We start from the raw sequence: 55,955 nt of genomic DNA, 5'->3' as shown, positions 1-55,955 counted from the left end.
CTCGCGGAGCGGTGACACCCTCACCGTCAAGTGGGACCAGGGCGCCGACGGGACGGACACCTTCGAACGCTTCCGCGACATGGAGGAGGGCTGACGCGGGGCGCAGGGTGGTCCCCCTCGCTGACGCGTTGACGCCTCCGGTGCCAGCTGAAACCGGTACCGGAGGCATCCTCGTACCCGGCAGTTCGGCCGCGCGCGGCTAACTCCACGAAGGCCGACCACTCACCGGACGCCACCACGGACGCCGGCCCGGCACCACCACTCGTTCAGAGGCGGTAACGCGCCGCGAAGGGGGAATTCGGACCACCACGGCGTCCCGCACCGGGATGGCCCACAGGCCCGAAGGGGAGCATCGCGGTCACGGACGATCCGCGGTGCGCGACGGATACGGAGGCTCCCCCTGACCGACACAGTCCCGGCCCTGCCGCCCCCCCCGTGCCCGACACGGTGCTCCGCATCCTCGCCACCGGTGACCTGGCAGCGACCGTCGTGCCCGCCCGGACCGGCTACGGCCGTGGTGGCACCTGCGCGGGCATCGCCAGGATGCTGGAGCGCGAACGCCGGCGGCAGCCCGCCGTCTGGCTCGACACCGGTGATCTCGCGATGGGACCGGCGGCCTCACTGCCCGGCGCACGGCCGTGGGAGATCGTCGCGGGGCTGCCGATCTCCGCGGCTGCCGCGGGCAACCACGAGTTCGACGACGGAGTGTCCGCGTTGCGGGAGCGGGCGCGGCGGCTGCCGTTCCCCCTGCTCTGCGCGAACGCCGATGCCGGGCTGCCAGGCTGCGCCGTCGTGGACACCGGCGCCGGTCCCATCGGCGTCATCGGCCTGACGCATCCGCACAGCCACCGGCTGTCCCGGGCCCCGCGTCCCCGGGACGACTGGCAGCACGCCGTGCCCCACCTGGCTCACCGACTGCGGCAGCAGGGCGCCCGGTGGACCGTCGCGCTGCTGCACGACGGCGCGGCGTGGTGGCCGCGACCCGGCGGCGGAGACGGGAGCGTGCTCGGCACCCGCCCGGACCGCCTGGCGGACCTCACGCGTCCGTGGGCGGAATCCGTTGACCTCGTTCTCGGCGGGCACACCCTCGGCCCGTGGTCCGGGCGGCTTCACGGCACACCGGCGGGGCACTCTCACCCGTTCGCCGCGTCGGTCCTCGTCGTCGACGTCCCCGCCCCTCCGGCCGCCCCCGTCGTACGGGGAAACCGCCTTGTGCCACCGCTGCGCGCGCACCCGACGCCCCCCACAGCGCGGGCCGGGGAGGACGCGGCGGCCCAGGTCTTGGGGCACAGCCCGCACAGCTGGCTCACCCGCTCCGGCTCGGCGCACTACCTCCCCCGCTTCATGGCCCGGCTCCTCCGGCGGGCGACCGGCGCGGAGGCGGCTTTCGTACCGGCCGGGCAGCACGGGACACAGGCCCCGGTGGACGGTGCCGTCGCCGCCCTGTGCGCCGGTGAGGTCACGTGGTTCGACGTGTTGCGCCTGTTCCCCGAGCCCGACGACCACCCGGTGGTGGCCGGACTGTGCGCCGGAGAGTTCCGGAAGCTCCGGCTCCGGCACGACTCGGTGACGGATCCGCGCTCGCAGGAGGGCGACTGGGCGTGGTGGAACTGGTGCCGTATGCCGTGCGGTTGGGACGCCACCACGAGTGATCCGAGGTACGTGACAGTCATGCCCTCCGTACTGCCGCTACTGAGCGAGTTGCTCGGCCGTGAGCCCGCCGCGGAGCCCACACCGGTCGGCGCCCGGGCTGCCCTGGTCTCGTCGCTCGGCTGAGCAGCCCCATCGGCACCGGGATTCTCTTCTCGCCGAGCACCTCCCTCTCACCGTCTTCACTGCGACAGAGCGGATATTCGCTGGACATCCCCGCGACCGGTGGCGAGCGTTGAGGAATGGAGCAGGAGAGCATCTGGGATGCCGATGCGGCGCAGAGGTATGACACACCCGGCACCGGCATGTTCGCGCCCGAGGTCCTGGACCCGGCCGTGGAGCGCCTCGCGGAGCTCGCGGACGGTGGGGCGGCGCTGGAGTTCGCCATCGGGACCGGACGGGTCGCCGTCCCGCTCGCGGAGCGGGGAGTTCCCGTCACCGGCATCGAGTTGTCCCGGCCGATGGTGGAGCAACTGCGCTCCAAGGCCGGTGAATCGGCGATCCCCGTGGTCGTCGGTGACATGGCGACCGCCACCGCCCCGGGGACGTACTCCCTGGTCTACCTCGTGTTCAACACGATCTCCAATCTGCTCGCCCAGGACCGGCAGGTCGAGTGCTTCCGTAACGCGGCCCGCCATCTCACGCCCGGAGGCCGGTTCGTGATCGAGCTGTGGGTACCGGAGCTGCGCAAGCTTCCGCCGGGGCAGACGGCCATGGTGTGCCGGTCCGAGCCGGACTACATCCTTCTGGACACCTATGACGTCCTGCGCCAGCAGGTCGTGTCGCACCACTTCCGGTTCGACGAGACCCCGCGGGCAGAACTGTTCCGCAGCCCGCACCGCTACATCTGGCCGGCCGAGCTGGACCTCATGGCTCAGCTCGCCGGTTTCGAGCTGGAGACCCGGCACGCGGACTGGAGCGGAACCGAGTTCACCGCCGAGTCCGATTCCCACGTCTCCGTCTACCGCGTTCCGCCGGAGCGGTAGCGAGCGCGCCCGGGGTCATCCGACGGCGTTGCCGATACCCTTCGCCGCAGAGGGCGACTTGCCCGCCCGACGCCTGCGGCGACTCGTCAACTCGCTTCAGTGAGCGATCTGTTGGCCAACGCGGTGCAGTTCTCGGACGGAGCCGCCACACGCGCCCGGACGGGCTGTTAGCCTCTCGGCGACGCACGTGGAACCGGCGGCAGCAGCGGGGGCGTTGAGGTGTGGCGACCGACGATCGAGCCGATGACGGCACACCCGGTGGGGACGGCGATCATCTGACGGACAGGAACCGGCGGAACCACGGCCGCACCGGCGCACAGCCGCCCGCTCCCCCGCCGCCGTCACCGTCGCCGCCCGAGGACCCGCCGGGGCCGGGTGGCGGGGCGGGCGGTGACGCGGACGGCGGGTGGTTCGGCCGACACCAGCGGGCGGCATGGATCGGTGTGGCGGCGGCGGTGGTCACGGCCGCGGCGACGATCGTGGCGGCTCTGATCCCCGTCGTGGCGTCCTCCGATGCCCCGTCGGGCTCCGGTCCCACGGACGCTGCGGCCACCGCGCCCAGCACCACACCGGTTTCCGCACCGGCGACGGAACCGGCTGAATCCGAGCCCGCTTCCGCGCCCGCGTCCGCTTCCGAGCAGGCCGGGACGACCGGGTCGGGCCCCGGCACCCCGCCCGCGGGAAGCGAACACTGGCGGGGGCGACTGCTGATCGATTCCGAGCCCAAGGATCTGGACGCCGAGCAGCCCGTCGCCGTCGGGTATGCCGACGAGGGCGATATCTTCACGATCGGCACGGACGAGATCGGGGGCTGGAACGGCACGGTGATCTCGCTCTGGACGGGGAAGACGGCGAGTCTGCCGGGCTTCGAGGAGTGTTCGAGCACGGTCGGCGCGGCCGGGACCGACACCGCGCGGCTCGCCGGGAACGCGGTGCTGTGCGTTCGCACCAGTGACGGGAACATCGCCCGGCTCAAGCTCACCGAACTGGAGGTCGTCGACCGGCGAGCGATGTTCGACGCCGTCATCTGGACAGCGGGCTGAGACGCCCGCAGGACCCGGCTTCCGACGGAATCGCCCCGCCCACTCCCTCTCGGCACCGCCGTCAGGGTCGGTTCCCCTCGATGATGACGACGAGCGTGAGCGTGACCGTGGGGAGCGCGGTGGCCGCGGCGCTGAGAAGCCAGTACGTGCCCCGTGCCAGTGAAGTCCTGTGCCGGAGCGGCCAGTTGGCGAGCCACCAGGCCAGGACGAACAGGGTGATGACCGGGCCGGCGAACAGCACCCAGGGCAGGACTCCGTCGTTCTCCGTGGGTTCCCGCCGGGTCCAGCCGAGTTCGGCGAGCGGCCAGTTCGAGGCGAAGTACCAGAGCAGGAATGCGGGCACGACGGCGGGAATGCCCAGCAGGACATTGACGATCAGGGACAGCCCCACGCGAGGCCAGGCGGGTGCGGTGCTCGTCTTCACTCGGCCTCACTCGCCGCGCGACAGTGTGATGCGGTGCGGTGCTCCACGAGGCTATACCGCCCGATCAGTTCACGACCGCGCTCCCCGGCGCGGCTGGGCACCTGCACCGGACATGGAGGCGGATGGGCCCTGTCATCCAGGGTGCCGACCGGCGGACAGTACGCGGGAGGTCGCGGCGGAGACGCCGGTGCTCATGTCGACGCACGACATCGCCGACCGCGCCGGCGAAGCCGACACGGTCACCCTCATGGACAGCGGCCGGATCCTCCACCACGGCGGGACCCGCGGCTTCCTCGACCACGCGCTCCCGGACGCCGCTCCGGCCCGCCGGGCCGAGTCGGCGTACTCCGTCCTCATGCGGCCGGACGGCTCGCGGTGAAGCGGCAGCGTCCCCGGTCCGGGCCCCGGTCCGCCTGCCCGAGCCGGCGGAATGGCCCCGGGCCGCGAGTCCGCCGCTGTCAGCGCCCGTCCTCCGGAGGATGCACGCCCGCCGTGTCGGGCCGGTGGTCCGGCAGGGTGGAGCGGGCGGCCGACTCGCGATGGAGGCGCAGGAATTCGAGGTGCCGTTCGTAGTGGCTGAGGATGTCGTGGATGAGCTGCTCCCTGGTGTAGCCCATCACGTCGTAGCCCTGGCTGCCCTCGGCGAGCTGGACCTCGAAGCGCACATAGGTGTCGTGTGCGGTGACCGAGCGGGTGGCGAACGCGGGGACCGCGGTTTCGGTGGGCCACACCCGGTAGACGAACTCCTCCCCCGGGCCGATCGGCACGCGGAGCGCCACGGACGGGATCCGCAGCTCCTCCTCCGTGACCTCGGTGAGTTCCGCCTCCACGCCCTGCCCGCGCAGCTCCGCGGCGACCTCCTGGAAGGCGGGGCGGCACACCTCGTCGACGAACCGGATGGCGTCCGTCCTGCCGGGGAAGGACGTCGCCCGGGCCAGCCGCTGCCGCCAGCCCAGGTGTTGCGGGGGGACGGTGGGCACGGCCTCCTCCCGCATCGTCTCCAGGCGCAGCGCCTTGTAGAGCCCGGCGATGATCAGGAACATCACGAAGGAGAAGGGCAGCCCCATGATGATGGTCGCGGCGGTGAGCGCGTCCACTCCGCCGACGAGGAGCATCGCGAGCGTGAGCAGGCCGGTCGCCGACGCCCAGAAGACGCGCAGCCAGGCGGAGGCGTCGGTGAGCGGGGTGGGCAGGTGCGAGCACAGGTTGCTCATCACCAGCGCGCCGGAGTCGGCGGAGGTGACGTAGAGCAGCAGGCCGACGAGGGTCGCCAGGCCGGCGCTGAAGGTGGCGCCGGGGAACTGGTCGAGCAGCCCGTAGAAGCCCTGTTCCGGGGTGTTCATGGCGGTCTCGCCGAACTTGGTGTTCCCCTCCCGAACCACGTTCAGGGCGCTGTTGCCGAGGACGGAGAGGAAGGTCAGGGTGAAGAGGAACGGGATGACGAGCGTGGCCGCGACGAACTGACGGATCGTCCGCCCCTTGGAGATCCTGGCCAGGAACATGCCGACGAACGGTGCCCAGGCCACCCACCAGGCCCAGAAGAACAGCGTCCACGAGTTGAGCCACTCGGTGGGCCGGTCGTAGGCGAAGGTGTTGAGGGTCATCGAGGGGAAACGGCTGACGTAGTCCCCGATGTTGAGGATGAGGCTGTTGAGCAGCCGGATCGGGTCGTCCGCGAACAGCATGTAGCTCATGAGCAGGATGGCGAGCAGGACGTTGAGCTCGGACAGCCGCCGGATGCCGCGGTCGACGCCCGCCACGGCGGAGGCCGTGGCCATGACGACGGCGACGGCGATGAGGCCGATCTGCGCCGCCGTCCCCTCGGGGATGCCGAAGAGGTAGTTCAGCCCGTAGTTGAGCTGGACGACGCCGATGCCCAGGGACACGGAGATGCCGAACACCGTGCCGATGATGGCGGCGAGGTCGACCGTGTCGCCGATCCGGCCGTGGATGCGCCGGCCGATGACCGGGTACAGCGCCGAGCGGATCGCCAGGGGGAGGCGGTAGCGGAAGGAGAAGTAGCCCAGCGCCATGCCCATCAGGGCGTACATGGCCCAGCCGGTGATGCCGTAGTGGAACAGCGTCCACACCACCGCCTGCCGGGCGGCCTCGACGGTCTCGGCGTCCCCCTCGGGTGGTGCGAGGTAGTGGCTGACCGGGCCGGAGACGGCGAAGAACATCAGGTCGATGCCGATGCCGGCCGCGAACAGCATGGCCGCCCAGGCGAACACCCCGTAGTCGGGGGTGGAGTGCTTCGGGCCCAGCTTGATGCCGCCGTAGCGGGACACGGCCACGTACACCACGAACAGCAGGTACAGCGTGGCGGCGAGGAAGTAGTACCAGCCGAATCCGGTGGAGATCCAGTCGACCACCACGCCGATGGTGTCCTCGGCGCCGCCCGGGGTGATGATCGCCCAGATCGAGACGGCCAGGATCAGCACCGACGAGCCGATGAAGACGACCGGCTTGAGCCGGCTCTCCCCGTGGACCCGCGGGCCCCCGCCCGGGCCCTGCTCCGCGGCCGTGAGGGCGGCCGTGTCGCCGCCCCGCCCGCTTCCGCTCGCGCCCGCGCCGTTCATCGTCATGTCTCATGCCTCCTGGGCGCGGTGCCGGTGGAAGCCGACCGTGGCCGGCGGCAGCGGGGTGTTGCCGAGGATCAGGTCGGCGGCCTTCTCGGCGAGCATCATCACCGGGGCGTAGATGTTGCCGTTGGTGAGGTACGGCATCGCGGAGGCGTCGGCCACCCGGAGCCCTTCCACCCCGCGGACGCGCATGGAGAGCGGGTCGACCACGGACATCTCGTCGGTGCCCATGCGGGCCGTGCAGGAGGGGTGGTAGGCGGTCTCGGCGTCGCGGGCGACCCAGTCCAGGATCTCCCGGTCCGTGACCACCCCGGGGCCGGGTGAGAGTTCGCCCGCGTCGAAGACGGCGAAGGCGGGCTGGCCGAGGATGTCCCGGGCGACGTGGACGGCCTCGATCCACTCCCTGCGGTCGTTCTCCGTGGAGAGGTAGTTGAACCGCAGCGCCGGGTGTTCGCGGGGGTCCGCGGACTTGATCTTCACCGAGCCGCGCACATCGGAGTACATGGGCCCGATGTGCACCTGGTAGCCGTGCTCGGCGCCGACCGGGGTGCCGTCGTAGCGCACGGCGATGGGCAGGAAGTGGAACATCAGGTTCGGGTAGCCGACCCGGTCGTTGCCGCGGACGAAGCCGCCCGCCTCGAAGTGGTTGGTCGCGGCCGGGCCGGTGCGGAACAACAGCCACCGCAGGCCGATCCCGGGCCGGCGGCTCCATTTGAGCGCCGGGTTGTAGGTCACCGGCTGCTTGCACGCGTGCTGCACATAGACCTCCAGATGGTCCTGGAGGTTCTCCCCGACCCCGGGGAGTTCGTGCACCATGCCGATGCCGAGCGGGGTGAGCTCGGCGGGATTCCCGATCCCGGAGAGCTGGAGCAGCTGGGGCGTGTTGATCGCGCCGCCGCAGAGAATCACCTCTCCGGCGGACGCCCGTCCGCGCTGCCGTCCGAACCGGCGGTATTCCACACCGACGGCCCGCTTTCCGCGGAAGAGCACGCGATCCACCTGGGTGAAGCACCGCACCGTCAGATTCGGCCGCTTCATGACGGGGTGGAGGTAGGCGCGGGCGGCCGACCAGCGGCGGCCCTTCTTGATGTTGCGGTCGAAGCGGGCGAACCCTTCCTGCCGGTAGCCGTTGACGTCGGGGGTCAGCTGGTGGCCGGCCTGCTGCGCCGCCTCCAGGAAGGCGTGGAAGAGCGGGTTGGCCGCCGGCCCGCGCTCCAGCCACAGCGGGCCGCCCTGGCCGCGCCAGTCGTCGGCCCCGGCCACGCAGTGCTCCATCCGCTTGAAATAGGGCAGGCAGTGCGCGTAGTCCCAGGTCTCCATGCCCGGGTCGGACGCCCAGCGCTCCAGGTCCATCGGATTGCCGCGCTGGAAGATCATGCCGTTGATGGAGCTCGACCCGCCGAGCACCCTTCCGCGGCCGTGGCTGACCCGCCGGCCGCCCATGTGCGGTTCCGGTTCGGACACGTAACGCCAGTCGTACAGCGGGTTTCCGATGACCATGGTCAGGGCGGCGGGCATGTGGATGAGGACGTCCCAGATCCAGTCCGGCCGGCCCGCCTCCAGCACCAGGACCTTGTTCTCCCGGTCGGCGCTGAGCCGGTTGGCCAGGGCGCAGCCGGCCGACCCCCCGCCGACGATGACGTAGTCGTACTCCGCTCGGCTCATGCTGGGCTCCTCATTGTCGAATGGCACTCCACGGCGCTGAAACCTAACGTAGAAAATGGTGCATTCCTACGCATAACGGTGCGGCGGCCTTCGCCGCTCACCCGGGAAAGGAATTCCCACGTCCAGTCTCTTCATCGACGGGGTATGGAAGGCCGCTACCGGCGGCGCCACCCGCGACGTCATCAACCCCTACGACCAGTCCGTCGTCTGCGCCGTGGACGAGGGAGGCGAAGCCGACGCCCGCGCCGCCGTGGACGCGGCGCGCTCCGCCTTCGACGGCGGTGCCTGGCCGGCGTGGACGGCGCGGCAGCGCTCCGAGCTGCTCCGCCGGGTGGCCGGCTTCCTCCAGCGGGACCGGGAGCGGATCGCCCGGCTGGAGACGCTCGACACCGGCAAGACGCTCGTCGAGTCCGGTATCGACGTGGACGATGTGACGGCCGTGTTCGAGTACTACGCCGGCCAGGCCGTGGCGGACTCCGGGCGGCTGGTGGACGCGGGCGACCCCCGGATCCGCAGCCGCGTCGTCCACGAGCCGGTCGGTGTCTGCTCTCTGATCGCGCCCTGGAACTACCCGCTGCTCCAGGTGTCGTGGAAGGTGGCGCCCGCGCTGGCGGCCGGCAACACCGTGGTGATCAAGCCCAGCGAGATCACCCCGCTCACCACCATCAGGCTGGTGGAGCTGTTCGAGGAGGCCGGTGCGCCCGCGGGCGTGGTCAATCTCGTACTGGGCCCGGGCGGGACGGTCGGCGCCGCCCTGGTGGAGGATCCCCGGGTCGATCTGGTGTCCTTCACCGGCGGTCTGGAGACCGGCCGGCAGATCATGCGGTCGGCGGCCGGGACGGTGAAGAACATCGCCCTCGAACTCGGCGGCAAGAACCCCAACATCGTCTTCGCCGACGCCGACTTCGAGGCCGCGATCGACTACGCCCTGATGGCCGTCTTCTTCCATGCCGGGCAGGTGTGCTCGGCGGGCACCCGGCTCATCGTGGAGGACGGGCTGCACGACGCGTTCGTCTCCGAACTCGTCGCCCGCGCCGAGCACATCCGGCTCGGCAACGGACTGGACGAGGACACCGAGAGCGGCCCGCTCGTCTCCGCGGAGCACCGGGAGAAGGTCGAGTCGTACGTGGAACTCGGTCTCCGGGAGGGCGCGACCCTCCTCACCGGCGGCCGCCGCCCGGACGAACCCGGCCTCCGGGACGGGTTCTTCTACCGGCCGACGGTGTTCGACGACTGCACCCGGGACATGCGGATCGTGCAGGAGGAGACCTTCGGGCCCATCCTGACCGTCGAGCGCTTCACCGGCGACGAGGCCGCGATCGAGCTCGGCAACCACACCGACTACGGGCTCGCCGGCGCCGTGTGGACGAAGGACGCCGGCCGGGCCGAGCGGGTGGCCCGGCGGCTGCGCCACGGCACGGTGTGGATCAACGACTTCGGCCCGTACCTGCCCCAGGCCGAATGGGGCGGCTTCAAGCGCTCCGGCATCGGCCGGGAACTCGGCCACGACGGCCTCGCCGAGTACCGCCAGGCGAAGCACATCTACGAGAACACCGCCCCCACGCCGCAGCGCTGGTTCGCCCGCTGACCGGCCGGCGGGCCGAGGGCCTTCCGGCGGGCTCCCGGCCCGCGTCCCGGTCCGCGTGGTCCGGTCCCCGCCGGAAGGCCGCCGGCCCGGCCGGTTCACGGGCCCGACCGGACCGGGCACAGGATGTCGGGTGCGGCAGGGTGTCTCCTCCCTAGCGTGAAGCGGGTCAGAGGGAAGGAGATCCGGCGGTGCTGGAACGGCTCAACGAGGCCCTGGAGTACATCGAGCGCAACCTCGACCGGCCCATCGAGCCGGCCGAGCTGGCGCGGATCGCGGCCACCTCGGAGTACCACCTGCGGCGGCTGTTCTCCGCGCTGGCGGGGATCGGGCTGTCCGAGTACGTCCGGCGCCGGCGGCTGACCGTCGCGGGCGCCGAAGTGCTCGCGGGGGACGGCACGTTGCTCGACGTCGCGGTGCGCTACGGCTACGGCTCCGGAGAGGCGTTCGCCCGGGCGTTCCGCGCCGTGCACGGCGTCGGCCCGGGTGAGGCCCGGCGGACCGGCGCGGTGCTCAGCTCGCAGCCCCGGATGTCCTTCCGGCTCGTCGTCGAAGGGAACAGCAGTATGCGCTACCGGATCGTGGAGAAGACCGGGTTCACGGTGGCCGGGAAGAGAGCCCGGGTGCCGTTGGTGCACGAGGGGGTGAATCCGGAGATCGCCGCGTTCATCCGCGGCATCGGCAAGGACACGCTGCGGCGGCTGGAGGCCCTGCCGGGCCAGGAGCCGCGCGGGATCGTCGGGGTCAGCGACCGTCTGCCCGCCGACCCCGGCGAACGGGTGGAGGGGACCGAACTCGACTACTACCACGGCGTGGTGACGGACACCGGCACCGATGTGCCGGAGGGGATGGACTCCCTCGCCGTCCCCGCGGGGATGTGGGCGGTCTTCGAGAGTTCGGGCGAGTTCCCGCAGGCCCTGCAGTCCCTGTGGCGGGACGTGTTCACCCAGTGGTTCCCGTCCAATCCGTACCGGAGCCGGCCCGGGCCGGAGATCCTGCGGACCCGGCTGTCGGAGGACGGGGCCGCGGCGGACGCGGAGCTGTGGATCCCGGTGGAGCCGGAGCGGGCGGACCGGCGGGAGGCGGCGCGGGGAGCCGCGGTCTAGAGGGCCGGCCGGGGACGGCCGGCGGGGCCGTGCCGGAGAGGGTCCGGCACGGCCCCGCGGTGGAAGGGAGGAATCGAGGGTTCCGGGGCCGCCGGGCACGAGCCCGGGCTCCCGGTCCCGTACGGACAGGGTCAGGGGAGGATGGGGAACGGCTGGAAGGTGATGCTCCCGGTCGCGGACGCGGGTGCGTAGGTCGCGGTTCCGAGGAACTCGGCCTGGTACGTCTGCGAGGTGGCCAGGGCGTTCGGCACGGTGGTGTCGGGCAGGGTGGCCTTCCCGGTGGCGTCCGTGACGGCCTGGCCGAGCGGGTGGGTGCCGGTGCCCGTGTTGATCGCGAAGTGGATCGTCTGCCCTGGCAGCGGGGTCCCGCCGCTGGTGAGGGTGGCACTCACGTTCCGGATCACGAAGGTGCCGTTGCTGCGGAGCCTGATGGTGGCCGGTGTCGCGGTCAGCAGGGTGGGGGCCGGCGGGTTGACCACCACGTCGACGGTCCCGGACGAGGCGCCGAAGCACGTGTCGCCCTCGTAGTCCGCCTGCACGGTGGTTGTTCCGGCGGGCAGGCCGGAGGTGGTGATCTGGGCCTGGCCGCCGGTCAGTTCGGCCGAGCCGAGGACGCCGCCGCCGACGGCGCTGAAGGTGACCGTGCCGGTGGGGGTGCCCGGGTGGCCGGGAGGACCGGCCACGGTGGCCGTGAGGAGCACGCTCTCGGCGGGGTCGGCGGGGTTCGGGACGGCGGTCACCGTGGTGGTGGTCGGCGCCACGCTGACGGTGACCGGAGTCACGGCGGAGGCGGAGCTCAGATGGCTGTCGTCCGCGGGCTCGTACACGGCCACGGCGTGGCGGAGCCCCACGGGCAGGTCCGTGAACGTGGCACTGGCCTGGCCCGACGCGTCCGGAGCGAGGACCTGGACGGGGCCGTTCTCCGTGACGAGGAAGGTGAGGGTGCCCGTCGTGACGGGGCCGGTCGGCGAGGTGACGGTCGCGGTGATGACGACGTCGTCCCCGCAGTACGCCGGGACGGTCTCGACGACCACGGTGGTGGTGGTCGGCTCGGAGACGTAGGTGAAGACACCCCCGCTGCTGCCCGTGCCGTAGAGGGTCGTCACCGTCACCGGGCCGCTGGAACCCGGGGGTGCCGGCGCCGTGACGGCGGTGATGCCGGTCGAGCTGTTCACCGTGTACGACGCCACCGGCTGACCCGCCACCGACACCCCGGTGACGTTGGTGAAGTCCGAACCCGTGATCTCCACCGCCGTCCCGCCCGACGGCGGACCCGCCACCGGCACGAAGCCCGTCACCGCCGGAGCCGCCACATACGTGAAGGACGCGGCCGACGCACCGGTACCGTCCGGCGTGGTGACCGCCACCGGGCCCGATGTCCCCGTCGCGGCCGCAGCCGTGGTCGCCGTGATGCTCGTCGGGCTGTCCACCGTGAAGGCCGCGGCCTCCACACCGGCGATGCTCACCGACTGGACGTTCACGAACTCCGTGCCCGTGATCGTCACCGGTGTGCCCCCGTCGGGCGAACCGGTGGCCGGGGCGAAACCCGTGACCGTCGGGGCGACTTGGAGCACCCCGGTGTCGTCCGCCGCCCGGGCGGTGGCGTCGAGCCTGCTGCCCGACGGCCCCGGGCCACCCGGCCGGGGAATGCGAGCTTGGCCTCGCTGAATGGGCGAACCCATGACGATCTCCCGTCTCCTGCGGATGCGATGGGTCTGGCCCGGGCCGGAAGGGGCCGTGCGCGGTACCGGTTCGCGGAAGGCGCCGCGAAACGTCCGGCTCGCCCGGCCCCGGGCGCCATGATGCGGCGGGCTGCCGGTGTCCTCCGACCCGGAAAGCAGCCACGCGTTCTGGACCTTCTGGTCATCCCCGGACCCAGAAGGCGCCAACCGGGACATTGAAGACGATGCGCAACAACAAGAATCAAACGTCTTATACGACGCGCCGGTTCACACCGCCCCGCGACCCCGGCGCGCTTCCCGCACACCCGGGCGTACCCGGCCCGGGGCCGGCGTCATCGAGGGCCGGGCCGCCCACCCCTCGACATGTATACCCCATGGGGGTATACATGTCTCCTGACAGGCCGCGGCACCGGCCGCGCATCCGGGAAGGGATCGTCATGAAGCATGCGCACGAGCACACCCACGGGACCGGCGAGCAGAGCCACACCGGAACCGGTCACGGGTACACCCCCCGGGTGGGACACACCACCGCCCCGGAGGGAACCGCTCACGCCGGGCAGCCGCACGGCGCGGCCGGAGAACCGGCGGAATCCCACACCGCTCACCCACCGGCCGGGAGCGGCCACGGCACGGTCCCGGTGTCATGGCGCACCGCCGCGCAGGCCACGCTGCACTGCCTCACCGGGTGCGCGATCGGCGAGGTCCTGGGCATGGTCATCGGCACAGCGGCCGGGCTGTCCGCCGGGGTCACCGTGGCGCTGGCCGTCGCCCTCGCCTTCTTCTTCGGGTACGCGCTGACCATGCGGGGCGTCCTCCGCGCGGGGCTGAGCTTCCGCGAGGCGCTGAGGGTGGCCCTCGCCGCGGACACCGTCTCCATTCTCGTGATGGAGACCGTGGACAACGCCGTCATGGTCGGCGTGCCCGGGGCCATGGAGGCGGGCCTCGCCAACTGGCTCTTCTGGGCCGCCCTGGCCTTCGCGCTGGCCGTCGCCTTCGTGCTGACCGTACCGGTCAACCGCTGGCTCATAGCCCGCGGCCTGGGGCACGCGGTCGTCCACGCCCACCACCATCACTGACGGCGGCCGGTCCGGATGCCCCGGACGCCGGGGGCACGGGAAGCCGGGGGCACGGGAAGCCGGGAAGCGGGACACCGGAAGGCCTCACCGGAACGCGGCTTCGACTCCCCGGGTGGGGCTTCTCCTGGGCTGGGCACGCGGACGGGCCGGTCTCCCGGTGGTGCCCGGGATACCGGCCCGTCGTTCGCCGCGGGGTCCGGTGGATCAGCCGGCCGTGCCGGCGGCCTCCTGCTCGGCGGCGGCCAGCCGCACGCAGACCGCGACGGCGCGCATGGCCTCGCGCACCTCCTCGACCGAGGGGAAGCTGGGCGCCAGCCGGATCTCGCGGTCACGGGGGTCCTTGCCGTACGGGAACGCGGCACCGGCCGGGGTCAGCGCGATGCCCGCCTCCTTGGCAAGGCGGACGACCTCGCTCGCGCAGCCGTCGGGGACGTCCAGGCTGACGAAGTAGCCGCCCTTGGGCCGGGTCCACTCGGCGATGCCGAGCGGTCCGAGCTCGCTCTCCAGCACCTCGTACACCGCCGCGAAGCGGGGCTCCAGAAGCGCGCGGTGGCGCTCCATGTGGGCCGTCACACCGTCCGTGTCCCGGAAGAAGCGGACGTGACGCAGCTGGTTGACCTTGTCGGGGCCGATGGTCTGCTTGAGCAGCCGCTCCTTCATCCAGGCCACGTTGGCCGGGGAGGAGCCGACGAAGGCGACCCCGGAGCCGGCCGTGGTGATCTTGGAGGTGGAGCCGAAGACGAACGCGCGGTCGGGGTTCCCGGCCTCGGCGCAGGCGTCGAGGATCGAGAGGATCTCGACCCGCTCCCCGGTGAGGTGGTGCACCGCGTAGGCGTTGTCCCAGAAGAGGCGGAAGTCGGGCGCGGCGGTGCGCATCGCGGCGAGCCGGCGCACGGTCTCGTCGCTGTAGACCTCACCGGTGGGGTTGCTGTACTTGGGCACGCACCACATGCCCTTGATCGTCGGGTCGGAGGCGACGAGCTCCTCGACGACGTCCATGTCCGGGCCCTCGCCGGTGAGCGGGACGGGCACCATGTCGATGCCGTACCGCTCGCAGACCCCGAAGTGCCGGTCGTAGCCGGGGACGGGGCAGACGAAGCGGACCCGCGGCTCGTCCGCCCAGCGGCGCTCGCCGCCCGGGACGACGGAGAGCAGCGCCTGCACCACGTTGTCGTGCATCAGCGTGAGGCTGGCGTTGCCGAGCGCGAGGAGCTGCCCGGCGGGCACCTGGAGGGGGCCGGAGAAGATCTCGCGCAGCTCCGGGAGGCCGAGGAGGCCGCCGTAGTTACGGGTGTCGGTGCCGTCGGCGGCCTTGACGTCCCCGGCGCCGGGGAGGGACAGCAGATCACCTGCGAGGTCGAGCTGCTCGGGCGAGGGCTTGCCCCGCGTCAGATCCAGGCTGAGGCCCCGGGCACGCAGCTCGGCGTACTCCTTGCGGGCGGCCTCCAGCCCCGCCGCCCCGGAGAGGGGGGCGGATTCCTGTACGGACCCAGACGACACGGTATTCCTCCAGCGCACATGGTGCTTGAGCAGGGCAGCCGCCAATGTACCAAGGGAGCGTGGAGCCCCTCTCGGTTCGGGCGCCGGGCCCGGCTCGGGGCGTTGGGAGGGGATGACCGGCACCTCAGGGATATATATGATGGACATTGCCTTTGAATAGAGGAGTCCAGTATGAGTGTGACGACGATCGACCTCGATGACGACGCCTTGGAAAAGGCCATGCGCGTCGCCGGCGGCGGCACCAAGAAGGACGTGGTCAACGCCGCTCTCCGCGAATACGCCGAACGCCATCAACGGGCCGCTCTCGTGGCCAAGCACTTCCGCACCGCCCAGCACTGGGACTACGAGGGCTGGCAGCGGCGCCGCGCCGAGGACAAGCAGAGTCGCGCGTGATCCACTACCTACTCGACTCCTCAGGCCTGTGGCGCCTCCTGCGCGAGGAGAAGCTCAGTGCCGCGTGGCTGGAGACCACCACGCTCCGGGCCATCGGGTCGTGCGCCGCGCAGCGGGCCGAGTTCCGTCGCTCGGCCCGCAACGCGGCCGAGTACGAGGCTATGGGGGAGATGTTCACCGACCTCTACCCCGATGTCCCGCTCCCCAAGAGACTGTGGGACTGGGTCGACTCGGCGCAGTACGCTCTCGCCGGAAAAGGGGCCCTCGGCGCGGCCGGGCCACTTGACCTGATGATCTGCGCGACCGCCGCGCACCACGGGCTGATCGTCCTGCACGACGACGCCGATTTCGTCACCGTGGCCCGCTTTCTGCCCGACGTCAGTGAGCGCAATGTGCGCAACATCCCGGGACTCTGAGCGGCTCCGGTGAGCTCCTGGCGCTTCCGCGCGGTGTGGTGTGGTGCGGTGCGAGTTCCCGAGTGTGCCACTGCGGGAGCCCGTTTCCGCCCGGCCCGCCCGATGGCCCGGGCCGGGCGGACGGCCGGCGCCTGTGCGGGCCGGCCGTCCCCCGTGTCTCCGTCCTGCGGGGCGGATCAGCAGGTCGGCACCCCCGGGAGCCAGGATTCGGGGACGTCGATGAAGATGTTGGAGACGTAGCCGCCATAGTCCGGCAGGTAGGCCCAGGCGTCGTTGGTGTAGCCCTGGTACGTCACCTTCTGGCCGCGCACCTGGCAGCGCACCCGGACCGTCGTCGGGCCGGCCAGGCCGGCCACCCGCGTCGAGTTCGTCGTCGCGGCCTGGCGGATGCTGACGTCGCTGCCCCAGGTCGGGAAGGACTTGGTGTCGCCGCTGCTGCCGCCGCGCACCAGTTCCATGTAGTACGACCAGTTCCAGTGCGGGCCGGGGTCGGTGTGGTCGTTGCCGGGCACCTCGTGGTGGCCGACGATGTGCGCCCGGTCCTTCGGTATGCCGTACTTGTCGGCCAGGTGCCGGGTGAGCGCGGCCGAGGAACGGTACATGGCGTCGGTGAACCAGGAAGGGTCGTCGACCCAGCCCTCGTGTTCGATGCCGACGGAGTACGCGTTGCCGGAGCGCGCGTGCCAGGCGGTGTTGCTGTCGCGGACCATCTGGGTGACCTGGCCGTCGGAGGAGCGGACCACGTAGTGGGCGCTGACCTCGGAGGCCGGGTTCTGGAACCAGCTGATCGTGCCGGCGTACGAGCCCTGCGTGACGTGCACGACGACCGCGCTGATCGACTGCGAGCGGCCGGTGGCGTAGTTGGCGGAGTTGGCCGGGACCCACTGCGCGGGCGGGTAGTCCGGGCTCTGGGCGCCGGTCTCGCCGGTCTCCCCCGTCACATCCACGTCGGCGTAGGTGCCGCGCTCGGGCGCGACCTTCAGCGGCTTGACGCGGATCTGCTCGCCGCCGTCGGCGTGGCCGCGGATGCCGGTGGCCAGGAGTTCGTAGACGGTGTCGGCGTAGAGGCGGCCGGCCCGTTCGCCGTCCGTCCCGCCGTAGCGGGCGGCGACCGGGTACCAGGCGCCGAGCCGGTCGCGCTCGGCGGCGTCCAGGCCGAGGTCGTCGGCGAGGGCGCGCAGAACGGCGGCGCCGCCGCGGATGTTGGCCTCCGTGTCCTTCTTCAGGTCGGTGACGCGTTCGCCGGTGATGCGGGCGGCGCGTTCCAGGGTGTGCTGCCCGGGGTTGCTCACCAGGTGCATGACACCGTAGCCGTTGGCGTGGCTCGGGGCGCCGTCGTGGTCGTCCAGGTGCGTCTCGCCGTAGCCGACGGCCACCAGGAGGTCGCGCGGGACGTCGTACTCGGCCGCCGCCCGCGCGAAGGCCGCGTTCACCTCGCCGGAGCCGGGCCGCTCGGGCGCGGCGGAGGCGGGCTGGCCGGCCAGGACCAGCGCGGCGGCGACCGCCGTACCGGTCAGGACGGTCAGCCGGCGGTGACGGGGGGTGGCCGGGATCAACGCGTTCATCGGATCTCTCTCCGCTCTCCGGCGCGTGGGTGAGGGGTGGTGGCTGGCTCGGCGGGCCCGTGGCCGGTGCCGCGCGGACGGTGGGGGGAGCGGATCCGGGCGCCGGCGCGCGTGCGCCGGTACGCGGGGCCGGAGCCCGGATCCGGTCGTGCGTACACGGGTGGCGGATTCGCACGGACTTCCGTCACCGGCATACGAGTTCAGCAGTTCGGCACGCCCGGAAGCCAGGCGTCCGCCACATCGCCGAAGATGGTGGAGGGATAGCCGCCGTGGTCCGGGAGATGCGACCAGGCGTCGTCGCCGCATCCCCGGAGGCGACCATTTGTCATGCACCTGATAACCGTCGCCGGCGGGCTCACCGCCGGCCGCCGCTGTCCGTGCACTCCGGAACGCCCGGCAGTCTGCTCTCGGCGTCGATGTAGACGGTGGTCATATAGCCCCCGTACTGCGGCAGATAGGCCCACCAGGGGCTGCTGTGCGGAGGGTCGGAGATCACCTGCCCGCGCTTCTGGCAGGAGACGAGGACGTCCGCACCCGCGGGAAGCGTGCTGACGACCGCCGAGGAGGTCGTGGCCCCGGCGCGGATCCGCACCCCGTCGCCCCAGGTCTCGAACCACGTTCCGGAGGGGCGCCGGGCACCGGGGACGTCCAGGGAGCCGACGAGCCGGGTGAGGCCGGAGTACGCGGTGCCGTACGGGGTCCCGTCCGGGTGGAGGGAGAGGACGGCCACGATGGTCCGGTCGTCGGGACCGACCGTGCCCGTGGTGTGCAGGGCCTCGCGGACGAGGTCCACGTCGGCGGCCGAGCGGGCCGGCGACGCGGGGGAAACGGGCGGCGTGCCCTCCCCGCCGGCGGTGGACGGGCGGGCCGCGCCGGCGGGGCCCGCCGCGCCCGCCCGGTCGGCCGTATCCGCCGCGGCCGGGGTCCCGTCCGCCGTACAGCCGCCCGAACTGAAGCCGGACCAGCCCTGCTTGACCGCCCACGGTCCCTCGAAGGCCGAGGGGACGCCGAAGTACTGGTCGTAGCCGTCGTTGGCGCAGCGCGTCGCCCGGTGGAGGTTGCCCATGATGAAGTCCCGTACCGGGGCCGGGGATTCATCGAGGATGTAACGGTAGATCCGCACGGTGTCGGCGGCGGTGAGCGAGGTGTAGCCCCAGTAGCCGGGGTAGGCCGCGGGCGGCGGCGCGGTACCCGTCAGCCCGAGCCGGGGGACCATCCGCTCGATGATCGCGCTGCGGCCGCGCAGGCCCCAGTAGTGGCTCGCCTCGTCGTCGTCGCTGCTGCGGAGCATGGCTTCCAGGCGGCCGCGGTCCTGCTGCGGGATGTCGTAGCCGGGGCCGCGGTCCCAGAGGAAGTCCAGGGTCAGCAGCAGTTTGACGATGGAGGCGGACCGGAAGCGGTGGTCCGCGTTGACGCGCTCCGTGAAGCTGCCGGTGCGGCGGTCGAAGACGGCCACACCGGCCGTGACGTCCGCCGGGATGTCCACGCCGGGCGCCGCGGGCGGCGACTGGCGGGGCTGTCCGGCGCTCGCCGGGGCGGCGAGGAATGCGCCGAGCATCCCCAGCGCGACGGCGACCCCGGTCAGCGGTCTCCGCATCCACCGGGTGCGCGCGGCGGCCGGACGAGCGGCCGGTGGCGGCGGGGCCGGAGCGTGCGCCGGGCCGCCGTGCGGGGCGGGACCGCCGGGCGGATCGGCGGACGGGACGGCGGGCGGGATGGGGGCCGAGGTGGTTCCTGGTGGTTCCGCGTGCATCGGTCTGCCGACTCCTCGGGGCCGTACGGAAGGGAACACGGGCGCAGAAGCGCTGATCAGCGCACAGGCTGACGGAGCTTCTCCGGCGGCGGCAAGGCATTCGACCTCAAGCGAAGAGCTCCGGGAGTTCGTTGTCAGCGGCGGGACGGCCCGCTTACGTTTCCGGCGTCCCGCGGCGACCGCGGCCACCCCGGCCCGCGGTCCGCCTCCCCGACCAAGGAGCACGCGTGAACCTCAGACGCCTTCCGGCCGCACTCGCCACCGCGCTCGTCGCGCTGGTGGGCCTGCTGGCCCTGCCCGCCCAGGCGGAGACCACGGGCGCGGCCAAGGCCGCCGCGCCCAACTTCAAGGCCCCCTATCCCTGCGGCCAGAAGTGGACCTACAGCCACCACTCGGCCGAGGTGCGCCGCGCCCTGGACTTCGTCCGCTCCGACGGCGGCTCCACGGCCGGCACGCCCGTCCTGGCCTCCGCGGCCGGCACCGCCACCCGGCACAGCCAGCCCAGCGGCGCCGGCAACTACATCGTGATCGACCACGGCGGCGGCTGGAAGACCTACTACTTCCACCTGTCGAGCTACTCGGTGGCCAACGGCGCGTCGGTCGCCCAGGGCCGGCAGATCGGCGTCACGGGAAGCACCGGCAACTCCAGTGGCGCGCACATCCACTACGAGCAGCTCTACAACGGCACCGGCCAGAACATCAGGATCAACGGTTCCGCCCTGGCCTACCCCGGCAGCTACAACCAGTACTACCTGACCAGCGACAACGGCTGCGGCGGCTCCGGCTCGCCGTTCACCACCTGGGGCACCGACGTCCGCGTCCGCGCCGACGCCCGCCTCAACGCCTCCGTGGTCACCGTGCTCTCCGGGCCCACCAGCGTCCGCGTGCTCTGCCAGAAGCAGGGCGACACCGTGAACGCCGAGGGCTACACCAACAACTGGTGGAGCAAGCTCCGTGACCAGGGCGGCTTCATCAGCAACATCTACATCGACCACCCCGCCTCGAAACTGCCGGGCGTACCGGTGTGCTGACCCCGCGGCGGCCCGGACGGCCGGCGAACGGGGGCCGGTGAACGCAGGGCTGCCGGCCGGGTGCCGCACGGCACCGCTCTCGCGCCGCACGGGATCGCACAGGGCCGTACGGGCACCAACCGTGCAGGACGGCGAGCACGGCCGCAGGGGCTCCGGATCTCCGGGGCCCCTGCGGCCGTTCCGGTCGTGGGACGGCGCGGAGGCGGGAGCGGGCACGCGGGCCGGCTGCCGGAGGAGCCGCCACGGGACCGCTCCCCGCCCCTTCCCCGGTACGCGCCGTACTCCCCGGTCACCGCCCCCGGGTCAACCGCCCACCCGTACGGGCTCGTTCGGCCTCCGCCACTCCTCCCGGACGGCCGCTCCCCTCCTCTTCTCCCCCCGTTTCCGGGCCGTTCCCGGGCGGGCCGCGCTGTGACCGTCAACACCCGTGAGGATCACGTCCGATGACCTGACGCCGGGACGCCTACCCGCGTAGACTCCCGCGCGACGCTTACGGGAGACAAGCCGAGGCGGCCGGATCCGGCCCGTCCCCGACCAGGGCGGGCCCGCGACGCATTCCGGGGGTGCGCAGTGCTGCGTGTGGACTTCAGCGGACGGGAACTGGCCCGGCTGCGCATGGCGCGGAGCGTCGATCCACTCTGGGAGATCGCGCTCAGCCTGCACATGCTCCAGACCCGCCAGACGGCGCTGGTCTTCGACCCCTGGCGCCGCGAGGTGCACGGAGCCCTGGAGCGGTCCGGGCTGACCGCGGCCGTGCGCGGCCTGATGCTGCTCTGCCCGCCCGCCGCCTACTTCCCCGACTTCCTCACCCCCGGCGGCGAACCGGACCTCGACACCGGTCTGGAGAAGGTGATGTCCACGCCCCGGCAGCGGCTGGCCGCCGAACTCTCCCGGCTGTACGCGGGCGCTCCGCTGCCCAGCGGCGTGCGGCGGCTGGCCGAGGGCAGCCCGGAGGCCCTGCGCTGGCTGGGCACGGCGCTGCGCCGGTACTACGCGGTGGCCGTCGAGCCGTACCTCCCGGCCATCCGCACCGAGGCCGCCGCCGACCGCTCCGAGCGGGCCGAGGCGGCCCTGACCGGCGGTGCGGAGGGGCTGCTCGCCAGTTACGGCGTGCTGCCGGAGTGGCGCTGCGAGGGCACCGCGCTCCGCGCCCCGTACCCCATGGACCGCGAGATCCGGCTGGACGGGCGGACGCTGACCCTGGTCCCGGGCTTCTTCTGCGTCCGGGCACCGCTGGCCCTGGCGGACGACGAACTGCCGCCGGTCCTCGTCCACCCGCTCTCCCCCGCCCCGGGCTGGCTGGAACGCTCCCGGCCGAGCGAGAGCACGCCGCCCGCCGCCCAGCTCATCGGCGCCTCGCGCGCCCAGCTCCTCGGGCTCCTCGACCGCCCGATGACGACGACGGGCCTGGCCGCGGCCCTGGACCTGGCCCCGTCGACGACGAGCCGCCACACCTCCGTCCTGCGCGAGGCGGGCCTGCTCACCTCCCGCCGCAGCGGCCTGTGCGTGATGCACCGCCGCACCCCGCTGGGCGAGGCACTCCTGGAGGGGGCGCTGCGGTGACTTTCGCCCACCGTGCTGGTCGCCGCCATCAAGAATGGCCGTTCACGCACAAGTGACCGCCCGGCATCATGGATTCCATGGACCCGCCGAGCGCCGACTGGGTGACCATCGCAGCCTACGAGAACCTGCCGGGCTGGCTCCGGCCGATGGCGGCCGCGCGCGCTTGACCGCGTGACCGCGGCATCGGCTGGATGCCCTTCGAACAGGGCGAGATCCGCTGGGGACTTGCCGGCGGAATCGGTCCTGACGGCCACTGGCACGGCTGGTTCGACATCCGCGTTCGGGTCGGCGCTCTACGGCGGATCGGACCGCATCCCGACCAGCCCACCGCCGAAGTCATCGGCCCGTCCCCGCCCGGCTGGTGGCACGCCGCCGCCGAACGCAACAGTCATCAATGGTCGTGTGGCCGCGAACGCGCATGCGCGGCCGTGCCGCGAGCGGCAGACTGTTCCGGTGCCTCCGCCTCCGGATGAGATCGCCGCCGTCTTCGGACTGGGACGGCCCCTCGGGAGACCGCGTCCGCTCGCCAACGGCGTTAATCCAAGCGCCACTTCCCTGCAGGCCACCGACCGGGGCCGGCGGGTGGTCAAGACGGGCCGGCTTCTCGGCGAGTGGCAGCGTCGGCACGCCCACCACGCACACCGCTTGGAGCCGGCGGCCCTGAGCCGGTGGACCGCGCTGCTGCGGTGAGACGGATGTCCAGCTGGCCGACAGCGGAGGACCCTGGGCGCCCGTCCCCTCCGTTCGAGAGCGGTCCACGCCTCCGGCGCCCACGCGTGCGGGTGCCGGAGACGTCGCCGTGGCGCGGCGGGTTGTGCGGCGTCAGAGCTCTGCGGCGAACCTCGTGAACGCCGCCCACTCGGCGTCCGCAACCGAGAGGACAGGGCCTGAGTGGTCCTTGGAGTCACGGACGTGGACAGTGCCGGCAGCCACGGAGACCTCTACGCAATCACCGCCGTTTCCTGCGCTGTAGCTGCTCTTGAACCATTCGCGGGCGGCTATAGCCGCCGGCTTCTCGTCGCTCATAGATCTCCCCGAAGCTTCTCGATGAAGGTCAGCGACTCACGGGGCGTGAGGGCTTGGGCCCGGATGATTGCCTAGGTCGATTCCAGTTCCCGCACCCTGCGCTGATCCATGTGCAGGCGGCTGTTGCCCTGCACTTCTGGGTAGGCGACCCTCTGCTGTCCCCGGTCCACCATCAAGGTGAAGGGCCCGCCCAGTCCAGCGTGCTCTTCTCGGTCCAGGGGCACGACCTGGATGTCCACAGTGCGCTTCCGTCCGATGGTGAGCAACTGCTCCAACTGGCCACGGACGACCGCCCGGCCACCGATCCTGCGGCGCAGCACGGCCTCCTCGATCACGAAGCTCATCAGTGGCGCAGGCTTGCGCGAAAAGACCTGCTGCCGGGCCATACGTGCCGCCACCCGCTGTTCGACCGTCTCGTCATCCAGCAGGGGGCGCCACATGGCGAAGACGGCCCGTGCGTACTCCTCCGTCTGCAGGATCCCCTTGAGCAGATGGCAGTCGTAGGCGTGCAGTTCAACTGCTTCTGCCTCGGTCTTCGCCGCGTCTTGGAGGAACGCCGGGTACCGGGCTTTCGCCACCTCGTCCTTCATCGCGCACAACACCCCGTGCGCGTCGAGCACTTGGTCCAGCCTCTCGATGAAGTCGGGGCGCGGGATGCGGCGCCCCTGTTCCACCGACGAGATCAGGTCTTCTCCGTACCGGACCCGCTGCCCCAGTTCCAGCTGTGTCAGTCCGGCGCGGTCCCGGAACAGCTTCACCTGCCTGCCGAAGCTCTGCATGAAGCCACCGGTGCCGTCGCCGTCCGGCAGCTCCGGCCGCCCCGTTGCGCCTGCCATGTCCCTACCTCCTGCGTGACTGGTTCGCGTTCGTCCGCCGGCGCACGATGACCGGCCGGCGGCGTGACGCTACGCAGGCTCCGGCCGCCAGAGGGCCGGAAAGCGCCGGGTCCACCCTTCCGGATGATCCGAACTTGCCGCACCGTCAAGTTCGTTGCCCGGACCCGGGCTGCGCGACGGGTTCCCGGTGCCCACGCCCGGGAGGCGGAATCGCCTCACGGTGCGGTCGCGCGCGCGGCGGAGAGCAGAGTCTCCGCCGCGGTGCGGGCGTGCCGCGCCACGGCCGCGTCCCCGGTCATGGCTGCCGTGGTGATGGCACCGTCGGCGAGCAGAAGGAGCTGCCGGGCGAGCAGCGCCGGATCGGCCGGTGCCGACTCGCCCACCAGATCGGTCATGTACGCCAGGAGGGCCAGCTTGTGGTCCCGGGCGGCCCGGGCCGCGCCGGGGGACAGGGCGGCCAGTTCGGCGTAGGCGTTGATGAAGGCGCAGCCCCGGTAGCCGGGTTCCGCGAACCACTCCCCCAGCCAGTCGAAGACCAGCAGCGGCCGCTCCCCGGGGCGGGTGGCGCGCCGGGAGACGTAGTCGGCCAGGGAGGCCCGCCAGCGCTCGTCGCGGCGGCGCAGATAGCCCTCCACCAGGTCACCCTTCGAGGGGAAGCACTGGTAGAGCCGCTTGAGGGAGACCCCGGAAGCGGTGCGCAGTTCGTCCATGCCGACGGCCTGGACACCGCGCTCGTAGAACAACCGCTCCGCGGCGTCGAGCAGCCGGATGCGCGCCTCGTCCGCGTCCACGGCTTCCCTTCCCCTTTCTCTCCGACTGGCCTGGAGAACGGTCGTTCCCTATACTAGCCACCCACAGGGAGAACGACCGTTCTCCCTGTGGGTGCAGTCGAGTTGGGAGAGAACCCTCATGGCATTACGGCCGCCGCTGCCGCCGTTCGGCGAGGAGACAGCCGCTCAGAAGGTCCAAGCCGCCGAGGACGCGTGGAACACCCGCGATCCCGAACGGGTCGCCCTCGCCTACACCGAGGACTCGGTTTGGCGGAACCGCGATGTCTTCGTCACCGGCCGGGACGCCATCACGGCCTTCCTGCGCGAGAAGTGGGAACGCGAACTGGACTACGCGCTGCGGAAGGAACTCTGGGGCTTCCGGGACGACCGCATCGCGGTCCGCTTCCAGTACGAGTGCCGTGACGCGGACGGCCGGTGGTGGCGCAGCTACGGCAACGAGTTGTGGGAGTTCACCGGGGAGGGCCTGATGCGCCGCCGGGAGGCGAGCATCAACGACATGCCCATCACAGAGGCCGAGCGGCGCATCTTCGGCCCGCGCCCGGAGGCAGAGCGGGGGGCGCCGCTGCCGGTGCGCTGACCGGACGGCGCACCGGGCGCCACCGGGGACTCGCCGTCCCGTTACGCCTTCCGGGTCCGGCCGGGTGCCGTCCGTGACGGGGGTGGCCATCATGGGAACCGGCCCATCCCGGGCCACCGGCCACTGGGCCGCCGGAAGGCCCGGGCCCCGGGCCGGCCGGGCGGGAGTGGACGGAGGGTCCCGATGATGCCGCTGTTTCCGCCGATGCCGCTCGCGGAGTGGCGGGACACCAAGGAGACGCTGCACCGGTTCGAGCAGGTCGTCGGCAAGATCCGGCTTGCCGCGAGCATCCGGCGCAACCACTGGTGGAACGTCCCGTTCCATCTCACCGGGCGCGGGATCACCACCCGTCCGATGGGGCAGGCCGACGGCAATCCGGTCTTCACCATCGACTTCGACTTCGTGGACCATCAGCTGGTCGTCGCGGCCCTGGACGGCCGGGCGTCGTCGTTCCCCCTCTACGGCCAGTCCGTGGCGTCGTTCCACGACCGGACCCTGGCGGCTCTGGACGCTCTCGGCGTCCGGACGGAGGTCCGTATCCCCCGGCCGTTCGACCTTCCCGACTCGGCCCGGCTGTTCAGCGAGGACACCGAGCACGCGCGGTACGACCCCGTGCAGGCCCATCGCTACTGGTGCGTCCTCAGCCAAGTGGCTCTCGTCCTGGAGGAGTTCGCGGCACGGTTCTCCGGCAAGGCCAGCCCCGTGCACCATTTCTGGCACACCTTCGACATCGCCCACACCCGGTTCTCCGAGCGCCGTGTCGAGCAGCCGCCCGAAACCGACCCGGTGACCCGGGAGGCGTACTCGCGGGAAGTGGTCAGCTTCGGCTTCTGGTTCGGCGACGAGAGCTTCGCCGAACCCGCGTTCTACTCCTACACCACTCCGGAGCCCGCCGGACTGGCCGCGGAACCGCTCACTCCGGCTCCGGCCCGGTGGGTCGAGCGCGGGGACAGCCATCTGGCGGTGCTCCGTTACGACGACGCCCGCGCCGAGAGCGACCCGCGCGCCGCCGTGCTCGCCTTCTACGAGAGCGCGTACCGGGCCGGAGCGGGCAGGGCCGGCTGGGACATCGACGGGCTCGCCTGCCCCGGGGGGATCACGGACCCGCAGCTGCACCGCTCGTGACGAGAAGCCCCGGCCGGAAGCAGCCGGGGTCCGGGTGCGGCGACGCCGTTGTCGCGCACCCGGCCCCCGCCCCGGTGGGTGAACGTCCGCGCGGCGGGGGCCGCTCAGAGCCAGTGGTAACGGCGCTCGGGGCGGCCCGCGGTGCCGTAGCGGAGCCTGACCTCGGCGTGGCCCGCGGTGACGAAGTACTCGAGGTACCGCCGGGCGCTGACCCGGGACAGGCCGGTGAGGGCCGCGCACTCCGAGGCGGACAGACCGTCCCCGGCGTCGGTGACGGCCTCCCGTACGAGGGCGGCCGTCTGTTCGGTGACCCCCTTGGGCAGCCGCGCGGCACCGGCCACCGGTCGGGTCGTGCCGGCCGCCGGGACCGCCGCCGGCGCGGCTCCCGGCGGCGCCGGCCCGGTGGCCGGTGCGGCCGGACCCACGGCGAAGACCCGGTCCACGTCGTCCTGGCCCGGGGCCGTGAACGTCCGCAGTTCCCGGTTCCGCCGGGCGTAGTGCAGCAGCCGCTCGTGCAGCACACCGGCGTCGAAGGGCTTGATGATGTAGTGCACCGCCCCGCCCCGCAGGGCGCCCCGCACCGTCTCCGCGTCCCTGGCCGCGGTGACGACGAGCACGTCCGTCTCCGAACCGGGGGAGCCGCCCTGCCGCAGTGCGCGCAGCACGTCCAGCCCGCCCATGTCGGGCAGGTAGATGTCCAGCAGGACCAGGTCCGGCCGCAGCTCCCGGACCGCCGCCAGCGCCTCCGCGCCGCTGCGGGCCTCTCCGACGACCGTGAAGCCGGACAGTTGCTCGACCTGCCTGCCGTGCAGCCGGGCCACCATGAAGTCGTCGTCGACGACGAGTACGCGGATCATGCCTGGGTCCCGTTGTTCCGTTCGTTCTCGGTTCGCGGCAGCCGGGCCGTGAAGACCGCGCCGTCCGCGCTCACACTGCCTCCCCGCCGGGTGCAGACCAGGCGGGTGATCGCCAGGCCGAGCCCGCGCGAGGAGCTCTGCGGGACGGCGGCCTTGGTGGTGAAGCCGTACCGGAAGACCTCCTCGGCGAGGTCCGGGGCCACTCCGGGCCCCGAGTCGCGCACCCGGACCCGGACCTCCGTCGCCTCCTCGGAGAGGTGGACCTCCACCCATCCGCCGGGTCCACCACCGCGGACCGCGTCGAGCGCATTGTCCACCAGGTTGCCGACGACGGTCACCAGGTCGGAGGAGAGGGATTCCTCGATCGGCCGCAGACTGCTGCCCCGGCCGATCCGCAGGGCGGAGCCCTGTTCGGCGGCGAGACTCGTCTTGGCGATCAGCAGTGCGGCGAGGGAGGGGTCGGCGACCCGGGAGACGACCTCGTCCGTCCGCAGGGACCGCGCTCCGCTGATACCGCGCACATAGCGCGCCGCCTCCGGGTACTCCTCCAGTTCGATCAGACCGGCGATCACGTGGAGCTGGTTGCTGAACTCGTGGGCCTGCGCCCGCAGGGTGTCGGTCGCGCTGCGGGTGGTGTCGAGTTCGTGCTGGAGGGCGACGAGTTCGGTCAGGTCGCGCATGGTGGTCACCGAACCCACGGCCCGCCCGTGGGTGAGCAGCGGCATCCGGTTGAGGGTCACCATCCGGTCGCCGGTGAACACGACCTGGTCACGGCCCTGCACCCGGCCGGTGAGTACGTCGTGGAGCCGCGGCTCCACCGCACAGGACTCCAGCGTCCGGCCGACCGCGTCATCAGGCAGTCGCAGCAGTTCCATGGCGGTCTCGTTGGCCAGTGTCAGCCGGCCCGCCGGGTCCAGGCCGACGACGCCCTCCTTGATGCCGTGCAGCATGGCCTCCCGGTGCTCGACCAGCGCGGTGATCTCCTCCGGCTCCAGGCCGAGCGTCTGGCGCTTGATCCTGCGGGCCAGCAGCACCGATCCGACCGTCCCCAGAGCGCTGGCGAGTCCGAGGTACAGCAGCAGATTGGGGGTCGCCGTGGCGAGCCGTTCCCGCATCCCCCGGTACTCGCGCCCGGCGGCGACCACACCGAGCATCCGGCCCTGTTCGCCGAAGACCGGCACATGCGCCACGAGAGAAGGGGACCCGCCGGAGGCCGTGGTGCCGATCCACGACCGGCCGTCGAGCACCCCGCTGTCGCCCAGCGGCAGCAGCTCGCCCATCCGCCGCGGGTCGGCGGAGGTCAGGATGCGCCGGTCCGCTGCCGTGATCATCACGTACGACGCCCCGGAGACGCTGCGCACGCTCTCCGCCGTCGGCTGGAGGATGTCCGCCCGTTCCACATCGGCGAGCCCGGCCCGTACCGCGTCGAGGGACGCCACGGTCTCGGCGATGCTCAGCAGCCGGCGGCCCTCGGTCCGGCGGAACTCCGCGTCCGACTGGGCCACGGAGACGGCGGCCACCACGGCCAGGACGACCACGACGAGGCCGAGCTGGAGCGCGAGGAACTGGCCCGTGAGCGACAGGCGGGGGAATCCGGGCCGGAGAACCGGAGCCGTGCTGCGCACAGGACCGCCCTCCTCGTTCCGGCTTCCGCCCGCCGGGCCCGGAGATCCCGTCCGCCGGCGTGCGAGCCATTGTGCTGCGGGAATGCCGTTTCCCGGCCGTGAACACTATGGCCAAAACTTTCCTTTCAGCCAATACGCGCACAACCCCCGCACCGCCTTTCCCCCTGCTTCCCGCGCTGTTTCCCTGTGGGCTCCCCCCCGAGAACCCCCTGGAGGAAACATGTCCCGCAGACGTCCCGGGCTGCTCACCGCAGCCGCCGCCACGACCGCGGCTCTGCTGCTCACCGCGTGCGGTGGCGGTTCCGGCGCGGCCGCCGGCGGCCCCTGGAAGCCGACGAAGCCCATCGAGTACGTGGCTCCGGCCAACACCGGCGGCGGCTGGGACACCCTGGCCCGCAGTACCGCCCGCGTCATGGAGGAGGGCGAGGTCGTGGACCGGCCGATGCGGGTGGTGAACAAGCCGGGCGGCGGCGGCGCCATCGGCTGGGCCTATGTCGCCGGTCACGAGAAGGACCCGCACAAGCTCTTCGTCACCAGCCCGCCGATCGTCCTCGTGCCCCTGGCCGGCGAGTCCCGGCACACCCACCGGGACTTCACGCCCATCGCCCGGCTGATCAGCGAACCGCTCGCCTACGTGGTCAAGGACGACTCGCCGCTCAAGACCTTCGGTGACTTCGCGGACAAGCTGAAGGCCGACCCGGAGAAGCTCAGCGTGGCCGGGGGCTCCGGCCCGGGAAGCCTGGACCACGTGGGCCTGGCGGGCGCGGTGCAGACGGCGGGCGCCGAGCCGGCGAAGGTGAAGTACGTGCCGTTCGACGGCGGCGGCGAAGCGATCACCGCGCTGCTCGGCGGCCACGTCGACGTCGCGGTCGCGGGGGCCTCGGAGGCCCAGGGGCTGGTGCGGTCCGGTGATGTCCGCGTCCTGGCCGTCTCCTCCGAGGAGCGGGTGGCGACACTGCCGGACGCACCGACTCTGCGGGAATCCGGCACCGACTACCAGTTCGACATCTGGCGGGGGGTCATGGGACCGGCGGGGCTGACGGACGAGCAGGTCGCCTATTACGAGAAGGCCTATGCCGACATGCTGGACCTGGACGGCTGGAAGAAGGAGCGCGACCGGCTCGGCTGGACGGACGCCTGGATGGGCAGTGCCGAATTCGGCGAGTTCCTCGACGCCCAGGAGCAGGAATTCGCCGAGATCCTCTCCGACGTCGGTATCAAGAAGTAGGCGGTCGGTTCCGGTCATGCATCACTTTCGTTTCTCCCACCGCACAGTTGCCTGTGCCATCGGACTGCCGGCCGCCGCGTACACCGTGCTGGCCTTCCGCATCCCCGAATTCGCCGCGGTGCAGGTGCCGGTCCAGCCCGGCACGCTGCCCCGGGCCCTGGGACTGCTCCTGCTGGTGCTCTCCGTGGCGCTCTTCTTCCAGTCCGGTTCCGGGCCGGCCGGGGACGGCCCGCCGGACGCCGGGGCGGAGGAGGCCGGGGCAGGCGGCGCCGGCGCCGGCGGGAGCACCGGTGAGGACGCCATGGCCGGTGAGGCCGGCGGGGCCGGTCCCCGCCGGCCGGCCCCGCCGGCGGCGACACTGGGCCGGCTCGCCGACGACCGGCTGGAGCTGCTGGTCCTGCTCGGCTCGATCTGCCTCTACGTGGTGCTGTTCGTGCCGCTCGGCTTCGTCCTGTCCACCGCGCTGTACGTGACCGGCACCGCCTGGTACCTGGGCTACCGCCGGCACTGGGCCAACGCGCTGACCGGCACGGGCCTGGCCGCCGGCCTGTACCTCGGCATGTCCGAAGGGCTCGGCGTCGCCCTGCCCACCGGGCCGCTGCCCTTCTGACCCCCGGAGTCTCCATGGACACCTTCGACCAACTGCTCTACGGGTTCGGCGTCGCCCTCTCCCCCGAGAACCTGGCCTTCGTCTTCCTCGGATGCCTCATCGGCACCGTCATCGGCATGCTGCCCGGGCTCGGCCCGATCAGCGCCATCTCGCTGATGATCCCGGTCGCCTTCACCCTCGACCCCGCCTCGGCCATCATCATGCTGGCCGGGGTCTACTACGGAGCCATCTTCGGTGGCTCGACATCGTCCATCCTGCTCAACGCGCCCGGCGTGGCCGGAACGGTGGCCACCTCCTTCGACGGGTATCCGATGGCCCGCAAGGGGGCCGCGGGGAAGGCGCTCGCCATCGCCGCGTTCGCCTCCTTCACCGGCGGCACCGTGGGTGTCATCGGGCTCATGCTGGTGGCGCCCTCCCTCTCCGCGCTCACGGTGAGCTTCGGGCCGGCCGAGTACTTCGCACTGATGGTGCTCGGGCTGACCGCCGTCGTCTCGCTCTCCGGGCAGAATCTGACCAAGGGTCTCGTCTCCGCCACGGTGGGCGTGATGATCGCCCTCGTCGGCATCGACTCCCAGACGTCGACCCTGCGCTTCACCTTCGGCCGCCCGGAACTGTACGAGGGCGTGCAGTTCCTCATCGTGGCGCTCGGCGTGTTCGCACTCGCCGAGGTCTTCGTGATGGTCCTGCGGCGGGGGCGGGACGCCCAGAGCGGAACGCTCACCTCACTGCGGCTGAACCGGCGCGAGATCCGGCGGATGAGCGGGCCCACCGGGCGCGGCTCCGTGCTCGGCTTCCTCGTCGGGGTCCTCCCCGGCGCCGGGGCCACGGTGGCGTCGTTCCTGGCGTACTCCTTCGAGAAGCGCATCGCCAAGGACGGCGACACCTTCGGCAAGGGCAACATCAAGGGGGTCGCGGCGCCGGAGTCCGCCAACAACGGGGCGGCCGTCGGCTCGTTCGTCCCGCTCATGACGCTGGGCGTGCCCGGCTCCGGGACCACGGCGGTCCTCCTCGGGGCACTGCTCGTCCTGGGGGTCCAGCCCGGCCCGCTGATGCTGGAGGAGCGGCCGGAGATCTTCTGGGGCGTGGTCGCCAGCATGTACGTCGGCAACCTCGTCCTGCTGATCCTCAACCTTCCCCTGATCCCGCTGTTCGCCAAGGTGCTCAGGACCCCGCAGACGCTGCTGGTGCCGCTGATCGTGGTCTTCTGCGTCGTCGGCGTGTACGGGCAGAGCTTCAGCGTCTTCGACCTGTGGCTGCTGACGGGGTTCGGCGTGCTGGGCTTCCTGATGCGGAGCAACGGCTTCCCCGCGGCCCCGCTGATCCTCGGGCTGATTCTGGGCGGCCTGATGGAGCGCTCGATGCGGCAGGCGCTGCTGATCTCCTCGGGAGACTTCAGCACCTTCCTGACGAAGCCGATCTCCGCCGCGCTGCTGGCGGTGGCGGCGCTGTCGCTGCTGGGCTCGGTGGCGGGCCCGTGGCGCCGCCGGGCGGCGGCGCGCCGGGCGGCGGCCGCCGGGGCGCCGCTCCCGGCCGGCGGCCCGCCCCGGGAGAGCGGGGGCCCCGCGGCGGGCCCCGCGGCCGAGGGCGCGGAGGCCGTCCCGGACCCGGGGAGCGCGGAATCCGAGGACCGCCCGGAGGCTCCCGGCCATGGTGCGGCGCGGGACCCGGATGCTTTCATGGGCGGCGTCACCAGCAACGGGACAGACCGGGACGGATGATCACGAGAGCGGGCGGAGCGCGGCGGGCGCGGCGGCCGGGACTGGCCGCCGCGCTGGCGGCGGCCTGCCTGCTGCCGGTCGGGGGCTGCGCCCCGGGGGCACCGGCACAGGAGCCGCTCCGTCTCATGGTGCCCGTTCCCGCGGGCGGCGGGTACGACTACACGGCCCGCACGGTCGCGGTGACCCTGCGGGACACCGGTCTCGCCGGCGAGGTCGAGGTGTTCAACCTCCCCGGCTCGTCCGGCACGGTGGCGCTGACCCGGCTCCTCCACGAGACCGGCAACGACCGGATGCTGCTGCAGATGGGTCTGGGGCTGGTCGGCAGCGTCCTGTCCCAGGGAGTTCCGCACGGCATCGACGAGGCCACGCCGGTGGCCAGGCTGATCGCGGAACCGGAGGCGGTGGTGGTGCCGGCCGACTCCCCCTACACGTCCTTCGGCGACCTGGTGCGGGCCTGGAAGAAGAGCGAGGAGGACCCCTCCGGAGGTCTGGTCGCCGGAATCGGCTCCCGTGTCGGCGGCCCCGACCACCTGGCCCTGATGCTGATCGCCGAGGCCGTCGGACTGGCCCCGGCGGAGGTCCGTTTCGACCGCTACGACGGCGGTGGCCAGATGCTGGCCCCGCTGCTCGGCAAGCGGGTGGACTTCGCGCTCACCGGGGTCGGCGAGTACCGGCACGCCATCGCCGCCGGGCAGTTGAGGGTGCTCGCCGTGACGGGGCCGCACCCCGTGAGCGGCGTCGACGCCCCGACCCTGCGCCGGGCCGGGTACCCCCTGGAGGTCGTCAACTGGCGCGGGCTCCTGGCACCGCCCGGCATCACGGAGCGGCAGCGCGCCGAGCTCACCCGGCTGCTGGACCGGCTGCGGGCGACACCCCAGTGGCAGCGCGCCCTCCGGGAGAACGGGTGGACGGACGCCTATCTGACCGGCGACCGGTTCTCCGCGTTCCTCGCCGCGGAGAACCGGCGGGTCGGCAGGGTCATCGACCGGCTGGGCCTGACCGGGGAAGAAGCGGACGGCACCGGGTGACGGGCCCGCCCCCGGCGATGCGCGAGGCCGGGGCACGGCCGAGGCCGGGTGCCGCGACTCCGTCGTCGCCGCACCCGGCTCTCACCCTTGCCACCGGGTTCACCGAGCCCGGGGTCTCTCCCCCGCCTGTTGCGCCGCGCCCGCACCGGCCGGTCAGCGGACGGGGCCGTCCATCCGCTCCCGGTCCGCGTGACCGGCGCCGTTGGGCGGGGGCACGCCCCGCTCGCGCGGCTGCTCCCGGCGGTGACGCAGCAGGCCCCTCGCCCAGTGCCAGGCGGCGACCGGCGGGATCACGGTGCTGGTGAGCGCCATGGTGGTGATCTCCTCCGGGGTGCGCGGCCCGGGCAGGACGCGGGCGGCGGCGAACTCCGCCGTGCCGGCCAGCCACAGTGCCGCGGACACCGCCGCCGCGCGGGGCCGTCCCGCGGCGGCGAGGGCCAGGGCGCCCGCGCCGGCGGCGGTCACCGCCAGATGCCGGGGCAGCCGGCCGCGCGGCGCTCCGGCGCGGGCCCACCAGGCGCGGCCGTGCAGCCGGTTCATCAGGACGTCGTCGGCGTTGCCGGCCTGGGTGCGCACGGAGACCCAGCGGTCGGCCGGGCGCACCGGGTGGGTGGTGCGGCGGCTGCCCATCGTCAGGGTCCAGCCGGCGTCCAGCGCGCGCAGGGCCAGGTCGGCGTCCTCGCGGAAGGCGCGCGGGAAGCGCTCGTCGAAGCCGCCGAGGGCTTCGAGGGCGGTGCGCCGGTAGGCCATGTCGGCGGTGATCCACTGGGAGGTGGCGAGTCCGGCGGTATTGCGCTCCCAGTCGGTCGGCGGGCGGTCCCGCGGGAGCGGAACGGTGATCCGGGCCTGGATCCCGGCCGTCACCGGGCCGGCGGCGGCCAGGTCGGCCGCGAGGTCCGCTGCCCAGCGGGGGCCGGGCAGGACGTCGTCGTCCAGGAAGACGATCCACGGCTCGGGCGCGGTCTCCCAGCCGGTGTTGCGGGCGGCGGCCGGCCCGCTCCCGCTGCCGGGGATGCTCCGCACGAGCTCCAGGAACCGGTCCGGGATGTCGACGGTCAGAGGGGTGCAGTCGTACGGGGGCCGGTCGTCGACGAGGACGATCCGCCGGGGGGCCGGCCCGCCGGCGTCGACGGCCGCGGCGAGCGCGCGCAGGCAGGCGCCGAGGCTGGGCCGGCCGAGGGTGGGGATGACGACCGCGTACTCCGGGTCCCCCGGGGTCCCCGTGTTCCTTGCGTCGGGGCCGCTCACCGGGGCATCCCCGGGGTGTCAGCGCCGCCGCCCGGTGCCCCCTCCGGGCCGGCCGCCCCGGTGACTCCGCCCGGTCCGGCTCCGGGGAGGCCCGGCCCGGTACCGGCGATTCCCGCCGCGGCGGCTCCGCTGCCGGCCACCGGCTCGCGGACCGGAGCCGTGTGGACCGGCCGGGCCGACACGCCGTCCGGCGTGCCGTAGGAGGGGACGGAGCCCACGGCCGCGAAGCCCTCCGCGTCCGTCGCGGACAGCGGCTCCGCTGCGCCTGTCGCGTCCGGCTGCCCGCCCGCGAAGAACGTGCCGCGCCGGACCACGAAGGGGCCGATGGCGAGCAGGTCGACCGGGGAGGAGCCGAAGCACTCCAGGGCGTCGCGCGGGTCGTCCACCATGGGCCGGCCGGCCGTGTTGAGGCTGGTGTTGACGACGACGGGCAGTCCGGTCCGCCGTTCGAAGGAGCCCAGCATCCGGGCGACCAGGGGCTCGTTCACCGGGTCGACGGTCTGGATGCGGGCGGTGCCGTCGACGTGCACGACGGCCGGGATGCGGTCCCGCCACTCCTCGGCCACCTCGTGCACGAAGAGCATGTACGGGCTGGGCATCGGCCCGTCGAAGATCTCGGGGGCGCGGTCGGCGAGGACCATCGGCGCCACCGGGCGGAACTGTTCGCGGCCCTTGACGTCGTTCAGCCGCTCCAGATTGCCGGAGCGGCCCGGGTGGGCCAGCAGGGAGCGGTGTCCGAGGGCCCGCGGCCCGTATTCCGAGCGTCCCTGGAACCAGGCGACGATCTGGTCGTCCGCCAGCGCCTCGGCCACCGTCTCCGCGACGTCGGCGGGCCGCTCGTACGGGACGGCGGCGGTCTTCAGCCAGCCCTCCAGTTCGGCGTCGGACCAGCGGCGGCCGAGGTCGGCCCCGGCCAGGGGCTCGGTGCGGTCGCCGCCGCTCGCCGCGAGGTGGAGCGCGCCGCCCAGGGCCGTACCGGCGTCGCCGGAGGCGGGCTGCACCCACACCCGGTCGAACGGGCCCTCGCGGGCGATGCGGGAGTTGGCCACGCAGTTGAGCGCCACTCCCCCGGCCATCGTCAGCAGGGAGTCGTGTGTCCGGCCGTGCAGCCAGCGCACCAGGTCGAGCAGCGTCTCCTCCAGACACGCCTGGGCACTGGCGGCCAGATCGGCGTGGTCCTGCGTCCACGCCTCGCCCGGGCGGAGCGGGGGGCACAGCTCGGCCCACGGCACGCCGGCGGCGCGGAAGCCGCCGTCGCCCGTCGCGTGCACGTGCTTCCGCAGTTCGCCGAGCATGCGGGGGGTTCCGTAGGAGGCGAGGGCCATCACCTTGTACTCGTCGGAGGACCGCAGGAAGCCCAGATGCTCCGTCAGGTCCTCGTACACGAGGCCGAGCGAGTGCGGCAGCTCCTGCCCGTACAGCGGCTCGATGCGGTCGCCGACACGCCGTCCGGCCAGGTGGGACGTGGCCTCGCCGCGGCCGTCGAGGACGAGCACGGAGGAGGTCTCGGCGCCCGGCGCCGCCAGCGCACTGGAGGCGGCGTGCGCCATGTGGTGCGGGACGAACCGCACCTTCTCCGGGTCGAGTCCGGGGAGCGCGGTGTGCAGGAAGTTGGGGGCCTCGCGGGCGTAGGCGAGGCGCAGATGGTCCCAGGGGTCGTCCAGGCCCATCGTGTCGGCGGGCCGGGCGAGCCGGGGGTCGAAGGAGTACGCGACCGCGTCCAGGTCCTGCGGGCGCAGCCCGGCCTCGGCCAGGCACCAGGCGGCGGCCTTCTCCGGGAGTTCCCAGGCGGAGAAGGGGAGCGGTCGTTTGCCGTGCTTGCGCCGCGAGAAGCGTTCCTCCTCGGCGGCGGCGACGGTGTGGCCGTCGATGACGAGCGCCGCGGCGGGATCGTGGAAGAGAGCGTTGATTCCGAGGATGCGCATGGGTTTCCGCTCTTTCGGCGGCCGGGGCCGCGAAGGTCTCGGTGGACGGGGTGAAGGGCACGGGGTGCGGGGCGGGACGGGAGGAGGCCGTGCGGGGCTCAAGGGTCGCGTGCGCCGGGGGAGTCGAGTTCCTGGACCCGCTCGGACCGGCCGCCGCCGCGGCGAACCCCGGCGCGGTGGGCGCCGCGCCGTGCGGCCGGCGCCGGTGCCGCGCCGCTCAGGTGGCCTCCGCCGCGGAGCGCGCCTGCTGCCGGTACCACTCGATGGTGCGGGCCAGCCCTTCTTGGGCGTCGGTCAACGGCGCCCACTGGAGCTTGCCGCGGGCCAGGGTGATGTCCGGGCAGCGCACGGCCGGGTCGTCCGTCGGCCGTTCGATGAAGCGGACCGTGGAGGGCGAGCCGGTGAGGTCGATGACCCGGTGCGCCAGGTCGAGCATGGTGATCTCGTCCGGGTTGCCGAGGTTGACCGGCCCGAGGAGGTCGGACGCGGCCATGGCGAGGATGCCCCGGACGGTGTCGTCGACGTAGGCGAGGGAGCGGGTCTGCCGGCCGTCGCCGGTGACCGTCAGGGGTTCGCCCGCCAGCGCCTGGCGGATGAAGGTGGGCACGGCGCGCCCGTCGTGGCCGCGCATCCGCGGACCGTAGGTGTTGAAGAGCCGGACGATGCCGGCGTCCGTGCCGCGGGCCGCGGCCTCCGCGGTGGTCAGCGCCTCGCTGAAGCGCTTGGCCTCGTCGTAGACGCTGCGCGGGCCGACCGGGTTGACGTTGCCCCAGTAGCGCTCGTTCTGCGGATGCTGCAGCGGGTCGCCGTAGACCTCCGAGGTGGAGGCGAGGACGAAGCGGGCCTCCCGTTCGCGGGCGAGCGCCAGCGCGTTCCGGGTGCCGAGGCTGCCGGTGTCCAGGGTGTGCAGTGGCAGCCGGAGGTAGTCGGCGGGCGAGGCGGGAGAGGCGAAGTGCAGGACGAGATCCACCGGTCCGGGGACGTGCCCGGCGAACGGTGCGCTGACGTCGGCCCGCAGCAGCGTGAACCCGGGGTGGTTTCGCAGGTGCGCGATGTTGCCGGGCGTTCCGGTGGAGAAGTCGTCCACGCAGGTGACGGCGGTGCCCTCCGCCAGCAGGGCCGTGCACAGGTGGGAACCGACGAAGCCGGCCCCGCCGGTGACGACGGCGTGGTCCCAGCGGCGGCCGCCGTCACCCGGCACGGCCCCGGCCGGTGTCGCGGGCCGTGCGGCGGCCCTGTCCGTGGGCGGCGCGGCGGCGCCCGGTCCGGAGGGGCCGGCGGGCCCACCGGGCCCGCCGGATCCGGGTATCGCTGCCTTGTCGGCGGCGTCCATGGGGAGGTCTCCTTTCCGCACCGGCCTGCTCACTGCTCCTGCGCCACGGCCTTCTCGACCTGGTCGGGGCCGGTGAACTTTTTCTGCCCGAGACTCTCGATCTTCTCGACGATCTTCCGGTCGGCCCCGTTGCTCTCGGCCAGGGAGGCGAGGGACTTGCGGTCCGCCGGGTAGTCGGCGCCCTTGAGAGCCTTCTGCAGTTCGATCGGGTTGACCTTCTCGGCCATGTCTCCTCCTGGTGGTACGGAGTGCGCGGCGCCATGGGTGACGGCCGCCCGTCCGCAGTACCCGGACCGGAACGGACCAATCAGCGACTCTCAGGACATGCCCCGGTCGGCGTACACGGGCCGCCCCTCCTCCACGGCTGCCCCGGCGTCCGTGCCGCACGCCAGGTGGTAGACCGCGAAGGCGCGCCGGATGACGGGCTGGGCGACGTTGCGCACCAGCACCCCGCCGCCCGTCATGCCGTGCTCGGTGCCCAGATGGGCGTGGCCGTGCACGGCCAGATCGGCCCCGGCGCCGTCGATGGCCTCGGCGAGCTGGTAGCTGCCGAGGAACGGATAGATCTCCTCGGGCTCCCCGGCGAGCGTGTCGCGGACGGGCGAGAAGTGGGTGAGCGCGATCCGCAGCAGGCACTCCCGCCCGGCCAGGGCCTCCAGTTCCCGGTGCAGGCTGTCCGCGCTGAGCCGGGTGGAGCGGACGAACGCCTTCATCTCCGGTTCGCCGAACTCCCCCGCGCTGCGCCCCGCGAAGCCGCCGCAGAAGCCCTTCACGCCGGCGATCCCGACGGCCGTCCCGTTGACGCGGAGCACGGTGCTGCCGCCCTCCAGCACCGTCGCGCCGGCGGAGCGGAGGATGTCGGCGACCTCCTCCGGCCGGTCGTCCTGGTAGTCGTGGTTGCCGAGGACGGCGACGACCGGCACGGGCAGCCCGGTGATCTCCTCCGCGACGACGCGGGCCTCCTCCGGGGTGCCGTGCCGGGTGAGGTCGCCCGCGAGCAGGAACAGGTCGGCGCGGTCGCCGAGGGTTTCGAAGGCCGGGCGGAGCAGCCCGCGGCTGTCCGGGGCCATGTGGATGTCGCCGACGGCCGCGACGCGGATCATGACAGTTCCTCCGGGCGGTCGGGCGCGCTGTGGTCGGTCAGGCCGATGTCGCTGCGCACCGGGACGTCCGGCAGGACCTCCGCGACGATGCGGAGGATCTCCTCCCGGTTGGCGGCCGAGGGGACGGTGCCGGTCAGCAGCAGGCTGCCGCCGCGCATCTCCAGGCGGATGCCCATGTCGCCGCTGCCCTCCCGGGCGAGCCGCTCCTGGAGATGTGCGAGGCGGTACTCGGTGGTCGCGGTGGCGCCGGGGTCCCGGTCGCCGCCGGCGGCCGGCCCCGCGTGGTGGTCCGTCATGCCCGGTGTCCTTCCGGCCGTTGCCGCCGTCCGCCCGCCGCCGTCCCGGACGGCGGTGCGGGCGGCGTTGGGTGCGGCTGTCCGTGTGCGGTGGGTACGCCCCCGTCCCCGTCCGCGCTCCCGCTCGGTGTGCCGGGGCCGCGGGGGGCGATGACGCCGAGGCGTTCGAGGAGGAAGAGGAAGGCGTCGGGCATGGGCGCGTCCCCGCAGACGCGGCGCACCCGGTCCCAGTCGATCTTCTCCCGCAGGGTGCGGGCCAGCGGCAGCACTCCGCTGAAGTCGCAGTGGTGTTCGGAGAGGGCGTTGAGCAGCCCGATGAGGAGGTCCGTCGGCGCCAGCACGGGCATCACGACCGAGTCCACCGGCAGGATCTCGGCGCGGTCCAGGAGTTCCCTGGTCACCGGCTGCTGCTTGAGTTCGTAGATGAGGTCGACGTCCTGGCCGCGGCAGCGGGCCTTGAACAGCCAGTCCTCGGGCGGGTCGTAGACCGGGATGCCGGCCTTCCGCAGCGTGCCCGCGACCGCCCCGGCGTCCTCGGGCAGCACGCAGAAGTCGGCGTCGTGTTCGAGCCGGGCCATGTTGCCGTGCGCGTACGCGGCCACGCCGCCGGCCAGGGCGAAGGGATGACCGGCCGCCTTCAGCAGCCCGGCCACCTGCTTGGTGGCCTCCAGAATCGCCTGCATGCGGTCGGGCGCCGGGGCCTCGTGTCCGCGGGACTCCCCGTACTCGTGGAGATGCCCGTACGGTCCGCCGTGGCTGCCGCGGCCGTACGGCCCGTCGTGCCCGTACGGCGCCTCGCGGCCGGTGCCTCCGGCGTGCCGGTACCAGCCGCCGTACCCCGAGGGGTCGCCGCCGCCCGGCAGCGGTCCGCTCCACGGCGGATCGCTGCCGGGCCCGGCCCGCGCCCCGGAGCGGCGGGCGCCACCGGGGTCCCGGGGCCGGCGCCGGGGCCGGGCGGGGTCCGCGGCGCGGCCCGTGCGCGGGCGCTCCGCGGTTTCCGGTCCACCGTCACTCCGCCTCTCCTCGCCCGTCGTCCCGCCCGTCGTCCGGTTCCCGTGCCGATGGCCGTCCCGGCCGCCGCGGGTCACGGCCAGGACGTCTCGCAGCGCGGGACCACCACGAGTTCGGGGATGACGCTGCCGTGCGGCACCGACAGGGCGTAGAGCACCGCGTCGGCGACGATGTCGGGGCTCTGCAGCTTGGTGGTGTCCGCGTCCGGGAAGCGGTCGAGGACGAACGGGGTCTCCATACCGCCCGCGATGACGCCCGTGACGCCGATCCCGAGGCAGTCGCGCTGCGCCTCCTTGAAGAGGGTGTGGGTGAAGGCACGCAGCCCCGACTTGCCCGCCGCGTAGGGGCCGGCCTCGGTCCAGGTGCGGTTGGAGGCCGTGGACAGGATGTTCACGATGTGGCCGCTGCCGCGGGCCACCATCCGCCGGTAGACCTCCAGGCACAGGTACATGGGGCCGAGCAGATTGGTGCCGACGACCCGGGTGACCTCCTCGGCCGACAGATGCTCGATCGGCTTGGAGACGTCCACGGCGGCGTTGTTGACCAGGATGTCGAGGGGCCGTTCCACCTGGTCGAGGTCGCGGAAGAACCGTGCCGCCACGGCCGGTTCGCGGACGTCGAGTTCGGTGTAGCGGGCCTGGTGGCCCTCGGCCTTGAGTTCGCGGCACAGGTCCTGGGCGAGTTCGCGCCGGACGTCCGCCACGTCGACGGCGGCCCCCGCCCGCGCCAGGGCCCGGCTGATCGAGGCGCCCAGGCCGCGGGCGCCGCCGGTCACCATCGCGTTCTTCCCCGCCAGATCCACCTGTGCTGTTCCGTGCGTCGCGGTCTTCTGCGCTGTGCTGCCCATCGGGGTCCTCCCGGATGTGCTCGGCGGCCTGCCCGGCCGGGGTGTCCGCCGGGCCCGGCTCGTGGGGCCTGCGGTGTCGCGGTAACCCTCGCAGAACAGGACAAACCGAATATCACCGACATGACGGGCGGATGTCACGACGCGTGGCCGCGGGCCGCCGCCCACCGGGAGGCCCCCACGTCTCCGCGGCGGGGGCCGCCGGCCGGTGCGGGTCCCCGGGCGGTCCTATATTCCGGTCCATGGCCCGTGACCTCGAGCAGGTGTACCGAGCGGCGTGCGCCGCCGAGCCCACGTACGCGGAGACCGGGGCCACCCGGGAGGGTCCGCTCCCCGCCGGGTACCGGCTGCGCCTCCGGCGCTCCCTGCCAGTCGGCCGCGGCCCGGAGGTCTTCGAACGGGCCGTCGCCTTCGTCCTGGACTGGGGGCCGCAGCGCGCCACCGGCCTGGCACCCCACCCCGGTACACCGGTCGAGGAGGGCGGCACCGTGCTGCTGGTCCCCCGGCCCGGCGGACTGCGGCTGCCGGGACCGCTCATCCCCTGCCGGGTGGTCTGGACGGAGCACGGTCCGGACCGGGCCGGCTTCGCGTACGGATCGCTGCCGGGGCATCCGGAGTGCGGGGAGGAGTCCTTCACGGTGATCCGGGAGGCCGGCGGCGCGGTGCGGGTCGAGATCGCCGTGTTCTCCCGCGCCGCCGTCTGGTACACCCGGCTCGCCGGGCCGGTCGCCCGGGCGGCCCAGCGGCTGGCCCTGGGACGCTATCTGCGCTCCGTCGCCCGGGCGGCGCGCGAGGGGTGAGCCGCGGGCGCCCGCGGCTCGGCGGGCGCTCCCACCGTCGTGCACGGGCCACCGCCGTACGGGCGGGGCGGCCCCGGACGGGGCGGCCGCGCGCCCGGGGTGTGATCCCCGGGCCGGGGCCCGGCTCTCGCGGTGCCGGGCCCCGGTCCGGGATGCCGGGGAGAGGTGTCCGGCATGCGGCCCCGGCCGCCGGGTCCGCCCGGAGGCGGCCCGCGGGGCGGAGCCGACGGCGGCCATCCTCACAGACGGCGCCGCCCCCCGGCACCCGCGCCGGCGCCGCCCCGGGGCGCGGGCCACCCAACTCCCGCCGGGCGCCCGGCCGCAGCGGCGGCGGTGGCTTTGCTCACACGGCCGCGGTGGACAAGTGTTCGCCCCCCGGGCTGTCCGCACGTGGAGCCCGGACCCGGACACCCTCCGTGACCTGCGCGGACGTCCGCCGGCCCGTCCCGTACGGCCCGCGTTCCGCCAACCGGCCGGGTTGACGACGGCGGACCGGGGGACCCGGAGGACATGCGACCTATGAACGATCACGAAGAGGCCCGCGGGGCCACCACGGGCGGTCCGCACGGATCCGCCGCCCCGGAGGGACCGGGCGAACTGCCCTCCCGCTCCTGGAAAGGGGTGCTGCGCCGGACCCTGAAGGAGTTCAAGGAGGACGACCTCCAGGACCGGGCGGCCGCCCTGACCTACTTCGGGGTGCTGTCGATCTTCCCGGCGCTGCTGGTCCTCGTCTCGCTGCTCGGGGTGGTCGGCAAGTCGGCCACGGACAAGATCCTGGAGAATGTGCAGTCCCTGGCCCCCGGCGCGGCCCGCGACATCCTCGACCGGGCCGTGACCCAGCTCCAGGGCAACACCTCCACCAGCGGCATCTTCGCCCTCATCGGCCTGGCGGCCGCGGTGTGGTCGGCGTCCGGCTACATCGCGGCGTTCATCCGCACCTCGAACGCGGTCTACGACCTGCCGGAGGGCCGCCCCGCCTGGAAGATCACCCCGCTGCGGCTGGTGCTGACCGTCGCCCTGATGGTGATGCTCGCGGCGAGCGCGCTCATCGTGGTCTTCACCGGGCCGCTGGCCCAGCGCGCCGGGGACATGATCGGCCTGGGCGACACGGCGATGACCGTGTGGTCCATCGCCAAGTGGCCCGTCCTGCTGATCCTCGTCGTCCTGATGATCGCCCTGCTGTACTGGGCCGCGCCCAACGTCCGGGGCCGCGGCTTCCGCTGGGTGACCCCGGGCAGCCTGATCGCGGTGGTGGTGTGGCTGCTGGCCTCAGCCGGTTTCGCGTTCTACGTGGCCAACTTCGGCTCGTACAACAAGACGTACGGCACCCTGGCCGGTGTCATCATCTTCCTGGTCTGGCTCTGGATCTCCAACCTGGCCATTCTGCTCGGCCTGGAGCTCGACGCCGAGCTGTCCCGGGAGCGGGCCGTCCAGGCCGGCCACCCCGAGGACGTGGAGCCGTACGTGGAACCGCGCGACACCCGGAAGTGGCCGGACGACCTCCAGCGCGAGCACGAGAGCCGTCACGCGGAGGGCCGGCCCGACAGCACCGACGACAGGTCGTAGCGGACCGGCTCCTCCAGCTGCGCGTACGTGCACGACTCCGGCACGCGGTCCGGCCGCCAGCGGCGGAACCGGGCCGTGTGCCGGAAGCGTCCGGCCTGCATGTGGTCGTACGCCACCTCGCAGACCCGCTCGGGGCGCAGCGGCACCCAGGAGAGATCCTTCGCCCCCGTCCAGCGGCTGGGCGCACCCGGCATCCGGCTCCGTTCGTGCGCCTCCTCCTCGGCCCAGTCCGCCCAGGGGTGGCCCTCCACCGACTCCATCCGCAGCGGCGCCAGCTCCTCCATCAGCTCCTCCCGCCGCCGCATGGGGAAGGCCGCGCAGACGCCGACGTGCTGGAGCCGCCCCGCGTCGTCGTACAGGCCGAGCAGCAGGGAGCCGACGACGGGGCCGCTCTTGTGCGGGCGGAGGCCGGCCAGTACACAGTCGGCGGTCCGCTCGTGCTTCACCTTGACCATGACCCGTTCCCCCGGCCGGTAGCCGAGACCGGGCGGCTTGGCGACGACACCGTCCAGGCCCGCGCCCTCGAACCGCTCGAACCAGCGGTGCGCGAGTTCGATGTCGTAGGTCGCCGGGGCCGTGAAGACGGGGTCGCCCGCCCCCTCCAGGGCGGCCTCCAGCGCCTCGCGCCGCTCCCGCTGCGGGGTGTCCAGCAGTGAGTCGCGGCCGAGGGCCAGCAGGTCGAAGGCCACATAGCCCGCCGGGGTCCGCTCCGCGAGCAGCCGCACCCGGGAGTCGGCCGGATGGATGCGCTCCAGCAGCGCGTCGAAGTCCAGCCGCGGGCCGCGTGCGACGACGATCTCCCCGTCGAGGACGCAGCGCTCCGGGAGCCGTTCCCGGAAGGCCGCCACCAGTTCGGGGAAGTAGCGGTTGAACGGTCTTCCGGAGCGGCTGGCGATCTCGATCTCGCCGCCGTCGCGGAAGACCAGGGCGCGGAAGCCGTCCCACTTGGCCTCGTACAGCATGCCCGCCGGGATGCGGGCCGCGCTCTTCGCCAGCATCGGGCGCACGGGCGGCATCACCGGGAGGTCCATGAGCCGATTCTGCGGCCGTCCGCGGTCCCCCGCGCGCCGGAACGGGCACCCGGGGGCACCCGGGGCGGGGCCCGCCGGGAGGCGGGGCGCGCCGCCCCGGCCTACCGTGGCGGCATGGCAGAGACGGCGCAGCTCACGGTCGGCGGCCGGGTCGTACAGCTGTCCCATCCGGACAAGGTGTACTTCCCGGAGCGCGGCTTCACCAAGCTCGACGTCGCCCGCTACTACCTGGCGGTCGGCGAGGGCATCACCCGGGCCCTGCGGGACCGGCCCACCACCCTGGAGCGCTACCCCGACGGGGTGACGGGCGAGTCGTTCTTCCAGAAGCGCGCCCCGGCCAACCTCCCCGACTGGATTCCCACGGCGCGCATCTCCTTCCCCAGCGGCCGGCACGCGGACGAGATCTGCCCGACCGAGCCGGCCGCCGTGCTGTGGGCGGCCAACCTGGGCTGCCTGACGTTCCACCCGTGGCCGGTGCGGCGCGGGAACACCGATCACCCGGACGAGCTGCGGATCGACCTCGACCCGCAGCCGGGCACCGGCTACCGGGAGGCGGTCCGCGCGGCGCAGGAGCTGCGGGACGTCCTGGACGGGCTGGGACTGCGCGGCTGGCCGAAGACCTCGGGCGGGCGCGGGCTGCACGTCTTCGTGCCCATCGAGCCGCGCTGGACGTTCACCCAGGTCCGCCGCGCCGCCATCGCGGTGGGCCGGGAGCTGGAGCGGCGTGCGCCGGACCGGATCACCACCGCCTGGTGGAAGGAGGAGCGCGGCCCGAAGATCTTCGTCGACTACAACCAGACCGCCCGCGACCGCACCATCGCCGGCGCCTACTCGGTCCGTCCCCGGCCGCACGCGCCGGTCTCCGCACCGCTGCTGTGGGAGGAACTGCCGCACGCCGTGCCGGAGGACTTCGACCTGGCGACCATGCCGGTGCGGTACGCGGACCTGGGCGATGTGCACGCGGACATGGAGAAGCACCCCTGCCGGCTGGAGGCCGCGCTGGAACTCGCCGAGCGGGACGAGCGCGACCACGGCCTGGAGGACCTGCCGTATCCGCCGGATCACCCCAAGATGGCGGGAGAGCCGAAGCGGGTCCAGCCCAGCCGGGCCCGGCGGTGAACTCCGGGCGGGCGGCCCGCCGTCCGGGCGGGCCCGCGGGGACTCCCGCCCGCCTCCGGCCGCGTGCCCGCCGTGCTCCTGCCGTGCGCGGCCGTGTCCCCGGGCCGCCGGTGTCCGCGCGTGCGCCACGGGGCGCCGTCCCGGACGGGATGGCACAGTGGCAGACGGCAGGTGTCCCCGGCGGCACCAGCGGCACCCCGAGAGAGCGAGGCGAGCCGGAATGTCGGCCACAACCCCCGTGGTGCAGGGCGCACCCTGCTGGGTGAGCCTGATCACGAGTGATCTCGGGCTTTCGCAGGACTTCTACCACGCGCTGCTGGGCTGGGAGTTCCGGCCCGCCTTCCACCGCAAGGAGTACGTGGTCGCGTACAGGGACGGCGCACCCGTCGCCGGCATCGGGGCGCTGGCCCGCTCCATGGGTTTCCCCGTGGCCTGGTCCCCGTACTTCGCGGTGGAGAGCGCCGACAAGGTCTCCGACCGCATCCGGGAGCGGGGGGCGACGGTCGCCGTCGGCCCGATCCCGTTCGGCCCGGGGCGGGTCGCGTGGGCGGCCGACCCGATGGGCGCCCCCTTCGGCATCTGGGAGGGGTACACCGAACCGGAGTGGCCGGTCCGGCGGGGGCCGGGCTTCCCGTCCTGGATCGAGTTGCGCACCCGGGACATCTTCGCCGCGACGATCTTCTACAGCGAGGTGCTGGGCTGGGACACCGAGCCGCCCGAGCGCTGCGACGTGCGGTACACGGACGAGCAGGTGATCGTCCGGATCCAGGGGCGCACGGTGGGCAGCCTGCGCGGCGGGGCGCTGGAGTCCGCGCCGGACCCGCGCATCCGGCCGCGCTGGCACGTGTACTTCTGCGTGGAGGACGTGCCCGCCGCGGCGGAGCAGGCGGCGGCGTCCGGCGGGGAGATCGTCACTCCGCCGGAGGAGACCCACCACGGGTGGGAGTCGACACTGCGGGACCGGCAGGGCGGGCTGTTCACGGTGATGTCGCGGGAGAACTGACACCCGGCCGGCGCGGTGCGGTTCAGCCCCGGCGCCAGGCCTCGCTCTCCAGGTGCGAGCCGGCCATCGGGCCCATCCGCAGCATCCCGCCGTCCACGGCCCAGGAGGCGCCGGTGACGTAGCCGGAGTCCGGACCGGCGAGGAAGGCGATCACCGCGGCCACCTCGCGGGCGTCCCCGGGCCGGCCCAGCGGCACCCCCGGGCGGGGTTCGGTGCGCACGTCGGTGTCCTCCTGGCCGGTCATCGGGGTGGCGATCTCCCCGGGCGCCACGGAGTTGACGGTGATCCCGTGCTCGGCGAGTTCGAGCGCCATCACCTGGGTGAGCAGGCCGAGCCCGCCCTTGGCGGCGCAGTACGGGGCGGCGCCGACCCGCGGCTGGTGCTCGTGGACGCTGGTGACGTTGACGATCCGGCCGCCGCCGCCCTGGCCGATCATCCGGCGCGCGGCGCGCTGCCCGCAGAGGAACGGCCCCACCAGGTCGACGTCGAGGACCTGCCGCACCGTGGCGAGGTCGAGGTCGAGATAGGGGGTGGCGGTGCCCGTGCCGGCGTTGTTGACGAGGACGTCGATCCGCCCCAGTTCGCCGGCGAGTTCGTCGATGACGCCGGCAGCCTCCGGCAGCCGGGTCAGATCGGCCTGCCGCACGGCGGCGCGGCGGCCGAGGCCGCGCACCTCCCCGGCCGTCTCCCGCGCTCCCTCCTCGTCCTCGTGCCAGGTGATGCCGATGTCCATGCCCTGTGCGGCCAGGCGCACGGCGGTGGCGCGGCCGATCCCGGAGTCGGCGCCGGTGATCACGGCGACCGGGCGGGCGGTGTTCTGGGAACTGCTCTGCGCTGTCAAGGGAAAGACCTCCTCGGGCGGTGCCGCGGAATACGGCGGGCGAAGAAGGGCCCGGCGGCCCGTCAGAAACGGACACTCGCGGCGTCGCAGATCTCGGCCCCCATGTTGCGCTCCATCATGCGCAGCGCGGCGTCCGCGAGATCGGGGTGAATATGGGCCACCGCGTCCCGGGGAACGGCCACGGTGAGATGGCGGATGTGCGCGTCGAGCGCGGAGTACAGCACGCACTGCTCGGTGACCTGGCCGCAGAGCACGATACGGCCGATGCCGTACTGGGTGAGCAGATATTCCAGCGGTGTCTGGAAGAAGACCGAGTGCCGTGCCTTGAGGACGAAGAGCGACCGTTCGTCGGGCCGGACCGGCTCCACCAGATCGGCGTACGGACCGGAGAGGGCCGTGTCCAGGATTTCGTCGTGGTGGGAACGCCACCGGCCGAAATTGTCATTGACGTAGATGACGTCGACGTCCTCGTTCCGGGCCCGTTCGATCAGCTCCCTCATCGCGGGCAGGGTTTCCCGTACCGAGGAAATGAGCCGGTCCGCGTCCGGATGGTCGTAGGTGTTCACCATGTCGATGACCACGAGGGCCGATTTCCGCATACGCGATTCCCGATTCCTGTCGTGCGGCCGGTGCGGATCAGCGTATTCCCCGGCTCATGGCGGGCAACCGCCCGGCGCGCGAACGGGCCCCGGGTGCGCGACGGTGGACGGAGAGCGGTCGGACGCGGGAAGCCGGAAGACGGAAGGGACCACGGAATGGAACCGGTGGCGGCACTGGACCGGATCGCCTTCCTGCTGGAGCGGGCGCAGGCCCCCACCTACCGGGTGCGCGCGTTCCGCACCGCCTCGGCCGTCCTCGCGGACATGCCCGGCGAGGAAGTGGCGCGGCGGGCGGCGGGCGGTTCGCTGGAGACGGTCAGGGGCATCGGGCCCAAGACCGCGAAGGTCGTGCGGGAGGCGCTCGCCGGCGGGGTTCCCGGCTATCTGGAGCGGCTGGAGGCGGAGTCGGGCGGCCCGCTCGCCGAGGGCGGCGCGGAGCTGCGGGCGGCGCTGCGCGGCGACTGCCATCTGCACTCCGACTGGTCCGACGGGGGCAGCCCGATCGAGGACATGGCGCTCACCGCGGCCGCCCTCGGCCACGCGTGGGCGGTGCTCACGGACCACTCCCCCCGGCTGACGGTCGCCCGCGGCCTGTCCGCCGAACGGCTGCGCGAACAGCTCGGTGTGGTCGCGGAGCTGAACGAGCGGCTGGCGCCCTTCCGGCTGCTGACGGGCATCGAGTGCGACATCCTCGCCGACGGTTCGCTCGACCAGGAGCCGGAGCTGCTGGAGCGGCTGGATCTGGTGGTGGCCTCCGCCCACTCCAAACTGGCCATGGACGAGGCCGCGATGACCCGCCGGATGGTCCGCGCGGTGCGGAACCCGCTCGTCGACGTGCTCGGCCACTGCACCGGGCGGCTCCTCTCCGGCCGGGGCCGCCCGCCCTCGCGCTTCGACGCGGAGAAGGTCTTCGCCGCCTGCGCCGAGTCGGGCACCGCCGTCGAGATCAACTGCCGCCCGGAGCGGCTGGACCCGCCGCGCGCGCTGCTCCGCCGGGCGGTGGACGCCGGGGTGCTCTTCTCGATCGACACCGACGCCCACGCGCCCGGCCAGCTCGACTGGCAGCCCTACGGCTGCGCCCGGGCCCAGGAGTGCGGCGTCCCCGCCGGACGGGTCGTCAACACCTGGACGGCGGACGGGCTGCTGGAGTGGACCCGCACCCGGCGGCCACCCGGCGGGTGACGGGCGGCGGCCGCTGTTTCGGACGGGGCGTTCGCGGTTACCGACTCCCTGTCCGGGCGGGCCGGTGCGGCCGGGGTGCCGGGCTCGCGGGCCCGCCCGGTCCGGTGGTCCGTTCCCCGGCCCGTTCCGCCGATCCACCCGCCGATCCACCCGCTGCTCCATTCCGCTGATCCGTTCCCGCCCCTTTCCGTCCGACACCGTCCGCCCGGCCCCGCCCCTCCGGCCGGGCGACCGGGAGGCCCCATGACCGCACCGGCGCACACCACCCCCGTCACCCTCCACGTCAACGCGGAGCCGCGGGAACTGGTGGTCGACAACCGGGCCACCGTGCTCGACGTACTGCGCGAGGAGCTGGATCTGACGGGCACCAAGAAGGGCTGCGACCACGGGCAGTGCGGTGCCTGCACGGTCCTCGTCGGCCGCACGCGGATGAACAGCTGCCTGCTGCTGGCCGTCGCCCACGACGGGGCCCGGATCACCACCGTCGAGGGACTTGCCGGGGGGCCCGCCGGGAGCGGCCCGCTCCACCCGCTGCAGGAGGCGTTCCTCGACCGGGACGCCTACCAGTGCGGCTACTGCACCCCCGGCCAGCTCTGCTCCGCGATCGGCGCGCTCCAGGAGATGGGCGCGGGCCTGCCGAGCGCCGTGACCCCGGCGGACCATCCGTCGGGTCTGCCGGTGCCGGCGGACGACGCGGAGATCCGGGAGCGGATGAGCGGCAACCTCTGCCGCTGCGGCGCGTACGGGAACATCGTCCGCGCGGTGGGCGACGTGGCGCACACCGGAACCGCGCCCGGCGGCCGTACCGGCGAGGGCGGCGCCTGGTGAAGCCGTTCCGCTACGAACGCGCGACCGAGGCCGGAGCGGCCGTCACCGCGCTGGGCTCCTCGCCCCACGCCCGCTACCTGGGCGGCGGCACCAATCTCGTGGACCTGATGAAGCTCGGGGTGGAGCAGCCCGACCTGCTGGTGGACGTGACCGCGCTGCCGCACACCGCCATCGAACACACCTCCGCCGGCGGCCTGCTGATCGGCGCCGCCGTGCGCAACAGCGAGCTGGCCGCCGACCACGCCGTTCGCACCCGCTATCCCGTCCTGTCCCAGGCCCTGCTGGCCGGGGCGTCCGGTCAGCTGCGCAACGCGGCCACGGTCGGCGGCAATCTGCTGCAGCGCACCCGCTGCCCGTACTTCCAGGATCCCGGAAAGCCCTGCAACAAGCGGGAGCCGGGGACGGGATGTCCGGCACGCGAGGGGGTGCACCGCGAGCTGGCGGTGCTCGGCGCCTCGCCGTCCTGCGTGGCCACCCACCCCTCCGACATGGCCGTCGCCCTGGCCGCGCTGGACGCCGGGGTGCACGTGCTGACCCGGTCGGGGACGCGGACCGTCCCGGTGACCGAGCTGCACCGGCTGCCGGGCGGCAGCCCGGAGCGCGACACCGTGCTGGCCCCCGGCGATCTGATCACCCATGTGGAGCTGGGCGCCCTGCCGGAGGCGGCGGACTCGGTCTACCGCAAGGTGCGCGACCGGGCCTCGTACAGCTTCGCGCTGGTGTCGGTGGCCGCGGCCCTCCACGTGGACGGGGGGTTCGTCAGCCGGGTGCGGCTAGCGTTCGGCGGGGTCGCCGCCCGGCCGTGGCGCGCCCGGACCGCGGAGGAGCGGCTGCTGGGGGCGCCGGCCACCGCAGAGTCCTTCGCGCGGGCCGTCGACGCCGAGCTCGCCCCGGCCGAGCCGCTGCGCGACAACGCCTTCAAGGTGCCGTTGCTGCGCTCGCTGACCCTGCGCACCCTGACCGAACTGGCCGAACCGGCCGGCCGCCGGACCGGGGACGGCGGCCCGCATCCGGAGGGGCCGTGGGAGACGCCATGAGCGGAGCCAGCTACGGAGACGGGCCCGGCCCCGGGAACGGGGACGCCTCCGGCACCGGCCCCCGCCGCGGGGCGCGGCACGGGCACGGCAGCGCGCTCGGCGAGCCCGTGGTCCGGCTGGAGGGACGCGAGAAGGTCACCGGTACCGCCCGGTACGCCACCGAACACCCGGTCGAGGGCTGTGCGTACGCCTGGCCGGTGCCGGCGACCGTCGCCCGGGGCGAGGTCACGGCGGTCGACACGGCCGCCGCGCTGGCCGGTCCCGGTGTGCTGGCCGTGCTCACCCATGAGAACGCGCCCCGGCTCGGCGATCCGGGGGACGCGACCCTGCTCGTCCTCCAGTCGCCGCGGGTCGCGCACCGCGGACAGTACGTGGCGCTCGCCGTGGCCGAGACGCTGGAGGCCGCGCGGGAGGCGGCCGCCGCGGTCCGCGTGGAGTACGCGCCGGAGCCGCACGACGCGCGCTTCACCGCGGACCATCCGGGGATGTACGCGCCGGAGCGGGTCAACGGCGGCCTCCCGGCCGACCGGGTGCGCGGCGACTTCGGCATGGCGTTCGCCGCCTCCGAGATCCGGCTCGCCGCCGCGTACCGCGTACCGCCGCTGCACAACCATCCGCTGGAGCCGCACGCCGCCACCGCGCTCTGGATCGGCCCGCGGCTGCGCGTCTACGACTCCAGCCAGGGCGCGGCCCCGGTGCGCCGGGCCCTCGCCGTCCTGTTCGGGACGGACGAGAAGCTGATCACGGTCGTCTCCGAGCACGTCGGCGGCGGCTTCGGTTCCAAGGGGTCACCGCGCCCGCACGCCGTCCTGGCCGCGATGGCCGCGCGGGAGACCGGCCGCCCCGTCAAACTGGCGCTCCCCCGGAACCAGTTGGCGGCCGTCGTGGGCCACCGGCCGGCGACGGAGCACCGGGTGCGCCTCGGTGCCGACGGCATGGGGCGGATCTCGGCACTCTCGCACGAGGTGTTCACCTACAGCTCCACCCTGGAGGAGTTCACCGAGCAGGCCGCGACCCCGGGCCGCTTCATGTACGCCAGCCCGCACAGCCGTACGACGCACCGGCTCGCCCGCCTCGACGTACCCACGCCGTCGTGGATGCGCGCCCCCGGCGAGTGCCCCGGCATGTTCGCCCTGGAGTCGGCGATGGACGAACTGGCGACCGCCTGCGGGCTGGACCCCGTGGAGCTCCGGCTCCGCAACGAGACCGCGAAGGAGCCGGACTCCGGGCGCCCGTTCAGCAGCCGGATGCTCGCCGAGTGCCTGCGCGAGGGCGCGGACCGGTTCGGCTGGCGGGACCGCGATCCGCGGCCGGGCACGCGCGCCGAGGGGCGGCTGCTCATCGGCACCGGGGTCGCCGCCTCCGGCCATCCGGCGAGCGTCTCCCCCGCGGCGGCGGAGGCCCACGCGGGCGCCGGCGGCTACCGGGTGCGGATCAACGCGACGGACATCGGCACCGGGGCCCGTACGGTGCTGGCGCAGATCGCGGCCGACGCCCTGGGCGCGCCGCTGGACCGGGTGCGGATCGAGATCGGCAGCAGCGATCTGCCGCAGGCCCCGGTCGCGGGCGGCTCCTCGGGCACCGCGTCCTGGGGCTGGGCGGTGCACAAGGCCTGCCGGGAACTGCTGTACGAGCTGGCACGGCACGGCGGGACGCCTCCGGAGACCGGCCTGTCGGTGTACGCCGATACGGCGGAGGAGGTCGCGGCCCGCACGCGGGAGTACGCGCGGCGGGCCTTCGGGGCCCAGTTCGCCGAGGTGCAGGTGGACAGGGACACCGGGGAGACCCGGGTGCGGCGGCTGCTCGGCGTGTTCGCGGCCGGGCGCGTCCTCAATCCGCGCACGGCGCGCTCACAGCTCACCGGCGGGATGGTCATGGGCCTGTCGATGGGGCTGATGGAACACAGCACCCTGGACCCGGGCTTCGGTGACTTCACGGAACGGGATCTGGCGATGTACCCCGTGGCGACCTGCGCCGATGTGCCCGACATCGAGGTGCGCTGGCTGGCGGAGGAGGACAGCCGGCTCAACCCGATGGGCTCCAAGGGCATCGGGGAGATCGGCGCGGTGGGCACGGCGGCGGCGGTGGCGAACGCCGTGCACCACGCCACGGGGGTGCGGGTCCGCGCCCTGCCCGTCCTCCCGGAGAAGCTGCTGCCGGGCCTGGCCGCACGGCGGCGCGACGCGGAGGTCCGAGGCGCGGAGGGATGACTCGTCCGTAACGGCGGGCCCGTTGCGGCGGGGCGGTACAACGCCGCGGCGGGGCGGGGACGGGCCCCGCCCCGCCCCGGATCAGATCGCGACCCCGCGCCCCCGCAGATAGGCCAGCGGGTCGATGTCGGAGCCGTAGCCCGGTCCCGTACGGACCTCGAAGTGCAGGTGCGGCCCGGTGCTGTTGCCGGTGGAGCCGGAGCGGCCGAGTTGCTGCCCGGCGGGGACCTGCTGTCCGGCCCGTACGGAGAGCTGGGAGAGGTGGGCGTACTGGCTGTACCGGCCGTCGCTGTGCCGCAGGACGACCTGGTAGCCGTAGGCGCCGGCCCAGCCCGCGGAGACGACCTGGCCGGCGGCCACGGCCCGGACCGAGGTGCCGGTGGCGACGGGGAAGTCGACGCCCGTGTGGTAACCGCTGGACCAGCTGCTGCCGGAGGCGCGGTACGGGGTGCTCGGCGAGACGCCCGGGACGGGCGCGGAGAAGGCGCCGGAGCCGGAGCGGGAGCTCCGCTCCTCGCCGGAGCGCTCCTGCTTCCGCTCGGTCCTCTTCTTCTCCGGGGCGGCCTTCTTCTTCTCGGCCTTCTCGGCCTTCGCGGCCTGCTTCTCCGCCTTCTTGTCGGCCTTCTTGCCGGCCTTCTTCTCCGGGGCCGGGGCCGCCCGGCGTTCGGAGGTCTTGCGTTCCGAGGTCTCCGGGGCGCTCCCGGCACCGGACGCCTGCCCGCGCAGGGAGAGCCGCTGGCCGGGGAGGATCAGGTCCGGGTCCTCGCCGATCACCTCGCGGTTGGCCTCGTAGAGCCGCTGCCAGCCGCCGTCGACGTCGTGCCCGCGGGCGATGCCGAAGAGCGTGTCACCGCTGACCACGCGGTACGAGTCGGTGGTGCGGGAGCCGGGGGCGCGGGTGGCGGAGGCGGCCTGGGCCGGGTCCTTCGCCTTCCGTTCCGCGCGCTGCTGCTGCCGCTGCTCCGCCCCGGCCGCTCCCGCGGCCTTCTCCTTCTGCCGCGCGTCCTCGGCGCGCGGGCCGGACCGGTCCGCGGCCGGCGCGGTGTCCGGCCCGTCGCCGCCGCGGGCGAGGCCGGCCCGCGGGCCGCAGTTCGGCCATGCGCCGGGGCCCTGGCCGTCGAGGACCTTCTCGGCTATCGCGAGCTGCTGTGCCCGGGTGGCGAGGTCGGCGCGCGGCGCGTACCGGGTGCCGCCGAACGCCTCCCAGGTGCTCTGCGAGAACTGGAGGCCGCCGTAGTAGCCGTTGCCCGTGTTGATGTCCCAGTCGTTGCCGCTCTCGCACTCGGCGACCCGCTCCCAGGTGTCGGTGGAGGCGGCGCTCGCGCTCGCCGCGGCCACCAGCGGGAGGGCGATGCCCGCACCTCCGGCGGTGACGGTCAACGATGCCTGGGAGATACGGCTCGGCTGGTGCCGGCGGTGCCGTCCGCGGGTGGGGGGCATCGGCTGGGGTCCTCTCCTGCGCTGGGGCCGAAAAAGGCGGCCGCGCAAGGGAGTTCGCGGGCCGTGCCCAAGATAGGCGGGCGCATTCCGCGTCACAACCGATTCCGGGAATCTGCGGGACGATTATCGGATTTCGAAGAAGTGAATCTTGAAAAGGAGTGGCGCGGGGGAAGGCCCGTTTCCCGGTGTAACCCCAGCTGATCCGTGGTGCGCCGGCAGCGGCCGTCCGCCCGCCCGCTCTCCGCCCCGGAAGATCGAATTCCGCAGCGGCTTACCCCCCTTTTTTTGGCCACCGGCCCGCGCGCCCGGCCGGAAACGGGCGAGGTGCCCGTTCCCGCGGGGCGGGAACGGGCACCTCGGATGGTGCTGTGCGGTGCGGGGAGGTCAGATGGAGACGCCCTTGCCCCGCAGGTAGGCCAGCGGGTCCACGTCGGAGCCGTAGCCCTGACCGGTCCGGACCTCGAAGTGCAGGTGCGGGCCGGTGCTGTTGCCGGTGGAACCGGACAGGCCGAGCTGCTGGCCGCCCTGGACGGTCTGGCCGGCCGAGACGGACAGCGAGGACAGGTGGGCGTACTGGCTGAACTTGCCGTCGGCGTGCCGGACGACGACCTCGTTGCCGTAGGAGCCGCCCCAGCCCGCGGAGACGACCGTGCCGGAGCCGATCGACTTCACCGGGGTGCCGGAGGCGACGGAGAAGTCGACGCCGGTGTGGTAACCGCTGGACCAGCTGCCGCCCGAGGCCCGGTACGGGGTGCTCGGGGAGGCGGCGACCGGGGCGCTGAAGCCCGCGGCGTTGGCCTGGGCCTGCTGGACGGCCGGCTTCTCGGCGGCCTTGGCCGGGGCCTTGGCCTCGGACTTCTGGGCCTTCGGCGCGGCCTTGGGGGCCTCCGCCTTCGGAGCGGCCTGCTCGCCGTCCAGCGAGTACTTCTGACCCGGGAAGATCAGGTTCGGGTTACCGCCTATGACCTCGCGGTTCCCCTCGTAGATGCTCTCCCAGCCACCCTCGACGCCCTTGGCCTCGGCGATCTTGGCAAGGGTGTCACCGCTGACGACGGTGTACGAAGAGGCCTTCGCGGTGCCGGCGTCCGACGGAGACGG

The 55,955-nt window shown here is 73.3% G+C and carries 51 protein-coding genes and 3 pseudogenes (2 of these 54 running past the window's edge); 27 read left to right on the top strand and 27 right to left on the bottom strand.

Annotated elements, in window-relative coordinates; translation table 11 throughout:
* The 4 genes from E4N63_RS29315 to E4N63_RS29300 all read left to right on the top strand — a co-directional run.
* On the top strand, positions 1 to 94 hold the end of the coding sequence (locus E4N63_RS29315) for a hypothetical protein (protein ID WP_230242146.1). 116 nt of this gene lie to the left of the window's left edge; the window shows 94 of its 210 coding nt (coding positions 117-210); its start codon lies beyond the left edge, outside the window; its stop codon occupies positions 92 to 94.
* A gap of 341 nt (positions 95 to 435) precedes the next feature.
* Entirely contained in the window at positions 436 to 1,776 is a 1,341-nt protein-coding gene (locus E4N63_RS29310; protein ID WP_230242145.1) for a metallophosphoesterase, read from the top strand.
* 116 nt (positions 1,777 to 1,892) lie between these two features.
* Entirely contained in the window at positions 1,893 to 2,636 is a 744-nt protein-coding gene (locus E4N63_RS29305) for a class I SAM-dependent methyltransferase (RefSeq protein ID WP_125622977.1), read from the top strand.
* A gap of 443 nt (positions 2,637 to 3,079) precedes the next feature.
* Positions 3,080 to 3,679: a hypothetical protein gene (locus E4N63_RS29300; RefSeq protein WP_230242144.1), complete on the top strand. Its 600-nt coding sequence runs from the start codon at positions 3,080 to 3,082 to the stop codon at positions 3,677 to 3,679.
* Positions 3,680 to 3,740: 61 nt separating this feature from the next.
* On the opposite strand, the gene E4N63_RS29295 is transcribed toward E4N63_RS29300, so the two are convergent.
* A complete protein-coding gene (locus E4N63_RS29295; RefSeq protein WP_230242143.1) occupies positions 3,741 to 4,103 on the bottom strand; it encodes a hypothetical protein in 363 nt (120 codons plus the stop codon).
* Between the two features lie 193 nt (positions 4,104 to 4,296).
* Here E4N63_RS29295 and E4N63_RS29290 point away from each other — a divergent pair, with 193 nt between their 5' ends.
* Entirely contained in the window at positions 4,297 to 4,482 is a 186-nt protein-coding gene (locus tag E4N63_RS29290; protein WP_228429648.1) for a hypothetical protein, read from the top strand.
* Between the two features lie 79 nt (positions 4,483 to 4,561).
* Here E4N63_RS29290 and betT read toward each other — a convergent pair whose 3' ends face one another.
* The gene (gene betT / locus E4N63_RS29285) at positions 4,562 to 6,688 is read right to left on the bottom strand and encodes a choline BCCT transporter BetT (RefSeq protein WP_230242142.1); all 2,127 of its coding nucleotides are present in this window, start codon (positions 6,686 to 6,688) and stop codon (positions 4,562 to 4,564) included.
* A 3-nt stretch (positions 6,689 to 6,691) separates the two neighbouring features.
* Positions 6,692 to 8,350, bottom strand: coding sequence for a choline dehydrogenase (gene betA / locus E4N63_RS29280; protein ID WP_125622979.1), 1,659 nt, complete (start codon positions 8,348 to 8,350; stop codon positions 6,692 to 6,694).
* Positions 8,351 to 8,462: 112 nt separating this feature from the next.
* Here betA and E4N63_RS29275 point away from each other — a divergent pair, with 112 nt between their 5' ends.
* Both E4N63_RS29275 and E4N63_RS29270 read left to right on the top strand, forming a co-directional pair.
* Entirely contained in the window at positions 8,463 to 9,938 is a 1,476-nt protein-coding gene (locus tag E4N63_RS29275) for an aldehyde dehydrogenase family protein (RefSeq protein WP_230242701.1), read from the top strand.
* 188 nt (positions 9,939 to 10,126) lie between these two features.
* Positions 10,127 to 11,041 carry an AraC family transcriptional regulator gene (locus E4N63_RS29270; protein WP_125622981.1) on the top strand — a complete coding sequence of 305 codons (915 nt, stop codon included), beginning with the start codon at positions 10,127 to 10,129 and terminating at the stop codon, positions 11,039 to 11,041.
* A 131-nt stretch (positions 11,042 to 11,172) separates the two neighbouring features.
* Here the strand turns inward: E4N63_RS29270 and E4N63_RS29265 are convergent, their stop codons facing one another.
* The gene (locus E4N63_RS29265; RefSeq protein WP_230242140.1) at positions 11,173 to 12,291 is read right to left on the bottom strand and encodes an Ig-like domain-containing protein; all 1,119 of its coding nucleotides are present in this window, start codon (positions 12,289 to 12,291) and stop codon (positions 11,173 to 11,175) included.
* Positions 12,292 to 12,414: 123 nt separating this feature from the next.
* Positions 12,415 to 12,723, bottom strand: a pseudogene (locus E4N63_RS31625) (IPT/TIG domain-containing protein); the annotation flags it as partial.
* Between the two features lie 638 nt (positions 12,724 to 13,361).
* On the opposite strand from E4N63_RS31625, the gene E4N63_RS29255 reads away from it, so the two are divergent.
* The gene (locus E4N63_RS29255) at positions 13,362 to 13,799 is read left to right on the top strand and encodes a DUF4396 domain-containing protein (protein WP_125623007.1); all 438 of its coding nucleotides are present in this window, start codon (positions 13,362 to 13,364) and stop codon (positions 13,797 to 13,799) included.
* 204 nt (positions 13,800 to 14,003) lie between these two features.
* Here E4N63_RS29255 and E4N63_RS29250 read toward each other — a convergent pair whose 3' ends face one another.
* Positions 14,004 to 15,299: an aminotransferase class I/II-fold pyridoxal phosphate-dependent enzyme gene (locus tag E4N63_RS29250; protein WP_228429650.1), complete on the bottom strand. Its 1,296-nt coding sequence runs from the start codon at positions 15,297 to 15,299 to the stop codon at positions 14,004 to 14,006.
* Between the two features lie 171 nt (positions 15,300 to 15,470).
* On the opposite strand from E4N63_RS29250, the gene E4N63_RS29245 reads away from it, so the two are divergent.
* Together E4N63_RS29245 and E4N63_RS29240 are read left to right on the top strand one after the other, a co-directional pair.
* Positions 15,471 to 15,692 carry a type II toxin-antitoxin system VapB family antitoxin gene (locus E4N63_RS29245; protein WP_125622984.1) on the top strand — a complete coding sequence of 74 codons (222 nt, stop codon included), beginning with the start codon at positions 15,471 to 15,473 and terminating at the stop codon, positions 15,690 to 15,692.
* Positions 15,689 to 16,108, top strand: a complete 420-nt coding sequence (locus E4N63_RS29240) for a PIN domain-containing protein (protein ID WP_125622985.1) — start codon at positions 15,689 to 15,691, stop codon at positions 16,106 to 16,108. The genes E4N63_RS29245 and E4N63_RS29240 overlap by 4 nt, the downstream gene beginning before the upstream one ends.
* 176 nt (positions 16,109 to 16,284) lie before the next feature.
* Here E4N63_RS29240 and E4N63_RS29235 read toward each other — a convergent pair whose 3' ends face one another.
* The 3 genes from E4N63_RS29235 to E4N63_RS29230 all read right to left on the bottom strand — a co-directional run bounded on the left by E4N63_RS29235 (position 16,285) and on the right by E4N63_RS29230 (position 19,270).
* Entirely contained in the window at positions 16,285 to 17,673 is a 1,389-nt protein-coding gene (locus tag E4N63_RS29235) for an N-acetylmuramoyl-L-alanine amidase (RefSeq protein ID WP_125622986.1), read from the bottom strand.
* 200 nt (positions 17,674 to 17,873) lie between these two features.
* A complete protein-coding gene (locus E4N63_RS30840) occupies positions 17,874 to 18,002 on the bottom strand; it encodes a hypothetical protein (RefSeq protein ID WP_267133928.1) in 129 nt (42 codons plus the stop codon).
* Positions 18,003 to 18,028: 26 nt separating this feature from the next.
* On the bottom strand, positions 18,029 to 19,270 hold the full coding sequence (locus E4N63_RS29230) for a hypothetical protein (protein ID WP_230242138.1): 1,242 nt from the start codon (positions 19,268 to 19,270) through the stop codon (positions 18,029 to 18,031).
* A 383-nt stretch (positions 19,271 to 19,653) separates the two neighbouring features.
* Here E4N63_RS29230 and E4N63_RS29225 point away from each other — a divergent pair, with 383 nt between their 5' ends.
* From E4N63_RS29225 to E4N63_RS29215, 3 genes are all read left to right on the top strand, one after another.
* Positions 19,654 to 20,457: a M23 family metallopeptidase gene (locus E4N63_RS29225; protein WP_125622987.1), complete on the top strand. Its 804-nt coding sequence runs from the start codon at positions 19,654 to 19,656 to the stop codon at positions 20,455 to 20,457.
* Between the two features lie 579 nt (positions 20,458 to 21,036).
* The gene (locus E4N63_RS29220) at positions 21,037 to 22,020 is read left to right on the top strand and encodes a helix-turn-helix transcriptional regulator (protein WP_228429651.1); all 984 of its coding nucleotides are present in this window, start codon (positions 21,037 to 21,039) and stop codon (positions 22,018 to 22,020) included.
* A 191-nt stretch (positions 22,021 to 22,211) separates the two neighbouring features.
* Entirely contained in the window at positions 22,212 to 22,493 is a 282-nt protein-coding gene (locus E4N63_RS29215; protein WP_308188760.1) for a hypothetical protein, read from the top strand.
* 349 nt (positions 22,494 to 22,842) lie between these two features.
* Here E4N63_RS29215 and E4N63_RS29210 read toward each other — a convergent pair whose 3' ends face one another.
* The 3 genes and pseudogenes from E4N63_RS29210 to E4N63_RS29200 form a co-directional block, all read right to left on the bottom strand.
* On the bottom strand, positions 22,843 to 23,046 hold the full coding sequence (locus tag E4N63_RS29210) for a DUF397 domain-containing protein (protein ID WP_230242137.1): 204 nt from the start codon (positions 23,044 to 23,046) through the stop codon (positions 22,843 to 22,845).
* Positions 23,043 to 23,882, bottom strand: a pseudogene (locus E4N63_RS29205) (Scr1 family TA system antitoxin-like transcriptional regulator). Before E4N63_RS29205 ends, E4N63_RS29210 begins: the two are co-directional and overlap by 4 nt.
* Before the next feature lie 215 nt (positions 23,883 to 24,097).
* Positions 24,098 to 24,673, bottom strand: a complete 576-nt coding sequence (locus E4N63_RS29200; RefSeq protein WP_230242136.1) for a TetR/AcrR family transcriptional regulator — start codon at positions 24,671 to 24,673, stop codon at positions 24,098 to 24,100.
* Between the two features lie 118 nt (positions 24,674 to 24,791).
* Between E4N63_RS29200 and E4N63_RS29195 the strand changes: the two genes are divergently transcribed.
* A complete protein-coding gene (locus E4N63_RS29195; protein WP_125622991.1) occupies positions 24,792 to 25,250 on the top strand; it encodes a nuclear transport factor 2 family protein in 459 nt (152 codons plus the stop codon).
* Between the two features lie 186 nt (positions 25,251 to 25,436).
* Complete coding sequence (locus E4N63_RS29190) at positions 25,437 to 26,375, top strand: DUF5996 family protein (RefSeq protein ID WP_230242699.1); 939 nt, start codon at positions 25,437 to 25,439, stop codon at positions 26,373 to 26,375.
* Between the two features lie 104 nt (positions 26,376 to 26,479).
* Here the strand turns inward: E4N63_RS29190 and E4N63_RS29185 are convergent, their stop codons facing one another.
* Together E4N63_RS29185 and E4N63_RS29180 are read right to left on the bottom strand one after the other, a co-directional pair.
* Complete coding sequence (locus tag E4N63_RS29185; protein ID WP_230242135.1) at positions 26,480 to 27,232, bottom strand: response regulator; 753 nt, start codon at positions 27,230 to 27,232, stop codon at positions 26,480 to 26,482.
* Positions 27,229 to 28,857 carry a sensor histidine kinase gene (locus E4N63_RS29180; protein ID WP_230242133.1) on the bottom strand — a complete coding sequence of 543 codons (1,629 nt, stop codon included), beginning with the start codon at positions 28,855 to 28,857 and terminating at the stop codon, positions 27,229 to 27,231. The genes E4N63_RS29185 and E4N63_RS29180 overlap by 4 nt, the downstream gene beginning before the upstream one ends.
* A gap of 220 nt (positions 28,858 to 29,077) precedes the next feature.
* On the opposite strand from E4N63_RS29180, the gene E4N63_RS29175 reads away from it, so the two are divergent.
* From E4N63_RS29175 to E4N63_RS29160, 4 genes are read left to right on the top strand one after another with little or no spacing between them, the layout of a single operon-like run.
* A complete protein-coding gene (locus tag E4N63_RS29175; protein WP_230242130.1) occupies positions 29,078 to 30,085 on the top strand; it encodes a tripartite tricarboxylate transporter substrate binding protein in 1,008 nt (335 codons plus the stop codon).
* Between the two features lie 16 nt (positions 30,086 to 30,101).
* Positions 30,102 to 30,695 carry a tripartite tricarboxylate transporter TctB family protein gene (locus E4N63_RS29170; RefSeq protein ID WP_125622994.1) on the top strand — a complete coding sequence of 198 codons (594 nt, stop codon included), beginning with the start codon at positions 30,102 to 30,104 and terminating at the stop codon, positions 30,693 to 30,695.
* Between the two features lie 14 nt (positions 30,696 to 30,709).
* Positions 30,710 to 32,413: a tripartite tricarboxylate transporter permease gene (locus E4N63_RS29165; RefSeq protein ID WP_230242128.1), complete on the top strand. Its 1,704-nt coding sequence runs from the start codon at positions 30,710 to 30,712 to the stop codon at positions 32,411 to 32,413.
* Complete coding sequence (locus E4N63_RS29160; RefSeq protein WP_125622996.1) at positions 32,410 to 33,441, top strand: tripartite tricarboxylate transporter substrate binding protein; 1,032 nt, start codon at positions 32,410 to 32,412, stop codon at positions 33,439 to 33,441. Before E4N63_RS29165 ends, E4N63_RS29160 begins: the two co-directional genes overlap by 4 nt.
* 153 nt (positions 33,442 to 33,594) lie before the next feature.
* Here the strand turns inward: E4N63_RS29160 and E4N63_RS29155 are convergent, their stop codons facing one another.
* The 8 genes and pseudogenes from E4N63_RS29155 to E4N63_RS29120 all read right to left on the bottom strand — a co-directional run bounded on the left by E4N63_RS29155 (position 33,595) and on the right by E4N63_RS29120 (position 41,204).
* Entirely contained in the window at positions 33,595 to 34,689 is a 1,095-nt protein-coding gene (locus tag E4N63_RS29155) for a glycosyltransferase family 2 protein (protein WP_125622997.1), read from the bottom strand.
* Complete coding sequence (locus E4N63_RS29150) at positions 34,686 to 36,614, bottom strand: carbamoyltransferase C-terminal domain-containing protein (protein ID WP_230242127.1); 1,929 nt, start codon at positions 36,612 to 36,614, stop codon at positions 34,686 to 34,688. Before E4N63_RS29150 ends, E4N63_RS29155 begins: the two co-directional genes overlap by 4 nt.
* A gap of 217 nt (positions 36,615 to 36,831) precedes the next feature.
* Positions 36,832 to 37,947 carry an NAD-dependent epimerase/dehydratase family protein gene (locus E4N63_RS29145; RefSeq protein WP_230242126.1) on the bottom strand — a complete coding sequence of 372 codons (1,116 nt, stop codon included), beginning with the start codon at positions 37,945 to 37,947 and terminating at the stop codon, positions 36,832 to 36,834.
* Positions 37,948 to 37,976: 29 nt separating this feature from the next.
* On the bottom strand, positions 37,977 to 38,174 hold the full coding sequence (locus E4N63_RS29140; RefSeq protein WP_019708501.1) for a DUF2795 domain-containing protein: 198 nt from the start codon (positions 38,172 to 38,174) through the stop codon (positions 37,977 to 37,979).
* A 90-nt stretch (positions 38,175 to 38,264) separates the two neighbouring features.
* Entirely contained in the window at positions 38,265 to 39,050 is a 786-nt protein-coding gene (locus tag E4N63_RS29135; protein ID WP_230242125.1) for a metallophosphoesterase, read from the bottom strand.
* Positions 39,047 to 39,346, bottom strand: coding sequence for a hypothetical protein (locus E4N63_RS29130; protein ID WP_125623001.1), 300 nt, complete (start codon positions 39,344 to 39,346; stop codon positions 39,047 to 39,049). The genes E4N63_RS29135 and E4N63_RS29130 overlap by 4 nt, the downstream gene beginning before the upstream one ends.
* Before the next feature lie 125 nt (positions 39,347 to 39,471).
* Positions 39,472 to 40,209 (bottom strand): annotated as a pseudogene (locus E4N63_RS29125) (nucleotidyltransferase family protein); the annotation flags it as partial.
* Positions 40,210 to 40,430: 221 nt separating this feature from the next.
* Positions 40,431 to 41,204, bottom strand: a complete 774-nt coding sequence (locus E4N63_RS29120; protein ID WP_125624125.1) for an SDR family oxidoreductase — start codon at positions 41,202 to 41,204, stop codon at positions 40,431 to 40,433.
* A gap of 239 nt (positions 41,205 to 41,443) precedes the next feature.
* Between E4N63_RS29120 and E4N63_RS29115 the strand changes: the two genes are divergently transcribed.
* Positions 41,444 to 42,001, top strand: coding sequence for a DUF1990 family protein (locus E4N63_RS29115; protein WP_125624124.1), 558 nt, complete (start codon positions 41,444 to 41,446; stop codon positions 41,999 to 42,001).
* 519 nt (positions 42,002 to 42,520) lie between these two features.
* Entirely contained in the window at positions 42,521 to 43,567 is a 1,047-nt protein-coding gene (locus E4N63_RS29110; protein WP_228429652.1) for a YihY/virulence factor BrkB family protein, read from the top strand.
* Here E4N63_RS29110 and E4N63_RS29105 read toward each other — a convergent pair.
* The gene (locus tag E4N63_RS29105; RefSeq protein WP_125624121.1) at positions 43,525 to 44,598 is read right to left on the bottom strand and encodes an ATP-dependent DNA ligase; all 1,074 of its coding nucleotides are present in this window, start codon (positions 44,596 to 44,598) and stop codon (positions 43,525 to 43,527) included. The two genes, E4N63_RS29110 and E4N63_RS29105, sit on opposite strands and share 43 nt — an antisense overlap.
* 114 nt (positions 44,599 to 44,712) lie before the next feature.
* Here E4N63_RS29105 and ligD point away from each other — a divergent pair, with 114 nt between their 5' ends.
* Together ligD and E4N63_RS29095 are read left to right on the top strand one after the other, a co-directional pair.
* Positions 44,713 to 45,717: a non-homologous end-joining DNA ligase gene (gene ligD, locus E4N63_RS29100; protein ID WP_125624120.1), complete on the top strand. Its 1,005-nt coding sequence runs from the start codon at positions 44,713 to 44,715 to the stop codon at positions 45,715 to 45,717.
* Positions 45,718 to 45,937: 220 nt separating this feature from the next.
* Entirely contained in the window at positions 45,938 to 46,720 is a 783-nt protein-coding gene (locus E4N63_RS29095; protein WP_185831216.1) for a VOC family protein, read from the top strand.
* 22 nt (positions 46,721 to 46,742) lie between these two features.
* Here E4N63_RS29095 and E4N63_RS29090 read toward each other — a convergent pair whose 3' ends face one another.
* Positions 46,743 to 47,561 carry an SDR family oxidoreductase gene (locus E4N63_RS29090; RefSeq protein WP_125624119.1) on the bottom strand — a complete coding sequence of 273 codons (819 nt, stop codon included), beginning with the start codon at positions 47,559 to 47,561 and terminating at the stop codon, positions 46,743 to 46,745.
* Between the two features lie 62 nt (positions 47,562 to 47,623).
* Positions 47,624 to 48,160, bottom strand: coding sequence for a cysteine hydrolase family protein (locus tag E4N63_RS29085; protein WP_125624118.1), 537 nt, complete (start codon positions 48,158 to 48,160; stop codon positions 47,624 to 47,626).
* Positions 48,161 to 48,316: 156 nt separating this feature from the next.
* Between E4N63_RS29085 and E4N63_RS29080 the strand changes: the two genes are divergently transcribed.
* From E4N63_RS29080 to E4N63_RS29065, 4 genes are all read left to right on the top strand, one after another.
* The gene (locus E4N63_RS29080) at positions 48,317 to 49,342 is read left to right on the top strand and encodes a PHP domain-containing protein (protein ID WP_230242124.1); all 1,026 of its coding nucleotides are present in this window, start codon (positions 48,317 to 48,319) and stop codon (positions 49,340 to 49,342) included.
* A gap of 243 nt (positions 49,343 to 49,585) precedes the next feature.
* Complete coding sequence (locus E4N63_RS29075; protein ID WP_230242123.1) at positions 49,586 to 50,170, top strand: 2Fe-2S iron-sulfur cluster-binding protein; 585 nt, start codon at positions 49,586 to 49,588, stop codon at positions 50,168 to 50,170.
* Positions 50,167 to 51,207, top strand: coding sequence for a xanthine dehydrogenase family protein subunit M (locus tag E4N63_RS29070; RefSeq protein WP_125624115.1), 1,041 nt, complete (start codon positions 50,167 to 50,169; stop codon positions 51,205 to 51,207). Before E4N63_RS29075 ends, E4N63_RS29070 begins: the two co-directional genes overlap by 4 nt.
* On the top strand, positions 51,204 to 53,417 hold the full coding sequence (locus tag E4N63_RS29065) for a xanthine dehydrogenase family protein molybdopterin-binding subunit (protein ID WP_230242122.1): 2,214 nt from the start codon (positions 51,204 to 51,206) through the stop codon (positions 53,415 to 53,417). The genes E4N63_RS29070 and E4N63_RS29065 overlap by 4 nt, the downstream gene beginning before the upstream one ends.
* An 81-nt stretch (positions 53,418 to 53,498) precedes the next feature.
* Here the strand turns inward: E4N63_RS29065 and E4N63_RS29060 are convergent, their stop codons facing one another.
* Positions 53,499 to 54,857, bottom strand: coding sequence for a transglycosylase family protein (locus E4N63_RS29060; RefSeq protein ID WP_230242121.1), 1,359 nt, complete (start codon positions 54,855 to 54,857; stop codon positions 53,499 to 53,501).
* A gap of 384 nt (positions 54,858 to 55,241) precedes the next feature.
* On the bottom strand, positions 55,242 to 55,955 hold the 3' portion of the coding sequence (locus tag E4N63_RS29055; RefSeq protein ID WP_125624112.1) for a transglycosylase family protein. Its footprint extends 501 nt past the window's final position; the window shows 714 of its 1,215 coding nt (coding positions 502-1,215); its start codon lies off the right edge, out of view — the gene reads right to left on this strand; it ends in the stop codon at positions 55,242 to 55,244.

Source organism: Streptomyces sp. MNU89, from assembly GCF_020982505.1.
GTDB classification, from domain to species: Bacteria; Actinomycetota; Actinomycetes; order Streptomycetales; family Streptomycetaceae; genus Streptomyces; species Streptomyces xinghaiensis.
The sequence above is the reverse complement of the archived record's forward strand: the minus strand, read 5'-3'. Positions and strand labels throughout refer to the sequence as shown.

Excerpts from the sequence above, each read along its gene's own strand:
- E4N63_RS29305 (WP_125622977.1), top strand. The coding sequence starts at position 1,893 with ATGGAGCAGGAGAGCATCTGGGATGCCGATGCGGCGCAGAGGTATGAC.
- E4N63_RS29290 (WP_228429648.1), top strand. The coding sequence starts at position 4,297 with ATGTCGACGCACGACATCGCCGACCGCGCCGGCGAAGCCGACACGGTC.
- betT (WP_230242142.1), bottom strand. The coding sequence starts at position 6,688 with ATGACGATGAACGGCGCGGGCGCGAGCGGAAGCGGGCGGGGCGGCGAC.
- betA (WP_125622979.1), bottom strand. The coding sequence starts at position 8,350 with ATGAGCCGAGCGGAGTACGACTACGTCATCGTCGGCGGGGGGTCGGCC.
- E4N63_RS29245 (WP_125622984.1), top strand. The coding sequence starts at position 15,471 with ATGAGTGTGACGACGATCGACCTCGATGACGACGCCTTGGAAAAGGCC.
- E4N63_RS29235 (WP_125622986.1), bottom strand. The coding sequence starts at position 17,673 with ATGAACGCGTTGATCCCGGCCACCCCCCGTCACCGCCGGCTGACCGTC.
- E4N63_RS30840 (WP_267133928.1), bottom strand. The coding sequence starts at position 18,002 with ATGACAAATGGTCGCCTCCGGGGATGCGGCGACGACGCCTGGTCGCAT.
- E4N63_RS29230 (WP_230242138.1), bottom strand. The coding sequence starts at position 19,270 with ATGCGGAGACCGCTGACCGGGGTCGCCGTCGCGCTGGGGATGCTCGGC.
- E4N63_RS29215 (WP_308188760.1), top strand. The coding sequence starts at position 22,212 with ATGCCCTTCGAACAGGGCGAGATCCGCTGGGGACTTGCCGGCGGAATC.
- E4N63_RS29210 (WP_230242137.1), bottom strand. The coding sequence starts at position 23,046 with ATGAGCGACGAGAAGCCGGCGGCTATAGCCGCCCGCGAATGGTTCAAG.
- E4N63_RS29195 (WP_125622991.1), top strand. The coding sequence starts at position 24,792 with ATGGCATTACGGCCGCCGCTGCCGCCGTTCGGCGAGGAGACAGCCGCT.
- E4N63_RS29190 (WP_230242699.1), top strand. The coding sequence starts at position 25,437 with ATGCCGCTGTTTCCGCCGATGCCGCTCGCGGAGTGGCGGGACACCAAG.
- E4N63_RS29185 (WP_230242135.1), bottom strand. The coding sequence starts at position 27,232 with ATGATCCGCGTACTCGTCGTCGACGACGACTTCATGGTGGCCCGGCTG.
- E4N63_RS29175 (WP_230242130.1), top strand. The coding sequence starts at position 29,078 with ATGTCCCGCAGACGTCCCGGGCTGCTCACCGCAGCCGCCGCCACGACC.
- E4N63_RS29170 (WP_125622994.1), top strand. The coding sequence starts at position 30,102 with ATGCATCACTTTCGTTTCTCCCACCGCACAGTTGCCTGTGCCATCGGA.
- E4N63_RS29165 (WP_230242128.1), top strand. The coding sequence starts at position 30,710 with ATGGACACCTTCGACCAACTGCTCTACGGGTTCGGCGTCGCCCTCTCC.
- E4N63_RS29160 (WP_125622996.1), top strand. The coding sequence starts at position 32,410 with ATGATCACGAGAGCGGGCGGAGCGCGGCGGGCGCGGCGGCCGGGACTG.
- E4N63_RS29150 (WP_230242127.1), bottom strand. The coding sequence starts at position 36,614 with ATGCGCATCCTCGGAATCAACGCTCTCTTCCACGATCCCGCCGCGGCG.
- E4N63_RS29145 (WP_230242126.1), bottom strand. The coding sequence starts at position 37,947 with ATGGACGCCGCCGACAAGGCAGCGATACCCGGATCCGGCGGGCCCGGT.
- E4N63_RS29140 (WP_019708501.1), bottom strand. The coding sequence starts at position 38,174 with ATGGCCGAGAAGGTCAACCCGATCGAACTGCAGAAGGCTCTCAAGGGC.
- E4N63_RS29135 (WP_230242125.1), bottom strand. The coding sequence starts at position 39,050 with ATGATCCGCGTCGCGGCCGTCGGCGACATCCACATGGCCCCGGACAGC.
- E4N63_RS29130 (WP_125623001.1), bottom strand. The coding sequence starts at position 39,346 with ATGACGGACCACCACGCGGGGCCGGCCGCCGGCGGCGACCGGGACCCC.
- E4N63_RS29120 (WP_125624125.1), bottom strand. The coding sequence starts at position 41,204 with ATGGGCAGCACAGCGCAGAAGACCGCGACGCACGGAACAGCACAGGTG.
- E4N63_RS29115 (WP_125624124.1), top strand. The coding sequence starts at position 41,444 with ATGGCCCGTGACCTCGAGCAGGTGTACCGAGCGGCGTGCGCCGCCGAG.
- E4N63_RS29110 (WP_228429652.1), top strand. The coding sequence starts at position 42,521 with ATGAACGATCACGAAGAGGCCCGCGGGGCCACCACGGGCGGTCCGCAC.
- E4N63_RS29105 (WP_125624121.1), bottom strand. The coding sequence starts at position 44,598 with ATGGACCTCCCGGTGATGCCGCCCGTGCGCCCGATGCTGGCGAAGAGC.
- ligD (WP_125624120.1), top strand. The coding sequence starts at position 44,713 with ATGGCAGAGACGGCGCAGCTCACGGTCGGCGGCCGGGTCGTACAGCTG.
- E4N63_RS29095 (WP_185831216.1), top strand. The coding sequence starts at position 45,938 with ATGTCGGCCACAACCCCCGTGGTGCAGGGCGCACCCTGCTGGGTGAGC.
- E4N63_RS29085 (WP_125624118.1), bottom strand. The coding sequence starts at position 48,160 with ATGCGGAAATCGGCCCTCGTGGTCATCGACATGGTGAACACCTACGAC.
- E4N63_RS29080 (WP_230242124.1), top strand. The coding sequence starts at position 48,317 with ATGGAACCGGTGGCGGCACTGGACCGGATCGCCTTCCTGCTGGAGCGG.
- E4N63_RS29075 (WP_230242123.1), top strand. The coding sequence starts at position 49,586 with ATGACCGCACCGGCGCACACCACCCCCGTCACCCTCCACGTCAACGCG.
- E4N63_RS29065 (WP_230242122.1), top strand. The coding sequence starts at position 51,204 with ATGAGCGGAGCCAGCTACGGAGACGGGCCCGGCCCCGGGAACGGGGAC.
- E4N63_RS29060 (WP_230242121.1), bottom strand. The coding sequence starts at position 54,857 with ATGCCCCCCACCCGCGGACGGCACCGCCGGCACCAGCCGAGCCGTATC.